The sequence below is a fragment of the Thermoplasma sp. Kam2015 genome, from assembly GCF_003205235.1.
Classification (GTDB): domain Archaea; phylum Thermoplasmatota; class Thermoplasmata; order Thermoplasmatales; family Thermoplasmataceae; genus Thermoplasma.
The window spans coordinates 115,344-173,014 of sequence record NZ_QJSM01000018.1 but is presented as its reverse complement, the minus strand read 5'-3'; the positions used below and the strand labels follow the sequence as shown (position 1 = coordinate 173,014).

Annotated in this window: 55 protein-coding genes and 1 tRNA gene (2 of these 56 cut by a window edge); 23 read left to right on the top strand and 33 right to left on the bottom strand. The window is 45.0% G+C overall.

Annotated features, from left to right (window positions below):
- Both DMB44_RS02565 and DMB44_RS02560 read left to right on the top strand, forming a co-directional pair.
- Positions 1 to 335 carry the final stretch of a hypothetical protein gene (locus tag DMB44_RS02565; RefSeq protein WP_237265250.1) on the top strand. The gene continues 754 nt to the left of window position 1, outside the view, so only the last 335 of its 1,089 coding nucleotides appear in the window; the start codon falls outside the window, past its left edge; the stop codon is at positions 333 to 335.
- Positions 332 to 1,777, top strand: a complete 1,446-nt coding sequence (locus DMB44_RS02560; RefSeq protein ID WP_110640485.1) for a THUMP domain-containing protein — start codon at positions 332 to 334, stop codon at positions 1,775 to 1,777. The genes DMB44_RS02565 and DMB44_RS02560 overlap by 4 nt, the downstream gene beginning before the upstream one ends.
- On the opposite strand, the gene DMB44_RS02555 is transcribed toward DMB44_RS02560, so the two are convergent.
- The 5 genes from DMB44_RS02555 to DMB44_RS02535 all read right to left on the bottom strand — a co-directional run bounded on the left by DMB44_RS02555 (position 1,727) and on the right by DMB44_RS02535 (position 5,999).
- Positions 1,727 to 2,392 carry a chlorite dismutase family protein gene (locus tag DMB44_RS02555; RefSeq protein WP_110640483.1) on the bottom strand — a complete coding sequence of 222 codons (666 nt, stop codon included), beginning with the start codon at positions 2,390 to 2,392 and terminating at the stop codon, positions 1,727 to 1,729. The genes DMB44_RS02560 and DMB44_RS02555 overlap by 51 nt on opposite strands.
- A gap of 37 nt (positions 2,393 to 2,429) precedes the next feature.
- Positions 2,430 to 3,467, bottom strand: coding sequence for a cell division protein FtsZ (ftsZ, locus tag DMB44_RS02550; protein ID WP_110640481.1), 1,038 nt, complete (start codon positions 3,465 to 3,467; stop codon positions 2,430 to 2,432).
- A gap of 227 nt (positions 3,468 to 3,694) precedes the next feature.
- Complete coding sequence (locus DMB44_RS02545) at positions 3,695 to 4,246, bottom strand: hypothetical protein (protein WP_110640479.1); 552 nt, start codon at positions 4,244 to 4,246, stop codon at positions 3,695 to 3,697.
- Positions 4,239 to 4,805, bottom strand: a complete 567-nt coding sequence (locus tag DMB44_RS02540; RefSeq protein ID WP_110640477.1) for a hypothetical protein — start codon at positions 4,803 to 4,805, stop codon at positions 4,239 to 4,241. Before DMB44_RS02540 ends, DMB44_RS02545 begins: the two co-directional genes overlap by 8 nt.
- A 30-nt stretch (positions 4,806 to 4,835) precedes the next feature.
- Entirely contained in the window at positions 4,836 to 5,999 is a 1,164-nt protein-coding gene (locus DMB44_RS02535; RefSeq protein ID WP_237265259.1) for an MFS transporter, read from the bottom strand.
- 214 nt (positions 6,000 to 6,213) lie between these two features.
- Between DMB44_RS02535 and DMB44_RS02530 the strand changes: the two genes are divergently transcribed.
- Positions 6,214 to 6,372 (top strand): AbrB/MazE/SpoVT family DNA-binding domain-containing protein, encoded by a 159-nt coding sequence (locus DMB44_RS02530; RefSeq protein ID WP_161952078.1) that lies wholly within the window; start codon positions 6,214 to 6,216, stop codon positions 6,370 to 6,372.
- Position 6,373: 1 nt separating this feature from the next.
- Here the strand turns inward: DMB44_RS02530 and DMB44_RS02525 are convergent, their stop codons facing one another.
- On the bottom strand, positions 6,374 to 7,372 hold the full coding sequence (locus DMB44_RS02525) for a tyrosine--tRNA ligase (RefSeq protein ID WP_110640665.1): 999 nt from the start codon (positions 7,370 to 7,372) through the stop codon (positions 6,374 to 6,376).
- A gap of 152 nt (positions 7,373 to 7,524) precedes the next feature.
- Here DMB44_RS02525 and DMB44_RS02520 point away from each other — a divergent pair, with 152 nt between their 5' ends.
- From DMB44_RS02520 to DMB44_RS02510, 3 genes are all read left to right on the top strand, one after another.
- Complete coding sequence (locus tag DMB44_RS02520; RefSeq protein ID WP_110640471.1) at positions 7,525 to 7,785, top strand: lipoate protein ligase C-terminal domain-containing protein; 261 nt, start codon at positions 7,525 to 7,527, stop codon at positions 7,783 to 7,785.
- On the top strand, positions 7,785 to 8,573 hold the full coding sequence (locus DMB44_RS02515) for a biotin/lipoate A/B protein ligase family protein (RefSeq protein ID WP_110640469.1): 789 nt from the start codon (positions 7,785 to 7,787) through the stop codon (positions 8,571 to 8,573). The genes DMB44_RS02520 and DMB44_RS02515 overlap by 1 nt, the downstream gene beginning before the upstream one ends.
- Positions 8,574 to 8,687: 114 nt before the next feature.
- Positions 8,688 to 10,058, top strand: a complete 1,371-nt coding sequence (locus DMB44_RS02510) for a signal recognition particle protein Srp54 (RefSeq protein ID WP_110640467.1) — start codon at positions 8,688 to 8,690, stop codon at positions 10,056 to 10,058.
- A gap of 133 nt (positions 10,059 to 10,191) precedes the next feature.
- On the opposite strand, the gene DMB44_RS02505 is transcribed toward DMB44_RS02510, so the two are convergent.
- From DMB44_RS02505 to DMB44_RS02495, 3 genes are all read right to left on the bottom strand, one after another.
- Positions 10,192 to 11,382, bottom strand: a complete 1,191-nt coding sequence (locus DMB44_RS02505) for a digeranylgeranylglycerophospholipid reductase (protein ID WP_110640465.1) — start codon at positions 11,380 to 11,382, stop codon at positions 10,192 to 10,194.
- On the bottom strand, positions 11,369 to 11,581 hold the full coding sequence (locus DMB44_RS02500) for a 4Fe-4S binding protein (protein ID WP_110640463.1): 213 nt from the start codon (positions 11,579 to 11,581) through the stop codon (positions 11,369 to 11,371). Before DMB44_RS02500 ends, DMB44_RS02505 begins: the two co-directional genes overlap by 14 nt.
- Before the next feature lie 210 nt (positions 11,582 to 11,791).
- The gene (locus tag DMB44_RS02495) at positions 11,792 to 12,658 is read right to left on the bottom strand and encodes a hypothetical protein (protein ID WP_110640461.1); all 867 of its coding nucleotides are present in this window, start codon (positions 12,656 to 12,658) and stop codon (positions 11,792 to 11,794) included.
- 178 nt (positions 12,659 to 12,836) lie between these two features.
- Here DMB44_RS02495 and asnS point away from each other — a divergent pair, with 178 nt between their 5' ends.
- Entirely contained in the window at positions 12,837 to 14,126 is a 1,290-nt protein-coding gene (gene asnS / locus DMB44_RS02490) for an asparagine--tRNA ligase (protein WP_110640459.1), read from the top strand.
- Positions 14,127 to 14,237: 111 nt separating this feature from the next.
- On the opposite strand, the gene DMB44_RS02485 is transcribed toward asnS, so the two are convergent.
- On the bottom strand, positions 14,238 to 14,912 hold the full coding sequence (locus DMB44_RS02485) for a TIGR00297 family protein (RefSeq protein ID WP_255414301.1): 675 nt from the start codon (positions 14,910 to 14,912) through the stop codon (positions 14,238 to 14,240).
- Positions 14,913 to 14,955: 43 nt separating this feature from the next.
- The gene (gene pdxS, locus DMB44_RS02480) at positions 14,956 to 15,966 is read right to left on the bottom strand and encodes a pyridoxal 5'-phosphate synthase lyase subunit PdxS (RefSeq protein ID WP_110640455.1); all 1,011 of its coding nucleotides are present in this window, start codon (positions 15,964 to 15,966) and stop codon (positions 14,956 to 14,958) included.
- 132 nt (positions 15,967 to 16,098) lie between these two features.
- On the opposite strand from pdxS, the gene purB reads away from it, so the two are divergent.
- Both purB and DMB44_RS02470 read left to right on the top strand, forming a co-directional pair.
- Positions 16,099 to 17,466 (top strand): adenylosuccinate lyase, encoded by a 1,368-nt coding sequence (purB, locus tag DMB44_RS02475; RefSeq protein ID WP_110640453.1) that lies wholly within the window; start codon positions 16,099 to 16,101, stop codon positions 17,464 to 17,466.
- A complete protein-coding gene (locus tag DMB44_RS02470; protein ID WP_237265248.1) occupies positions 17,447 to 18,040 on the top strand; it encodes a hypothetical protein in 594 nt (197 codons plus the stop codon). The genes purB and DMB44_RS02470 overlap by 20 nt, the downstream gene beginning before the upstream one ends.
- Positions 18,041 to 18,117: 77 nt before the next feature.
- Here DMB44_RS02470 and DMB44_RS02465 read toward each other — a convergent pair whose 3' ends face one another.
- From DMB44_RS02465 to DMB44_RS02450, 4 genes are all read right to left on the bottom strand, one after another.
- Positions 18,118 to 18,750, bottom strand: coding sequence for a diphthine--ammonia ligase (locus DMB44_RS02465; RefSeq protein WP_110640451.1), 633 nt, complete (start codon positions 18,748 to 18,750; stop codon positions 18,118 to 18,120).
- The gene (locus DMB44_RS02460; RefSeq protein WP_110640450.1) at positions 18,750 to 19,724 is read right to left on the bottom strand and encodes a thiamine-phosphate kinase; all 975 of its coding nucleotides are present in this window, start codon (positions 19,722 to 19,724) and stop codon (positions 18,750 to 18,752) included. The genes DMB44_RS02465 and DMB44_RS02460 overlap by 1 nt, the downstream gene beginning before the upstream one ends.
- A 95-nt stretch (positions 19,725 to 19,819) precedes the next feature.
- Positions 19,820 to 21,292: a DHH family phosphoesterase gene (locus tag DMB44_RS02455; protein WP_110640449.1), complete on the bottom strand. Its 1,473-nt coding sequence runs from the start codon at positions 21,290 to 21,292 to the stop codon at positions 19,820 to 19,822.
- A 3-nt stretch (positions 21,293 to 21,295) separates the two neighbouring features.
- Positions 21,296 to 22,348: an archaeosine biosynthesis radical SAM protein RaSEA gene (locus DMB44_RS02450; protein WP_110640661.1), complete on the bottom strand. Its 1,053-nt coding sequence runs from the start codon at positions 22,346 to 22,348 to the stop codon at positions 21,296 to 21,298.
- Positions 22,349 to 22,782: 434 nt separating this feature from the next.
- Here DMB44_RS02450 and DMB44_RS02445 point away from each other — a divergent pair, with 434 nt between their 5' ends.
- From DMB44_RS02445 to DMB44_RS02435, 3 genes are read left to right on the top strand one after another with little or no spacing between them, the layout of a single operon-like run.
- Entirely contained in the window at positions 22,783 to 23,931 is a 1,149-nt protein-coding gene (locus DMB44_RS02445; RefSeq protein ID WP_110640448.1) for a pyridoxal phosphate-dependent aminotransferase, read from the top strand.
- 59 nt (positions 23,932 to 23,990) lie between these two features.
- Complete coding sequence (locus tag DMB44_RS02440) at positions 23,991 to 24,914, top strand: homoserine kinase (protein ID WP_110640447.1); 924 nt, start codon at positions 23,991 to 23,993, stop codon at positions 24,912 to 24,914.
- The gene (locus DMB44_RS02435) at positions 24,886 to 26,019 is read left to right on the top strand and encodes an aminotransferase class I/II-fold pyridoxal phosphate-dependent enzyme (RefSeq protein ID WP_237265247.1); all 1,134 of its coding nucleotides are present in this window, start codon (positions 24,886 to 24,888) and stop codon (positions 26,017 to 26,019) included. The genes DMB44_RS02440 and DMB44_RS02435 overlap by 29 nt, the downstream gene beginning before the upstream one ends.
- 6 nt (positions 26,020 to 26,025) lie before the next feature.
- Here the strand turns inward: DMB44_RS02435 and DMB44_RS02430 are convergent.
- Positions 26,026 to 26,123, bottom strand: a tRNA-Tyr gene (locus DMB44_RS02430).
- 61 nt (positions 26,124 to 26,184) lie between these two features.
- A complete protein-coding gene (locus DMB44_RS02425) occupies positions 26,185 to 26,565 on the bottom strand; it encodes a DUF302 domain-containing protein (protein ID WP_237265246.1) in 381 nt (126 codons plus the stop codon).
- Between the two features lie 129 nt (positions 26,566 to 26,694).
- On the opposite strand from DMB44_RS02425, the gene DMB44_RS02420 reads away from it, so the two are divergent.
- Complete coding sequence (locus DMB44_RS02420) at positions 26,695 to 28,659, top strand: bifunctional aldolase/short-chain dehydrogenase (RefSeq protein WP_110640444.1); 1,965 nt, start codon at positions 26,695 to 26,697, stop codon at positions 28,657 to 28,659.
- A gap of 214 nt (positions 28,660 to 28,873) precedes the next feature.
- Here the strand turns inward: DMB44_RS02420 and DMB44_RS02415 are convergent, their stop codons facing one another.
- Complete coding sequence (locus DMB44_RS02415; RefSeq protein ID WP_110640443.1) at positions 28,874 to 29,779, bottom strand: ornithine cyclodeaminase; 906 nt, start codon at positions 29,777 to 29,779, stop codon at positions 28,874 to 28,876.
- A gap of 85 nt (positions 29,780 to 29,864) precedes the next feature.
- Here DMB44_RS02415 and DMB44_RS02410 point away from each other — a divergent pair, with 85 nt between their 5' ends.
- Both DMB44_RS02410 and DMB44_RS02405 read left to right on the top strand, forming a co-directional pair.
- A complete protein-coding gene (locus DMB44_RS02410) occupies positions 29,865 to 30,896 on the top strand; it encodes an SIS domain-containing protein (RefSeq protein ID WP_110640442.1) in 1,032 nt (343 codons plus the stop codon).
- 84 nt (positions 30,897 to 30,980) lie between these two features.
- Positions 30,981 to 32,264: an NRAMP family divalent metal transporter gene (locus DMB44_RS02405; RefSeq protein WP_110640441.1), complete on the top strand. Its 1,284-nt coding sequence runs from the start codon at positions 30,981 to 30,983 to the stop codon at positions 32,262 to 32,264.
- Between the two features lie 14 nt (positions 32,265 to 32,278).
- Here the strand turns inward: DMB44_RS02405 and DMB44_RS02400 are convergent, their stop codons facing one another.
- The 6 genes from DMB44_RS02400 to DMB44_RS02375 form a co-directional block, all read right to left on the bottom strand.
- A complete protein-coding gene (locus tag DMB44_RS02400) occupies positions 32,279 to 32,968 on the bottom strand; it encodes a uracil-DNA glycosylase (RefSeq protein ID WP_110640440.1) in 690 nt (229 codons plus the stop codon).
- A gap of 6 nt (positions 32,969 to 32,974) precedes the next feature.
- Positions 32,975 to 33,850, bottom strand: coding sequence for a 3-hydroxyacyl-CoA dehydrogenase NAD-binding domain-containing protein (locus DMB44_RS02395; protein WP_110640439.1), 876 nt, complete (start codon positions 33,848 to 33,850; stop codon positions 32,975 to 32,977).
- 76 nt (positions 33,851 to 33,926) lie between these two features.
- Positions 33,927 to 34,628: a peroxiredoxin gene (locus tag DMB44_RS02390; protein WP_110640438.1), complete on the bottom strand. Its 702-nt coding sequence runs from the start codon at positions 34,626 to 34,628 to the stop codon at positions 33,927 to 33,929.
- Positions 34,629 to 34,730: 102 nt separating this feature from the next.
- Entirely contained in the window at positions 34,731 to 35,330 is a 600-nt protein-coding gene (locus DMB44_RS02385) for a helix-turn-helix domain-containing protein (protein ID WP_110640437.1), read from the bottom strand.
- A complete protein-coding gene (gene hsp20 / locus DMB44_RS02380; RefSeq protein WP_237265245.1) occupies positions 35,327 to 35,866 on the bottom strand; it encodes an archaeal heat shock protein Hsp20 in 540 nt (179 codons plus the stop codon). The genes DMB44_RS02385 and hsp20 overlap by 4 nt, the downstream gene beginning before the upstream one ends.
- A gap of 55 nt (positions 35,867 to 35,921) precedes the next feature.
- Positions 35,922 to 38,975 carry an MMPL family transporter gene (locus tag DMB44_RS02375; protein ID WP_110640435.1) on the bottom strand — a complete coding sequence of 1,018 codons (3,054 nt, stop codon included), beginning with the start codon at positions 38,973 to 38,975 and terminating at the stop codon, positions 35,922 to 35,924.
- An 81-nt stretch (positions 38,976 to 39,056) separates the two neighbouring features.
- On the opposite strand from DMB44_RS02375, the gene DMB44_RS02370 reads away from it, so the two are divergent.
- Positions 39,057 to 40,289, top strand: coding sequence for an adenosylhomocysteinase (locus DMB44_RS02370; protein WP_110640434.1), 1,233 nt, complete (start codon positions 39,057 to 39,059; stop codon positions 40,287 to 40,289).
- 2 nt (positions 40,290 to 40,291) lie between these two features.
- Here the strand turns inward: DMB44_RS02370 and serS are convergent, their stop codons facing one another.
- Together serS and DMB44_RS02360 are read right to left on the bottom strand one after the other, a co-directional pair.
- Positions 40,292 to 41,617 (bottom strand): serine--tRNA ligase, encoded by a 1,326-nt coding sequence (gene serS / locus DMB44_RS02365; RefSeq protein ID WP_110640433.1) that lies wholly within the window; start codon positions 41,615 to 41,617, stop codon positions 40,292 to 40,294.
- A 93-nt stretch (positions 41,618 to 41,710) separates the two neighbouring features.
- A complete protein-coding gene (locus tag DMB44_RS02360; protein ID WP_237265244.1) occupies positions 41,711 to 42,913 on the bottom strand; it encodes a YeeE/YedE thiosulfate transporter family protein in 1,203 nt (400 codons plus the stop codon).
- A 421-nt stretch (positions 42,914 to 43,334) separates the two neighbouring features.
- On the opposite strand from DMB44_RS02360, the gene DMB44_RS02355 reads away from it, so the two are divergent.
- On the top strand, positions 43,335 to 44,240 hold the full coding sequence (locus DMB44_RS02355) for an AbrB/MazE/SpoVT family DNA-binding domain-containing protein (RefSeq protein ID WP_110640432.1): 906 nt from the start codon (positions 43,335 to 43,337) through the stop codon (positions 44,238 to 44,240).
- Between the two features lie 275 nt (positions 44,241 to 44,515).
- On the opposite strand, the gene meaB is transcribed toward DMB44_RS02355, so the two are convergent.
- From meaB to DMB44_RS02340, 3 genes are read right to left on the bottom strand one after another with little or no spacing between them, the layout of a single operon-like run.
- Positions 44,516 to 45,481: a methylmalonyl Co-A mutase-associated GTPase MeaB gene (meaB, locus tag DMB44_RS02350; RefSeq protein ID WP_110640431.1), complete on the bottom strand. Its 966-nt coding sequence runs from the start codon at positions 45,479 to 45,481 to the stop codon at positions 44,516 to 44,518.
- Positions 45,482 to 45,922 carry a cobalamin B12-binding domain-containing protein gene (locus DMB44_RS02345; protein ID WP_110640430.1) on the bottom strand — a complete coding sequence of 147 codons (441 nt, stop codon included), beginning with the start codon at positions 45,920 to 45,922 and terminating at the stop codon, positions 45,482 to 45,484.
- Entirely contained in the window at positions 45,891 to 47,588 is a 1,698-nt protein-coding gene (locus tag DMB44_RS02340) for a methylmalonyl-CoA mutase family protein (RefSeq protein WP_110640429.1), read from the bottom strand. Before DMB44_RS02340 ends, DMB44_RS02345 begins: the two co-directional genes overlap by 32 nt.
- 136 nt (positions 47,589 to 47,724) lie before the next feature.
- On the opposite strand from DMB44_RS02340, the gene DMB44_RS02335 reads away from it, so the two are divergent.
- Positions 47,725 to 48,807 (top strand): hypothetical protein, encoded by a 1,083-nt coding sequence (locus DMB44_RS02335; RefSeq protein ID WP_110640428.1) that lies wholly within the window; start codon positions 47,725 to 47,727, stop codon positions 48,805 to 48,807.
- A gap of 359 nt (positions 48,808 to 49,166) precedes the next feature.
- On the opposite strand, the gene DMB44_RS02330 is transcribed toward DMB44_RS02335, so the two are convergent.
- The gene (locus DMB44_RS02330; protein ID WP_110640427.1) at positions 49,167 to 50,111 is read right to left on the bottom strand and encodes an endonuclease V; all 945 of its coding nucleotides are present in this window, start codon (positions 50,109 to 50,111) and stop codon (positions 49,167 to 49,169) included.
- Between the two features lie 75 nt (positions 50,112 to 50,186).
- Here DMB44_RS02330 and DMB44_RS02325 point away from each other — a divergent pair, with 75 nt between their 5' ends.
- Positions 50,187 to 50,669: a DUF2240 family protein gene (locus DMB44_RS02325; RefSeq protein ID WP_110640657.1), complete on the top strand. Its 483-nt coding sequence runs from the start codon at positions 50,187 to 50,189 to the stop codon at positions 50,667 to 50,669.
- A gap of 1 nt (position 50,670) precedes the next feature.
- On the opposite strand, the gene DMB44_RS02320 is transcribed toward DMB44_RS02325, so the two are convergent.
- The gene (locus DMB44_RS02320; RefSeq protein WP_110640426.1) at positions 50,671 to 51,402 is read right to left on the bottom strand and encodes a hypothetical protein; all 732 of its coding nucleotides are present in this window, start codon (positions 51,400 to 51,402) and stop codon (positions 50,671 to 50,673) included.
- A gap of 135 nt (positions 51,403 to 51,537) precedes the next feature.
- Positions 51,538 to 52,431: a GNAT family N-acetyltransferase gene (locus tag DMB44_RS02315; protein WP_237265243.1), complete on the bottom strand. Its 894-nt coding sequence runs from the start codon at positions 52,429 to 52,431 to the stop codon at positions 51,538 to 51,540.
- Positions 52,432 to 52,543: 112 nt separating this feature from the next.
- Between DMB44_RS02315 and DMB44_RS02310 the strand changes: the two genes are divergently transcribed.
- The 3 genes from DMB44_RS02310 (at position 52,544) to DMB44_RS02300 (ending at position 55,013) form a co-directional block, all read left to right on the top strand.
- Positions 52,544 to 53,890, top strand: a complete 1,347-nt coding sequence (locus tag DMB44_RS02310; RefSeq protein ID WP_110640425.1) for an NADP-dependent malic enzyme — start codon at positions 52,544 to 52,546, stop codon at positions 53,888 to 53,890.
- A complete protein-coding gene (locus tag DMB44_RS02305) occupies positions 53,871 to 54,359 on the top strand; it encodes a GNAT family N-acetyltransferase (protein ID WP_110640424.1) in 489 nt (162 codons plus the stop codon). Before DMB44_RS02310 ends, DMB44_RS02305 begins: the two co-directional genes overlap by 20 nt.
- 105 nt (positions 54,360 to 54,464) lie before the next feature.
- Positions 54,465 to 55,013, top strand: coding sequence for a cysteine hydrolase family protein (locus DMB44_RS02300; RefSeq protein WP_110640423.1), 549 nt, complete (start codon positions 54,465 to 54,467; stop codon positions 55,011 to 55,013).
- Here DMB44_RS02300 and DMB44_RS02295 read toward each other — a convergent pair.
- Complete coding sequence (locus tag DMB44_RS02295) at positions 54,998 to 56,257, bottom strand: glycerate kinase (protein WP_110640422.1); 1,260 nt, start codon at positions 56,255 to 56,257, stop codon at positions 54,998 to 55,000. The two genes, DMB44_RS02300 and DMB44_RS02295, sit on opposite strands and share 16 nt — an antisense overlap.
- A 154-nt stretch (positions 56,258 to 56,411) precedes the next feature.
- On the opposite strand from DMB44_RS02295, the gene DMB44_RS02290 reads away from it, so the two are divergent.
- A protein-coding gene (locus DMB44_RS02290; protein WP_110640421.1) for an MFS transporter crosses the window boundary here: on the top strand, positions 56,412 to 57,671 show its 5' portion. It continues 72 nt past the right edge of the window; 1,260 of the gene's 1,332 nt are visible here — the first part of the coding sequence; the start codon lies at positions 56,412 to 56,414; its stop codon lies off the right edge, out of view.

Genomic DNA, 57,671 nt, shown 5'->3' with positions numbered 1-57,671 from the left:
ATTCTGGAAAGGTAAACGTTGATGGCGATCCGATACTTTCGAAATACATTGATTACATCAGCATAAAGTCAATATCTGGTTATATAGCCGGAATCATGCAGAACCTCATGGTGAGAAAGAAGACCGTCAATTCCATAAGTATAGGTGATGTAAATCTTCTGGAAAAGAGCGATCTTCTACCTCTGGTGAAATACGTGTTCCAGAAATACTCCTACCTGGTCAAGGGCCTCATATCCGATGGCCATATTTCTATCGATGATCTCAAGACTAGGCTGGCAAATATAAACCCAGGTATAGTGCAGGATCTCATGGCATCAGCCGGTGTCGTACAATGACACTCTACATAGTTCGATACTCGGAGATCGGCCTCAAAGGTGATAAAGAACGGAAGAGGATGGAAAATATACTAATTAAAAATATAAGTTCATATTATAGAATCAAGGGATGGAACGCAAGCTGCAGGATAATGTCCGGACATATTCTGGTGGAAGCTGAGAACGATGATCCTCTGCGTTATATAATGGGGATAAAATCTTATTCCCCCACGAAAAGATTCCGATTTGAAACTCTTGACGACCTCAAGGAAATAGCAGTTGGACTCTATAACGAGAAGGTCAAGGGAAAAACTTTTGGAGTGAGATGCAACCGCATCGGTACACATGGCTTCACCTCACTAGACGTTGAGAAAGGCGTGGGTGACGCGCTCTATGGAGTATCCGCTGGCGTGAACCTGAAGAATCCTGATGTCTGGATACACGTGGATATAGTCGGAAAGGATGCATTCTTCTATGACACAGTCATTTCCGGCCCTGGTGGACTCCCTCTCGGATCTGAAGGCAGATATCTGGCCCTTGTTTCAGGCGGAATCGACTCACCAGTCGCAACCTGGGCGATCATGAAGCGCGGTTCGCCCAGTGACATATTATTCTGCTCACTTTCCTATCCTGTGGATCTTGTTCCATTTGTCGATGTTGTGAGCAGGCTCATCGAAAGATGGGCACCATATAGAAAACCAAGAATATATGTTGCCGATTGCAGGCCGCTCATACGTACAATGGTCGTTGAAGGCAAGACTAGATATTCCAATGTTACGTTCAAGAGGATCATATACAAGCTCGCCGAAAGCATAGTACTGAAGCAGGGATACAACGGTATCGTTACAGGAGAGTCGCTTGGACAGGTATCATCTCAAACTGCGGAAAACCTCAGAGCCATTGAAAGTGGCATAGATGTTCCTGTGCTCCGTCCGCTCATAGGGATGGATAAGGATGAGGTAGTGGAGATAGCCAGGAGTATCGGAACGTTTCCTACGAGGAACATGGGTGAGTTCTGTTCACTCTTTGCATCGCATCCAATAATAAGATCAAGACCAGAGGACATAGACGAGGATATGAAGCATATAGATATGAATGAGATCGAGAACAGCGTTAGGATCTTCGATATTGACGATCTGAGGGGCATGATCAACGATGATTTCGAACTCAAGGGATCGGTGCCATCTGATGCAGTGATCATAGATCTAAGGCCTAAATCAATGTACCAGAAGGATCATGTTCAAAATTCAGTGAATATGACGATAGGCCAGGCCCTGCAGATAGATGATAGAAATAAGACCTATGTTATATACTGCAGTATGGGTCTCCAAAGCGCATACGTGGCGTCTGTTCTTAGAAACCATGGCGTGAATGCTTTCTACACAACTTATAAAGGCATCAAAAGAAGAAATTCAGAAAAGGAAACTGACGGAACTGCTGACATCAACGAGCCTGCCAAGTAATATCGGCGTTTCCTTCACTATCCATTTTCTTGCACGTGCTTCTCTCAGCTTTTCTGTAACTCTAGACCATGCTGCTATATCTGGTATTTCGTAAAGAACCACAAATTCCTGATCTCCGATCCCGAAAGAATAGGTCGTATAGGATCTTATACCTCTCTGATCTGGATGGTCCAGTGCCATCCTGATGTGTTCATGCATTATCTCCTTCCTGGTATCGAAATCCAGGAGATACCACTCAGGATCCTTGGACATTGGGTATGCCACAAAATAATTGAGTGGAGGCAATTTAAGGCTGTCTTCCAGTTTTTTATTCATGGCATTATATGGACTTTCATCATACACAGATATTGAAGAATAAGATGAAACTGCAAATTTCCGCATGATCGCCTGTATCTTGTCTTTGGCCAGTATCATGAGATCCGGATCTCTGCTGGAATACCAGAATATGATGTCTGAATCGGCACGATATGAACGATATGCATGAAAATTTATGTATCCGGCATTCCCAGAGAAAAATGCCCCTATTGTTCCGAATGATCTCTCAATGTTGTTTACATCATGCTCCCTGCCCTCGAGAAAGCGATAAGATATAACCGAGGTGTATATCTCAGACATAAATAGATATTACATTGAAGTAATTATTATTAACTTATCACTTCACTTCTTCAAGATCCTGATCTATCTTGAAATTTGGCCTTATGCCTGATACGATGATCAGAATTCTCACTCCGCTGCGCATGTTTTCATCTATCACCGTACCCCACATTATAGTGGCATCTCTGGATATCTTCTTTCTCAGCATATCCGCTGCCTGCTGTGCCTCCTGAAGCTGGAGATCTCTTCCCCCAGTTACATTGACTATTGCCCCCTTCGCATGCGAGATATCGTAATCCATAAATGGGGAGTCAAGAGCCCTTTCAAGAGCCTCCACAATTCTATCGTTTACGGCTTGGTTTGAAGAACCCATGCCTATGGCGGCATATCCGGCATCCTTCATAACCTTGCGTAGATCATTGAAGTCCAGATTGATCGTTCCTGTATTCATGATCAGATCGGTTATGCCCTTTATTCCGGTTGCGATCACCTCATCTTCGAATTTGAACGCCTTGTAAACCGGAACGTCGTTATATTTTTCTATGAGCTTATCGTTGGGAATCACTATGGCTGCATCGCTGTTCTTAACGAGCTTTCTTATGCCTTCAGCGGCATTCTTCATTCTCACATAACCCTCTGAGCTGAAAGGGAGCGTTGCGAAGGCTATCGTCAATGCGCCACGATCCTTTGCAAGCTTCGCAACATAGGGCGCAGCACCTGTACCTGTACCCCCTCCGAAACCGGCAGTTATGAATACTATGCTCGTTTCATCGATTTGCCTCAGTATTTCACTTTCAGACTCTTTCGCAGCCATCTCACCAACCGTCGGATCTGCACCGGCACCGAGGCCTCTCGTTAGATTCTTTCCTAGCAGTATCTTCGCATGCGATCGTATGCGAAGCAGGTGGGCCGCATCTGTATTGCATGCGATCAGTTTTACGCCCACAAGATTTTCCTTCATGAGTCTATTTATGGTGTTTGATCCAGATCCGCCAAATCCAAAAACCTTGATCCTGAAATTACGGTCTTCTATGATTCTGTTGAGATCCTCATCCTTGGTCCAGATGTCCTCACCGTTATCGTTTTGATCGACCATATGGATACTATAATCCCTTGTGTAAATAATTCTTTTGCCTGAACAGTATCGCCCTTAGAACTTCGATCGTATAGACGAACATGTATTGTCCAAAATTATTGAACGCCCATAGATAGGTATACTTTAAACGCTTAAACTAAGATCATGACTTAAATGTCGGTTTATTGTATAATAGTCTTGACTTTTAAGATAGTACTATAATGAACTACGATCGTTCTATGAAAAACTCAATCTAATACAAAATTGTAGGTATCTTCTATGACAATTTTATGATCAATTATGTAGTTGAAATTTAAACTGAATGTTTCATTATTATTGGATGAAAACGCGAAGAATGTAAAATATAGCGGTACATTGTTTGATAGGTTGAAAACAGTATTATTTGAAATGACGTATGAAGATGTATCATTCTGGGCGAGCACAGTTATATTGTAAGGAATAGTTCCATTTATCCAGAGTTGAACTGCATGATTCGGAGATAAGGAATCGTTTACCTGCAAAGCATAAGAAAGTAATAAAATGAATCCTCCTACAAATTCTTTAGCATTCAGGTATATTGTGGAACCACTTCCTATTATAAACGAATTCCCCGTATTATTCACCGAGATATTACCCAGATAGAAAAAAGCTGGTCCGTAAGTAAGATAAACCTTATCCGCTATGGAGCTGGCCTGTATATTATATCCATTGGATATGGTTGCTCCCGCAGGCACAGCACTCGACACAGATAAGGTCACCATAGCCAGAGCTATGGCGACTGCAATTGCATATTTAATCATATACGTAGTTCAGATACAATGTTCTGGAACCAGATAATGTCGAAGATCCGGAAACATCTATGACAAAGCTAATGTAGTAGATATGATCAGGAGTTAGTACTATTGGAGTTACGTTGGAGTATGAAGCTTCCGAATTAGTCGTTGCGTTTTTTATAGAATATCCTGATGATGACCATAATAGAGAAGATTGACTGTTGTTGCTAACGTATATTGATATTCCTGATGGAAGACTGCCGTTTATATAGAGTGCTCCACTTACTCCCACATCCTTGATCTCAAGAACATTCATCAGATAATCGGTGCCTGAATATTTTGTATAGTTAACCATTATGGGGGATCCGCTGGTTATGTTTGCCATATTGCCGGAGCCCGTTACAGGAGCATAAATATATCCATTACTTTTGGCTGTAGCATAATTAGGGCCTGGCATGAGGTAAATACCGTGCGTTGTAGTGCTTACAGATACCGTATATGTATCGGAAACTATGACAGACGCAGTCGCAACCGTAGGAAGCAGTAAGGCAACCGCTATGAGCGGAATTAATTTTTTGAAATTCATAAAAACATGATAATCATTCTTTATTTAAATCTAATTGTGCATATTGAACATATTGCCATATTTCAAATCTTGAGCATTTAGTAAAAGGATGGAAAATACCATGAGCGCATCGATCAGAAGAGTAAACCATATCAGATGATGGAATATGCGCGATGTACCGAGAAAATATCCTATGGTTATGGATCCGAGGAATTCACCTGCATATCGCCCACTGTTGAAGAATCCTATGAGAGATCCGTAATTTCTATAACTGTCTTTCAGCAATAACGGGATGAAGGCAATTTCGAACATGGTATAACCCAAGGCAAATATGAAGAAGCCTGTAGCTACAAGAATCTGAAATTGCCATAGCGAGAACATAAAAATTGCGGAAACCGCAAATAAAAGTAGAGTAATTGTGGAGATCGAATCTTTCATTCCCATTCTTACGCTGATAAAGATACCGAGAATGCCTGCAGTAATCAGGGTAATCAGTATCATCGTTGAATATGATATCCCACCGGCATGCGATACCCAGTATAATGGGAGAAAGAAAAACGATCCAAAGAGAAGAAATGATGAAGCAAACGAAGAAAAAACGAAGGGTACATTGATCTCCAATGCCGGCCTTGCACTGGATTTTACGCTATGTTCCTTCAGCATCGAAATGGGAGTTATTGAGATGAATCCAAGAATGGCAGAAATGAGAAATAATGTACTCAAACCAATATATTGCATGATCCATGGGCCGGCAATTACGCCTATAGCTATTCCAAATCCAGAGAAGGTGCCGACGGCCGCCATATAGATTGTGCGCCTTTCACGATCAGCCTGTTCATTCAGGAGTGCCAACAGTGGACTGCTCATGGCTCCAAAACCAGCTATGGCTCTTGAAAATATAAGTACCAATATGTTAAAAGGATGCCACGAAATTAGATTTCCAAGGGAGAAAAGAATGGCAGATAGATAGGCGATCTTCTTTCTTCCAATGATGTCGGATAAATGACCTAGCAGTATCTGAGAAAATATCATAGCTATACCATATACTCCCAGAGCCATACCGGCCATCAGCCCTGAGTCCGTGAAACGGAACGCATAAAGCGAGAAGACGGGTATAGGCAGAAATGCAGAAAACGTTCTGATGCCCTCTAATATACCTATGAGGGAAACGTTCTCCTCGTGCATCAGGGATGATAGGCGCCTGAACATAGCCATGTTCTTCACGACGCTCCGCTATATAGAATCTCGATATATTATTTCTTGACTTCGGATCTCTCAGAATACGCGATGAAATGCTCTTTTATGGTATTTCGTTTGATTCCCCATTATGGTATTAATCGTATTTAGGCCATAATAATACATTTTTCAAATGTTATATGTTTTTAAAAATGAAAAAATCTTAATATTAAGACTTGAATATCTAATCGCAGTGAAAAAGTTACTCGATGTATCGCATGTTTCCAGCAGGGGTTCGTCTCTGCGCATAACCATACCGAAGAAGGTGATCCAGAAACTGGACATCAAGCCAGAGGATATAATTGGTTTTTTCGAGGATGACGGCAAAGTCACAATAGAGAAAATAGAATGAATCACTGAAATTCTGAGATATCTATGCCTTCTAATGATCTCCTTGCAGGATCGATCATCTCGTCAAGTATAGTGCTAACTGTATTCTTCAATTCAGAAGGCTGTATCTCCCCCTTCACATATGCCTGATCAAATATCTCTGCATTGTCAATAGTGATCTTGCCTTCTTTTCCTAATATCACGATCTCCTTATCGTAGTACGGGATAACGATGTACTTCATTATCTCAGCAACTGGATTCCCATCCACCTGTCCTGGGGGGCAGTAAGCAGCATTTATCTTCCTCTCTATATCCGCACGATCATCGGTCACCAGTATGGCGGAATTCGGGTCGCTCTTCGACATCTTTACGAAATTGTCCATTCTACTGTTACCCTTCAGGCTGCTCAGCAGAAAGCCATGAACGGAGACGACCTTCTTTCTCTTCATCTTCTCAGCTATATCCCTGGCAAGCATGTGGGCATGCCTCTGATCCATACCACCGAAAGCCACGTCAACATCAAGATAAAAAATATCTGTGACCTGCATAATCGGATACAGGTACATACTGAAGTCCTTCTCGGCATCCGTCTCAGTCCTGCCCATTATGGGAAGCGCCCTTATCACCCTCTTAAGTGTACTCTTCTTGGCTGTATTTATGAACATCTGCCAGTAATCGGAAGAATCAACAAGATCTGAAGCCCATATATAATCGGCATCGGTCAGACCTTCAGATCTGAAAGCTTTCTTGAGCACTTCACCCCCTTTTCTTATCAGATCCAGATCGCCGTGAAGCTTGTTATTTATCATCGCATGCCAGTCGGCAAGCAATACAGTTATCTTCATATCATGCTGCAGTTCTGCAAGCTTCCTTGGCCACATAACAGCCGTTGCTATATGGGGTATACCCGAAGGCTCTATCCCAATATATGATCTGACATTATCTGTATTAACCAACTTCTCTGCATCTTCCCTGGTCACGATCTCTCTGGTATTCTTGTAAAGTTTTTCGACTAACTGCATCGTGCTGGTTATCGCTGGTTCCATTAATAAATGTTACATTCGCGCACATGCCAAGGCCGCAAAACGAACAATACTTAGCAAAATAGTCCATAGAAACTGTATTATCAATATTTTCGAAACCATAATAAACTGCACTGAATTAACTCCATGATATGAGATACACTAGGAACTGGAAAGCTAAAAAAGGGCTCATAAGGGTTACGCTTGATCTTGAGGGAAATACGATAAAGGACATCCACATCTCTGGCGATTTTTTCATGTTTCCAGAGAATTCCATTAACGATCTTGAAGATATGCTGAAGGGATCCGATGTCAACAGCGTTGCTGAGATAGTCAAAAAGTTTTACCAGCGCGGGATAACAACTCCCGGCGTTGATCCGGAAGATTTCGTAAAGGCTTTAACGGTGATCTGATGGAAGGAAGACTATTGTTTGTAGAAACTCCTGGAAACACCCGCATGAGCCTTGCGTATGATGAGGCAATATACAGGAGCTTTCAGTATGGCGATAAGCCTATTCTGAGGTTCTATCAGCACGATAGATCGGTAATCATAGGGTACTTCCAAGTAGCAGAGGAAGAAGTCGATCTTGACTATATGAAAAAGCACGGTATAATGCTTGCAAGACGATACACCGGCGGGGGAGCTGTGTACCATGATCTGGGTGATCTTAACTTCTCAGTTGTCAGATCGAGCGATGATATGGACATAACCTCAATGTTCAGAACAATGAATGATGCTGTGGTAAATTCTCTCAGGATTCTGGGTCTGGATGCAAGGCCAGGAGAGCTTAATGATGTTTCCATCCCGGTGAATAAGAAGACAGACATAATGGCAGGCGAGAAGAAGATAATGGGGGCTGCAGGCGCGATGAGAAAGGGCGCCAAACTCTGGCATGCTGCCATGCTGGTCAGAACTGATCTCGACATGCTTTCCGCAGTTCTCAAGGTTCCGGATGAGAAGTTCAGGGACAAGATCGCAAAGAGTACAAGGGAAAGGGTGGCAAATGTATCGGATTTCGTAAACGTTTCAATTGAGGATGTCAGAAATGCTCTCATAAAGGGTTTCTCCGATACGCTGCATATAGATTTCAGGGAGTCGACCCTAACGGAGAAAGAAGAAAACATGGCGGAAGAACTGTTCGACAGAAAGTATAGCACTGAGGAATGGAACATGGGTCTGGTGAGAAAGGAGATCGTCTGAATGATCCATGGTGTTTCAGGCCTTATCTACCAGAGTCCTGAAATGAATAATTCAAAATCAAATCATTTTCTCGAGATGGATAACTTAAATATTTAAAAATCAATATAGATGTGTATGGTTCTTGAAAGCTTTTCAGCCTCGCTGCGTGAGACCATAAGAAAGATCACCGGATCGAGCTATATCGACAAGGAAACCGTTAAGGAGATATCAAAGGATCTGCAGCGTGTGCTGTTGAAGGCCGACGTCAACGTTAAAACCGTGTTACAGGTTACAAGAGAACTTGAGAGAAGGGCTCTCGAAGAAAAACCACCCTCAGGAATGGCCCATCAGGACTATATGGTTCGCATAATATATGAAGAGCTGCTGAAGATACTTGGAGAACCATCAAATGTGAAGCTCAAGCCTCAGACCATAATGCTTGTTGGTCTATACGGAAACGGAAAAACAACAACCGCCGGAAAGCTGGCAAGATTTTTTGCAAAGAAGGGGCTTAACTCAGGACTTATAGCCGCCGACGTACACAGGTATGCGGCATACGATCAGTTGAAGCAGATCGCCTCTGAGGTCAATGCTAAATTCTATGGAGATCAGAACGAGAAGGATCCGGTAAAATTGATCAAGCACGGACTCGAATATCTGAAGGACGTGGCTGTAAAGATAATAGATACCAGCGGAAGAGACTCCATGGATGAGGAGCTGTTCGATGAGATCAAGAGGATAAAGGCCGCAATAAATCCTGATGAAGTGCTGATGATAATAGATGCCACAATGGGGCAGCAAGCGGGACCAGAGGCGAAGGCATTCAATGAGGCCGTTGGCGTCACTGGCATAGTGATAACAAAGATGGATGGTACCGCAAAGGGTGGTGGGGCGCTGAGCGCAGTTGCAGAGATACATGTTCCAATATACTTCATAGGTACAGGCGAACATATGGATGACCTCGAGGTGTTCGACCCGAAGAAATTCCTATCGAGGTTGCTCGGTCTCGGAGATCTTGAATCGCTCTTTGAGACCGTAAAGGAAGCGGAAATAACGGAGGAGGAGGCTCAGGAATCCTTCGAGAAGCTGATGACCGGTAAATTCAACCTCAAGGACATGTACGATGTCTGGGAAAAGTTCTCCAAGCCTGGGCTTATGAAAAAACTTGTGGATGCCCTTCCACTAGCGAGAATACCCGGATCACAGAAGATAGATGAAACCAGGATCCAGAGCGCTGAGGACAAACTAAAGCTTTACAGGATAATAATGGACTCAATGACGTTCCAGGAATTGGAAAATCCTGACATAATAAATGCTAAGAGGATAACGAGGATTGCCAGAGGGGCCGGAGTGAAGGAGGAAGACGTAAGGATGCTGCTGAAGGAATTCAGAGCCATGAAGAACAATATGAAGATGATGAAGGGCAACCGCGGCCTGAAGAAGATGCTGCAGTCCAATTTCAGATCCGGGAATTTCGGCCTGGAGGATCTCGGAATAAAGGAATGAACACGCTTCGTTGAAAAAATTTAATCTTTATTCGTTCCTTTGAGCTGTGATATCACCACAGGCACATCCAGTTTTTCGCTGATTTATTAGCAAGAAAAATTCTCGAATTGACTGAACTTTTTCAATAAAAAGATCAGATGAGGTCTTCAAGTTCCTTGACGACCTCGGGGTATTTTTCAGCGATTGCCTTCAATATTGCCTCTACAGATATCGTGGTTAGTACCTGTTCTGACACTATATCCACGAGCTTGTCCAGCGTATCATCTGATAGCATAGCAAGCTTCTCCTTTGCCACCCAGTTTCTGAGATGCTTCCTTTCGAAGCGTTCCTTGACCAGTTTTTCGTATTTCTGCATCATCTGTGGGGAGTAATCGTTGCTTTCGATGGCCTCCTTTGTTATCTGGGCAGCATACATTCCGGATACTATGGCATTCGCTATTCCTCCGCCGGTTATGGGGTCTATCAGTCTGGCCGCATCTCCCACCAGCATCAGGCCGGGCATGGTTATTGGCATCTTAACCTTTGAGACAGAGACGCCGCCCGTGACAAGCTGTATGTCCTGCCCCTTCTTCAGGCCAGGATGGTTCTCTATGAATCTGTCCAGATAATTCTTCAGTTCGAATCTGTTGTGGATCATGTTTATGGATGAACCGATGCCAACGTTTGCCATTCCCTCTCCCTTTGGAAATACCCATATGTATCCGGCTGGCGCTATGGAACCAAGGTAGAAATCGGTATAGTCCGGATCCACATCAACGTTTATCATTCTGTACTGCAGTGCGGAAATTATGTCGTTCCTCGCCAGTATAACGCTCTTAAGACCGGCCCATCTTCCGAACTCGCTTTCGAAGCCATCTGCAGCTATCACCATCTTGGCCCTGACTTCAACGATCTCGTTGTTGTGGCGTATCTTTGCTCCTGCAACCTTTCCGTTCTCCTTGATAACGCCAAGAGCTGGGGACTTCACCCATACGTCCGCACCTGCTTTGGCTGCCAGTGCTGCAAGATGCTTGTCGAACTTGTCTCTCTCGAGAACGTATCCAACTTCATTCCCTGCCTTCTCGCTCTGAAGCACTATCGGCCTCTTCTCCGATGGACCGTATATTCTGGCACCCTTAACCTCATTCGCTATGAATGATCTATCAGCTTTGATATCCGCTTCATTCAGTATACCCTTGGAAAGTCCCTCACCGCACCTAACGGGCGATCCGATCTCTGGCCTCTTCTCTATCATCAGCGTCCTGAGACCGTACTTTGCGGCATATCTGGCGGCTGTGCTTCCTCCTGGGCCACCACCGACCACAAGAACATCATAGGTTTCCATTGAACCACTCCGCGGTAATCGCACCAGTCGGGCATCCAACTATGCAGAAGCCACATTCAATGCATTTCTCCTCGTGAATCTTTATCACCGTTTCATCGAGCCAAATGGCATCAGTAGGACACATTCCTACGCAAGCTCCGCAATAGTTGCAGAGGTTTCTGTCAACATCCATCTCCGTCTTAACTTTCAGCTCCACCATCAAATACACCTAGAATTAAAGTTAAAACGGTTGCCTGTATATTTGATTTTTGTTAATGCTTCTGATCAAAATCCAGAATGCGATACAAACAAATACATATTTTGCTGACCATATATAATGGGCAATTTCAGAACATCAATTTGGTTTATTGATGAAAAATACGCATGAGTTGTAGTATCATATGCGAAATCATTATGAAAAAAATAATATTTATTCTTTGGATGGGAGTGGTCTTGCGTTGATCTTTTCAAATTCCTTTCTTGTCATTTTATTTATCAATGTGTCGTATTTTTTGAATATATCATTATAATTATCCTTGAGTTTCTTTATCTCTGCATCCCTCTGAAGTATAAGATCCTTCATCTGTGATATGGTTGACATTGCGTTTGCCAGATCGCTCCTTACCTTGTCGTAGTCCTCGAGTGTCTTCTTCATGCTCTCATTTTCAGCATATATCTGCTTTATCCTCTCATCTATGCCATTCTGTATGTCGTCCATCTGCCTCTGCATGTCGGCAAGTGACTGGTCTATCTGCACCTTTGTATTTCCGAGATTGGCTAGTTCCTGCTTCGCCTGATCGATCTCCTGCAACAGTCTATCCTTCTGGATCTTGAGATCCTGTATCTCAGCCTCCATCTTTTTCCTCTCGCCGGCCAGACCTGTATCGGAATATATGCTGTCGATGATCTCGATTATGGGCCTCATGGCAGTCCTGACAAGATCCAGTTCAAAGGGGCTTTCATCATTGGTCATATCCTGTATGACAAATTCCTTGAGATCGTTCAGCTTCTCGTCTACAGGATTCTTCTCAAGCCTCTCTGTAATCCGGTGATAAAGATATCTCACAAATTTCTGGTTATAATCATTAACCTCAAGATTCCTGAGATAGCCGTAGAGCGATATCCTATTTACCTTCTCTGGCTCAAATATCCATTCTGGTATGGAATTATCCGTACCTGTTCCGTTGAAATATTCGTAAACAATGTCCCTGTAACTTTTCCCGCTCTCCTTAACCCTGGCGTCAAGATCCGCGGGGATTTTGAATCTGACATCCTTAAGAGGTGATTCTTCTACCATTCCTTACTTTATTCCGTCAGTATAATATATATTTATCGATGCTGATTCTGCCGTTATGAGAAATATCGGCTTTGTCCGTATGATAGCCATTCAATGATGATCGAAAAGGACGCTTGGCGGACAATTTATGCAAAAAACACAGGTAAATATTTATTTCTTAAAGATAAATAACCCGAGGATGTTATCTATTGCTGAGGTTTCCACTAAAGCTTACGTTGGATCAAAGGTTGCCATAAGAGGTTGGGTGTACAGAATCAGGAGCAGCGGGGGAGTCACCTTTGTGGTCGTGAGGGATTCCAGCGGCATAATACAGTGCACCGCTAGAAAGAATGAACTCCAACCAGATGTCTATGATTCAATAGCATCTCTGGGTATAGAGAGCAGCGTTGAATTTCATGGAACGCTCAAGGAGGATAGAAGATCACCATCCGGATATGAGCTTGCGGTGGATTCCTGCAGGATCTATCAGAAGAACGATGTTTTCCCGATAACCAAGGATCAGGGCGAGGAATTTCTGCTTGATAACAGACACCTATGGCTCAGGAGCAGGGAGTTCACATCCATCCTGAAGGTAAGGTCTACCATATTCAGATCATTTGCTGATTTTTTCTATGAGAATGGTTATTACCAGGTGCAGACGCCGTTTATGGTATCGACCGCCGTGGAGGGCGGATCCACCCTTTTCAAGGTGGACTTCTTCGGCGAACCCATATTTCTGAACCAGAGTGCACAGTTCTATCTGGAGACCATGATATACAGCCTGGAGAAGGTTTTCACCATCGCACCGAGTTTCAGAGCTGAAAAATCCAGAACAAGGAGGCATCTTACGGAATACTGGCATGCAGAGGCTGAGGTCGCCTGGATCGATAACAATGAGATGATGGATATCGAGGAACGCATGATATACTACATAATAAGCAGGGTAATTGAGGATAATGAGGACGATCTTAGGATGCTTGGAAGAGATCCGGATCTGCTCAAAGGAATGAAACCTCCATATCCCAGAATAAGGTATTCCGAGATAATAAAGACAGCAAATTCCATAGGCCTAGCACTGAAATACGGCGATGATCTTGGTGCAGACGAGGAGAGACAGATAACCATGAAATATGACAGACCAATATTTGTGACAAACTACCCCAAGGAACTGAAACCCTTCTACATGCCCGTGGATCCAGAGAATCCGGGCGAAGTCCTGAACCATGATATGCTTGCGCCAGAAGGCTACGGAGAGATAATCGGTGGGAGCCAGAGGATTTGGAACTATGACGAGATGATGCAGAGGATCAGGGAAGCAAATCTGGACGAAAAGGCCTATTACTGGTACATAGATCTGAGAAAGTACGGCAGCGTTCCACATTCAGGGTTTGGCCTTGGCCTCGATAGACTGGCCATGTGGATAATGCACCTTGACAACATAAGGGAAGCGATACCCTACCCGAGAACGATAAGGAGGACAAGACCCTGAAATGGATATCTCAATCCCATGATGGGACGTGCCTTAAAAATAATGATCAACGGTCATATTCTTGCCTCGCCAGAGACCTATTCATCGTGATGCTTCTCTGCGGCATCCCATTCAGACGAACATGGCAGCGCTCGCCACCACGGTTAAAAAGGACGACAGAAAGTTGACCTGCCCCTTGTTCAGCTTTCCACGATTTTCGAATACAGCGCCAAGTAGGCTGTCTATCTGGCAGCCAACAAAACCCGCTCCGGTCACCTCCACCACCTTCGCCATATTTATTCCATGGTATGCGAAGATGGAGTAAGATATGGCTATGATCAAGCCCCCTAATATCGCGGCCATCTCGCCCGTGAGCGATATGCCACCATTGACGCCGGGTTTGACCCTCCTGAAATTTGTTATCATATACACCTTCTGATCTATCACACCTATCTCAGACGCGAATGTATCGGAATTTATGACTGCGAACGATATTGCGAATAATTCGAAGAAATAGTTCTGCATATGTGGATAGATACCGTATATCAGCGTTATCAGTATGCCTACAAGGGCAGCGTATGCGACGTTGGATATGCGTCGCTCTCCATGCTGACCCTCCTGAACCTTCATCTTCACCTTCCTTCTGAAGAAGGCCTTAGTGGCCAGAAATGATGAGGCAACGAATATCAGCATGAGTATAAGCCAGTAAATAGAACCAAGGAAAGAAACGATCGCTCCTATAAATAAAGCAGCCAAGCTACCCTTGAGATCCAGAACGTTCAGTTTCAAAGAGATCACGAAGAGCACCGCAAGTATGGCAAGGGTAAGGAGGATCGTTTCTATGGTCGTTTTACCAGCCCCTTTCCTGAAGCCTCATATCCTTGGGTATGGACTCTATGTCCACGCCCGGCATACCCTGAAGCCCTTCGCTTGCCTTCTCCACAGCTTCGTAGTCTCTATAGTTTTCCACGGCCTCTACTATGCTCCTGGCCATCTTTTCTGGGTTCGGTGATTTGAATATGCCGCTGCCCACGAAAACGCCGTCCGCTCCAAGTTCCATCATCAGGGCGCCGTCTGCTGGTGTCGCAACTCCTCCTGCCGCAAAATTCACAACCGGCAGTCTGCCAAGTCTGCGTATCTGCCTTAAGATTCCAAGAATTTCGCGTTCAATCCTGCTCCTGCTCAGACCTGCATACACCGAATCGTAGGGCAGCTTCCCTTCTGATCCCATAAGATCCTTCGAGGCTTCGTCTCTGAGCGTGAAGTAAGATGACGAAATATTGGAAGCAACAGAACGCAGATCCTCATCGGTCATCTTCTTGAGGATGCTTATCTCCTCGTTTACCTTCCTTATGTGCCTCACGGCCTCTATTATATTACCCGTCCCGGCCTCACCCTTGGTCCTTATCATTGCTGCACCCTCAAATATCCTCCTAACCGCTTCTGGAAGGTTCCTAGCTCCAGCTACAACCGGGACGGTCAGGCTTTTCTTATAGAGATGAAAGAATGGATCGGCAGGTGTGAGGACTTCACTCTCATCAAGCATATCAACGCCTATCTTCTCCAGCACATACGCCTCAGATATATGCCCGATCCTTACCTTAGCCATCACCGGAATTGAAACCGCATCCATGATCTCCTTTATCTTCAGCGGGTCAGCCATCCTGGCCACTCCACCCGCCGCCCTTATATCAGCAGGCACGCGCTCCAGGGCCATAACCGCCACTGCACCGGCAGCCTCTGCAATCTTTGCCTGTTCGGCAGTGGTAACATCCATTATTACACCACCCTTCGTCATGGCAGAGAACCCTCTCTTGATCAGTTCGCTGCCGAAACGGAGCTTGGTTAGATCAAGTGTCATACGTTGATATTGACATGTTAAATATAAAGGTTAATGAGATCTGGAAATAGGATAAGTCTTTACATTTCAGCAATTTTCCCTCTGCCGCCGTCCAATGACAAATCTTTAAACTATTATATGTATTATTGAGCAATGGTAGTTTCGCCCATTGAATACAGATATGGCAGAAAACAGATCAAGGATATATTCGATGAGGAGACCAGGCTCCGTTATATGCTTAGCGTTGAAGCTGCAATTGCAAGAGCCGAATCGGAGCTTGGCATCATACCAGCTGAAGCCTATGAGAATATACAGAAAGCTGTGGATTCTGGATCTGTGAGGATCGAAGAGGTCAGGCAGGTGGAGAACGAGATTAAGCACGACGTCATGGCCATGGTGAAGGTTCTATCAAAATATTCAGGCGACGGATCGAGGTATGTGCATCTGGGCGTGACATCAAACGATATCAACGACACGGCCACTGCACTCCAGATGCGAGATTTTTCTTCACTCTACCGTTCGAACATTGTATCGTTCATCAAGACGCTCATCGGACTTGCGGAGAGATACAGAGATCTGCCGATGATGGGAAGAACCCATGGGCAGCACGCATCACCCATTACTCTGGGACTCAAGTTCGCCGTCTATCTGGCCGAGATGATCCGGCATCTGGATCGCTGGGATCAGATGTCCACAAGGGCATTTGCTGGAAAGATACTCGGACCGGTAGGGACTGGCGCGGCTCTTGGCGAAAAGGCGCTTGACGTCCAGAATAGGGTCATGGAGATACTTGGCATCTATGCTGAGGATGGCGCCACACAGATAGTGAACAGAGATCGATATATAGAATACCTATCCGTTATAAACGGTATAGCAGTAACGCTAGAAAAGATAGCGACAGAGATAAGAAATCTACAGAGACCGGAGATAGACGAGATATCGGAGTATTTTGATTTCGACAAGCAGGTTGGTTCCAGTTCAATGCCCAGTAAGGTGAATCCCATAAATTCTGAAAATGTAGCAAGCCTATCCCGCCTGATAAGATCCATGATAATACCAGAGTATGAGGCCGGTGTAACATGGCATGAAAGGGATCTTACGAACAGCGCATCAGAACGTTTTGTGATACCCTATGCAAGCATACTGATTGATTACGCCACAGATAGGCTGAACGGCGTGCTCAGAACACTTGTGGTGAAGGAGGATAACATAAGGAGGAATCTTGAAAGCGATGATAGCATATATTCCGAAGGCGTAGTGACCCTGCTCACAAGAAATGGAATGGGCAGGCAGGACGCTCATGAATTTGTACGTAAAGCCGCCATGTACGCAAGAAGCAGAGGGATAAGCTTCAGGCAAAGTCTCATAGAAAATGGTATAGATAAATATGTCAGCCGATCCGATCTGGATAAAAATATGGATCCTGCAAACTTCATCGGATCGGCGCCCATCATATGCGATATGATATTGAAGAAAGCGAGAAAAAGGATCGGGATGGTGGATGGAGAGCAAGCTTCCTGAGAACAGACGTATAATGGAGGTCATTCTGGACACTCTTCAAAACGGAGAGCAATCCATATCAGGCATTGCAGGCGTACTGAAGGCCAATGACTTCAAGATGCATCGCATAATGCTTTCTGGATATCTCAAGGCACTGGTGGATGTTGGAATTCTCAGGGAAAGACGAATAAAGCCCGTTACCCTCTATTCAGTCTTGAAGAGGCAGGATCTCAGCATATACGAGATCACGGGAAATACCATACGTACATCTGTGAACAGGATGGATGGGGATCTCGCACTCAAGCTGCTTCACAGCATATTGAGGAGACCCATATTCCTCACAGAGATAGAAAGATGCGGTACAAAGAAGCCGATGAATTTCGAAACCGTTATATGGGAACGCAGAAAGGAACTGATAAAGAAGCTGTCGGAGTCCGGCATAATGATCCCGGACACGGACATGCTTGTGATACCAAGGGAAACCGTAAATGATGCCACGGTTGATCTTCTTTCTGCGCTTATAGGCCAGCTTATTGACTTGAAGAAATACACCATTCCGGATAACGACAGAAAACAGAAAACGTTGGATCTATGATGCAGTTATCGTAAACTGCGATGTTTTTACTGAAAATGCCGCCGAATGAAGAAACGCATTAGATGATCCTCACTCTGTCAATATATACTATCTATTATAAAGTAACCGCCAGATCCTTTCCAGACCTTATGCCCATTCACTCTGAGCTGCCTTTTACCAAATCCGAATACGAATGTCTCATATTCTCCCCCTTCGCCCGTTATATTTATACCATATCTCCTTTCAAGAGATACAAGGTGTTCTGCATATGACTCATCAATCTCCATCCCAAGATCCCTATCCGTGAAGCCATCTGCAGACACCGACACTATCATTGCCCTTATGCCTGCGTCCAGAATTTCCCTTATCACCCTGTGCTGATCTATCCTCCACAGCGGTGAATACGAGATTATGGACGCTTCGGTTGCAATTCTCTCAAGCCTTGTCTTCTGGAATTCAGAGGCAATGGCTCCTGAAATTATCGCTCTTGCGCCTTCACGGACGAACTGGAATATGCGATCCCTGAATTCATCTTCCAGTACATAGACATAATCCAGACCGAGCAGATCGGCGACTGATCCAGCCATGTCAACATTTGGGAAATGGAACATGTATGAATATTCCTTCGGCCTCACTATGACGGCCTTTATTATATCCAGGCCCTGCTGCATCGCTATGTATGCTGACAAGAACGAGTCCTTGCCGCCTGATAGCAGCGCGATGACCTTCATCACTCTATCCTCCCTAGCTTCGGTTTTTCAGAAAAATGCTCATAACCTCTACCCACTATGCGCTGCCATGATCTTCCGTCAAATATTATATTATCACCCTCCCATGTTTCTCCGATAAAGTGGACCTCTATATGCTCAGAATCCATTGCAGCCTGAAAATCCTTGTAATCTGATTCATCCACAGTGAACAGTATCTCGTAGTCCCCACCGTAATTTGCAGATATATCATAGACATCAGAACCTGATATCTCCGACGCCTTGCTTACGGATTCATCAAACACGATCTCATCCCTGACTATGCGAAATCCAACACCATAATCCTGTTTCATCTGATCAAGAGATGAATACAGGCCGTCAGAGAGATCCATCATGAATTTTGCACCATATTCACTCATTTTGATGGCTTCGGTTATCCTGGGTTCAACTCCAAGGAGCATGAATATACCCCTCTTTCTGTCATAACCGCTCCTATAGAATATGTAACCGCTTGCCGCCCTGCCTATCCTGTTTGTGTATCCTACCATCTGTCCCTTCGCTATATCCGAACGCTTTCTCGTGAGCTTCTTTGTCTGTCTTCCAATGGCTATCCCCGTAAGCGTCAGATCATCACCCTCCTTCATATCTCCGCCGATGAAATCAACTGAATACTTTCTTAGAACAGACATCATGCCTCTCTCTATGGATTCAACATAGTCCATATCCAGGTCAGGATTCAGAGAATAGGCCGTCATGAAGTACTGTGGGACTCCGGCCATTGCCGCAATGTCGCTGAGGTTTATAGACGCCATGAAACGGCCTGCAAGTTCCGGATCGGTTCCGTCTGGTATATGTGTATCCTTTCTTATCACGTCGGTTGTGATGAGAATATAGTGATCTCCCTCATCTATGTAGGAACAATCATCCTTATATGGGAGGCCCGTGATTGAAGCCAGCCTTGATATGATCGATCTTTCGCCAAGATCCCTCAGCTTCATTTCGATCAGGTTATGACTTGCTGTATTTTACAATTATCGGATGTGAATGAACGGCAGATCTCTGAAATTGTATTATCCGGACTAATCGTCAATTATCAGCGACCACTTTCAACGATCGAAGATACCGCTCTGCCGATCTCAGCATCCACAAATCTTAGGAAATCATCTATCCTGTCTGCAGGTATATTTGCCCCTGCAGCCAGATCGTGGCCTCCTCCGACACCGCCGACCCCCATCGCAGCCCTCCTGAAAAGCTCGGCTAGATCCACGCCAGTCTTCAAGAATACCTTGTTTGCTCTGACGCTTGCCTTGACCGTACCAGGATCTGAATCCGCCATGGTGATCAGCGGCCTCCTCGTCTCAGGGTTCCTCGCTATTATCATATTCGCTATTATTCCAACGATGTTCTCATTTATGTCCTTTCCAGCATAGAAATAATCTATATTTTTGAGTGATCTAAGGCCCTCTGCCATTATATGGTTGTACCCATTGACCAGATTTCGCCTGTGAGAAGACATCAGAGATATCGATCTCATGTAATCCTCTCCACGATCGCCTGCCGCAACATTGAGACCTATCATCCCCTCCCCATATCTTCCGCATGAGTTCAAAAGAGTAGCAAATTCCTTTGCATCGTAGGTTGGAGACCTTGGATCTTCCCTCGGAAAGACGTAGGTTTCTCCGAAGACCTCATCGAATGCGTCAATATCTCCGATGATCAGCCGTTTGAATATCTCAGTCCTGATCATCCTCTTTTCATCCTCGCTCAGATCGTTGTAGACCCTGAACCTTTCTCCATCCTTGATCGGTATGTTCAAATATTTTAGAAGTCTGGATCCTGAACCCCTGAGGTTTGATATCCCAGGCAGCCTGTCATAACCCAGTTCCAGAAACTTGGACAGAGGCCTTGTCGCACGACCGAAAAATCTCAGATCCTGATCTATTCTCACAAGGCCAAGATCGCCCCCAAGGTTGATGAATATCCTGTTCAAACCCTCGAGAATTCCGCTGTTGGCATCCTGTACGTCTCCGACAGCTCCCACTATGGCGGGCACAACAAGATCCGCATTTTCATCGGACATTGCCATGGAGACGAGAAAGGTCACGCCAGAACCACTCACCTCGTAGGAACCATTCAGCCCTACCATATGCGGGTTGACCTGATATATAGATCCGAAGTCTGAATGTTCCAGAAATTCAAGGAGGTCTCTCCTGAACTCCGGATCTATGTCAAACTGATCTGGTAGATGATGATCTGTTATTGCGCATTCTATCTGTGCATCCCTTATCATCTTCATTGATCCTGAACCCAGATCAACGAACCATTTGAAACCAGGTGGTAGATCCTTGAGAATTTCAGGATCCACATTTTTTATAAATACCACTTCAGTGTCTATCCCAGATCTTTCAAGCGTCCTCTTCGCAATAGCTGAGGATGATAATCCGTCGGCATCGATATGCGATACTATTACAACCCTCTTCTGCTCGCTTATTATGCTAGCGACGTCTCGAGCTATTCCAAACAGCCGCCGATACTTCTCATCGTGAAGATACTTCTCAATAAGCATACATCATATCTCTGGAACAGCTGAAAGAGCCTGCCGGATGACCCTCTCAAAATCAACCTGCACCATCGCCCTGTCCTCGGCCTCTATCATATCCCAGAAATTGGAAAGATCAAGCGATTCCATATAACGTTCAAGATCCGTAAAATCCTGGTTCAGAGAACTCTCCACGATCAGATCAAGAAGCTTATCATCGAATGTATCGTTGTGAACGCCCCTTTCCTTGTTTCCTCCAGTTGGATACGATATCACTTCAGGTCCTATCTTCATGCCATCTATCAGAACTCTGGCTAGGGAATAGAGCCTGGGCGGTCTGTACAGTCCATTCTTCCAAAGATATTCTACAAGCGTATTTTTTTGTATGTTGGTCGGGTTTATGGAAACGTCCGTGGTTATATCCCTGACCTTTCTTATGGACTCAAGCACATCAGCAATTGCGGCTTTTTCCGAGATGAACGGCGGTTTGAATAGCAAGTACGTCCTTATCTCCATGCCGTACTTCTTCGCGGTCAGGGCTGCATCTAGATATTTCCTGAAGCTGGATCCTTTGTTTATCGAATTTTCAATTAGATAGTCGTTAGCCGATTCCAAGCCTATGGCAATTCTCACAGGTATGCCTATCTTCTTCAATTCCTCCATCCGTTCTGGCCTTATGTATTCAGTCCTGGATTCAACAAGCAGCTTCGAGACCCTGGAACCAACCTTTTCATAGAAATAAGACCGAACCTGATCGGGTATCTCAACAGGATCAAGGAAACTGCCAGAGGTGAACACCTTCAATACCTCTGAATTCAGTGTGGATGCAACATGATCTATCTGGTGATATAGGTTCTCCTCCGTCACATTCTGCGTATCGTTGAAATAACCGCACATGCTGCAAGATGAGAACCGGTACCAGGAACACCCTCTCGTTCTGAAGATAACGACCGTTGTCTTTTCAGGATATCCGCGTAATCTGTCCAGTTCGTTCCACATAGAAACCGGACGATCAGGATCTCCACCTGCCCTCCCGTCAGGCATGAGCGATCTGATGAAAAGGGCAAGTTCTTTATTGACCATGTTTAAGCTTATTCCTTCCTGATTAAAACCCTTTTGCTGTATCACCACTTCGATATATTACTTCTACCATATAACTTCATTTAAATGGAGCTTAGGGATTTGTGAGAAGCTGTAACTTTCAAATGCTTCGGCGATTCAATGCACGGACTTCCCCAATAGAGTGATTTATAAACTGTCTTTCCACATTTTGTATCGTCCACGATAACTAAATGTACAATATTTGAGTAGGATCGATGAGATCCGAATTCACGCCTGTAGTTATAGCGATATATGGCTTTTACGTATGTCCGGAATGGCCGATATCCTTAAATGAAAGGAAGATCCGAAGCTTCAGCTGAGGAGTGGCTCACCAGGAACAGATATTTGGGTTGGATAATACATCGATATACGATGGCGCATAGAAAAGTTTTATTCTACTCAGGGATTATGTAAAAATGCTTTCCGAAAGGATGCAATATATCAACGAGTCAGCAACTGTGTCTGCCTCAAACAATGTTGAGAAGCTGAAGAAACAGGGCGTGAAGATCTTCAATTTTGGTATCGGTGAACCTGATTTCACCACACCGGAAAATATAATAGATTATGCATTTGAGATGGCAAAGCAGGGTAAAACCCATTATACTCCCTCGGCTGGCATAATGGAACTCAGGGAAAAAATCGCCGCAAAACTCAGGTCTAAAAATGGCATAGAAGCCGAGGCCGATGAGGTGCTTGTCACACCTACCAAATTCGGCATAAATCTTGCAATGATGGTGCTGATAAATCCAGGCGATGAGGTAATAATACCCGATCCATACTATGTTTCTTATCCCGATATAGTCAAACTGGCCGGCGGAAAGCCGGTGCCTGTAAACACCACAGAGAGCTATGATATTGATACTGATAGAATCAGAAAATTCATAACGCCAAGGACAAAGGCCATAATACTGAACAACCCAAACAATCCAACCGGCAAGGTTCTTCCAGAAAAGGATGTGAAGGATCTTGTAGATCTTGCCATAGAGAACAACCTTTACATAGTTTCTGACGAAATATACGAGGATCTGATATATGAAGGAAAGCTTTATTCACCGGCATCCATGGGGCAGGAGGCCTTTGAGCACACCATAACTCTCAACGGCTTCTCCAAAGGATACGCTATGACCGGCTGGCGAATAGGTTATCTCGTTGCTCAGAGGGAAATCGTGGAGGCGGCCAACGTGATACAGCAGCAGACGATAACCTGTGTCTCTTCGATCTCGCAGTATGCTGCCCTGAAGGCTCTTGATGATAACGTGAGTCCATCGATGATGAGATCCGAGTTCAAAAAGCGCAGAGATCTTACCTACGAGATACTTTCAGAGAGTGAGGATCTTGAGGTGTACAAACCGGAGGGGGCCTTTTACGTATTTCCAGCGTATAAGAAATCGATGGAATCGGAAGAACTTTCGAATCTGCTCCTCAGCAGGGGTCAGGTTGTCGTAACACCCGGAGATGCCTTTGGCCTTGGCGGAAGGAGACATTTCAGAATCTCATTTGCCACCTCTGAAGAGACCATAAGGGAGGGACTCGAGAGGCTCATTAGGACAATACACGAGATCTAATTACTCAAGGTAATTATTTATAACATAATTATTATTACTAATGCGATAATCGCGATTTCGTGAAGATCACAGCTGTTGCTCCATGCTCTTCTGCGAATCTTGGATCCGGCTTCGATGCGCTGGCCATAGCGCTGGATGCTTTCTATGATAGGGTAACAGTTGACGAGAGTCACACCTTCAGAGTAATAGGAGATGGAGTACCGGCTGATCCTGTAATGAACACGGCAGGCCTTGCCGCACTTTCTCTTATCGATGATATGGATATCAGCCGAAATATTGAGATCAGGATTGAAAAGGGGATACCTAAGGGCCTTGGCCTAGGAAGCAGCGGAGCCAGCGCAGCCGCAGCGGTCGTTGCACTGGACTCATACTTTGGCCTAGAACTGACACGTGAGGAACTGGTGAAATATGCCATGATCGGAGAAAGCGCCGCCTCTGGCAGCCCGCACCCAGATAACGTCGCCGCCTCCATATTTGGTGGCCTCACGCTCGTGACCCGCGATGGCGATCTTAAGGTATCGCGGCTCCCCATCTCACATGAATACCGATTCCTCATAGCTATACCAGATGTTTCAATAGAGAACAAGACAAGGATGGCAAGGCAGATGATCCCTACATTAATTTCTCTGAACGAATATTCCAGAGCAATAGCACGGACCGCTTCTCTAATAGCCGGACTGATGCACGGTGATCGAGATATGATCAGGATCGGGATGAATGACGATGTTGTCGAATCATCAAGGTTGCCCCTATTTCCATATTATCCTGATGTGAAAAAATCAGCGCTTGAATACAACGCAGTGGGTGTCGCGGTTAGCGGAGCAGGCCCATCAATTCTCATTCTTTGCGATGAACTTTCAGATATCGAATCCATAAAAAGAAGCGCAGAACTGATATTATCGAAGCATGGTATTTCCTGCAGGCTCGTGGAGGCCGGAATATCTGGTGGTGCCTATGTCGAAGGATCTCCAATTTCCGATTAGAGACAATTTTGATAAAAATGCACATTCAGTTAATTTCCCAATATACGCCACAACCGCGTACAGATCGCCTGAGGGTGATCATTTTCGCTATTCAAGGGAGATGAATCCAACCGTTGAGGAGCTTGCCAGGCAGATGGGTATCCTGGAGAACGCAGAAAACACCGTGTGTTTTTCATCAGGGATGGGTGCCATATCTACCGTTTTTCTCTCCCTGATCAGACCCGGCGATCGCCTTGTACTACCCGTCGATGTCTTTGGCAGAACCTACACCTTTGCCAGGGATTTCATGTCCAAGTATGGTATAGATGTCAAGACAACCGATCCCGGGACTGAAAAGGTGATCGATGCTATTGATGGGAAAACGAGGATGGTTTTCGTGGAGAGCGTATCTAATCCTTTGCTTCGCGTGTATGATATTCCGAGGATAGCGGAGATAACCAGACAGATCGGAGCGATCCTGATTGTGGACGACACCATCATCACCCCCATCGGACAGAGGGCCCTGGAACTAAATGCAGATCTTGCAGTTAACAGTCTATCCAAGTTCATCGGCGGCCACAATGCAGCGATAGGAGGATCAGCTTCAGGATCCGCTAGAATGATTGAAGAAATCGATGCCCTCCGAAGAAGCCTTGGCGCTTCAATGGATCCATTCTCGGCATTTCTTTTCCTGCAGGGCATGAAGACGCTGAAGATCCGTGTGGAAACCTCATCACAGCACGCTGCAAAGATAGCCGAAGAACTGATGGCCATGGATCATATAACGAGAGTTTATTATCCAGGGATTTCCGATAACGAACATCATGATCTTGCGAAGAGGCTACTTAAAAATTATGGAGCGGTTGTCTCTTTTGTGCTGGATGAGAATGTCGAAGTCCAGAAATTCATGTCTTCGCTTGAAGCCATAACGCCTGCAAATACCATGGGTGGCGTTTCCACCCTCATATCAAATCCACAGACAATGTCCCACCGGAACCTGAGCGATGCTGATCGAAAAAGGATAGGCATAACACCATCGCTTATGCGCCTTTCGGTGGGAATAGAGGATCCCTCATTCGTTATTGAAGATATAAGAGATGCGCTTAGAAAATCCACAATACAATAATATAGATCCCGGCTTCCGGATTCGAACCAGAGACCTGCGGATTACGGCGAATTCACCGTTGAACCCTCTACAGTCCGCCGCTCTACCAACTGAGCTAAGCCGGGATTGGCAGTATCCCTAATTTCATCGCATCATTTAATATTTTCGCGCTCGGTATGCCGCCCCCTATCCCAAACGCCTGAGAACCTCAATTATTTCATTTTCATACTTTCTGGCAGCGTCTGTTGGCATGTCTGTGAACTTCTCGATCTGCGGCGAGATAAGCTGGAGAGATACCCTTGTCTTCTCCCCGACTTGATGAAGTACGATCTTGCAGGGTATAAACATGCTTGTCTCATAAGAGGTGCTTATGAATTCGTCAGCAGCTATTGGCTTACATATGTTCAGAATGTAAAGCGGATCGATATCCTTATTAACTGTCTTCCTTAGTATCTCCCTCACGTCAACATATGAAAGGATGACAAAACCAGAGTCTTTCAATAGTTTGAACATCTTACCATAGACCTCTTCTAGCCCGCCAGAGACCTCTATCTCAAATTTGTACATGATGGAACATGCGCACATCAGATAAAGAAATAATGTTAGGTGCAGAAACTACAACGATCCAAAGCTATGTTCCATTTCAGGCTGCGAAGTTGCATAAAAGATTTAAGAGAAGAACAGTGATACTTGTCCATGCAGAACAAATGGGCTCAGACAAAGTTCGCCAACGATATTGAGGAGGTCGTATACGGTTCAAGGTTGATAGGAAATGAACCGGATCTGGTTCTTCATGGTGGGGGTAATACATCCGTCAAAACGCAGGAAAGGGATCACACGGGCAAGCTTAAAGATGTGCTGCGTGTCAAGAACAGTGGATCAAATCTTGGCACGATTGACAGCCGCGGGTTTACCGGTATAAGGATGGAGGATGCATTGGCTGCCGTGAACATCGATCATATGACTGATGAAGAGATGGTGGACTACCTCAAGCGGAGCATGGTAAATCCATCAGAGCCTTCACCTTCCGTCGAAACATTTCTCCATGCCTTTCTGCCTTACAAGTTTGTGTTTCACTCCCATGCTGACGCCATTCTGTCGATCACCAATACGGATCTTTCTTCTGAAGAGATTTCAAATATTTTAGGAAAGGTTGTTGTACTGCCATACATACCGCCCGGCTTCAAGCTCGCTAAGGAAGTACTCAAAAATTTCAGGAAGGATATAGATGGCATTGTCCTGAGAAAGCATGGTCTACTCACATTCGGAGATACCGGTAAGGAGGCATATGACAGGCATATAGATATTGTGACAAGAGCTGAAAAATTCATTTCAAGTAAGAGGACCGGTGACTTCTTCAAGGAGGAGGTTCCTGAAGTCAGCTTCAATGATATTGAAAAGTATATACCGGTAATAAGAGGATGCGTTTCAAAGAGGAAGAAGAAGATACTCTACATAGATACCTCAGAGGAGGCCAGAAAGATAGCGAGAACGGAAAGGACAAGGGATATGTGCGGTTACGGGCCTGCAACCCCAGATATGCTTATACGAACAAAGTATGATTTTCTCTATCTGGACGATCTGACCAGATCAGACGATCTCATAGAGGAGTATGCATCAAGGTACAGCGAAGAATACAAACGCTACGTGAAGGGCTTCGAAATGCATGATCCGTATCCTGCCGTCATGGTTGTGCGTGGTTTTGGTATAATAACCGCAGGAACCAGCTACAGAGAGGCAAGAATAATCGATGATCTAGCCATACACAGCTTCAGGGTGAATGCAAATACGGAACAGATCTCGAAGCATGAATTCATATCCAAGGAGGAAGCATACGCTATGGAATACTGGCCGCTTGAGGAGGCAAAGCTGAGGAAGACTACCCACAAATTCCTCCTCGGTTCCATAGGGCTTATCACCGGTGCTGCAAGTGGTATAGGGCTTGAGGCCATGAAGAAACTCGCCGAAAATGAATGCACCGTAGTCGGATGCGATATAGACCCTTCCATAAATGAAAGATGCAGGGAGATAGAAGAACAGTATGGCGTCAGGGCCTTGCCTTTTGTCGTCGATCTGTCCTCAGAGGATCAGATTCTGAACATGTTCAGGGAAATCGTGAAGAACCTGGGCGGAATAGATATCGTGTTCAACAATGCTGGCATACTGAAGAGCTCAAAGATAATTGAGACCAGCGTTGAAGATCTGGACAGGCATTACGCAATCATCGGCAGGGCCTCCTTCATAACCTCCCGTGAGGCCATGAAGATAATGATCGCACAGGGCATAGGTGGAAACATCGTTTTCAACATATCCAAGAACCTTACCCATCCTGGGCCAGAGATGGTCTCCTACGGATCCGCGAAGGCTTTTGCGGCGCAGGTATGCCACTATGTAGCCAAGGAAGGCGGCAGATATGGGATCCGCGCTAACATAATAAATCCAGACAAGATCTTCAGGGGATCAAAGATATGGGAAAATGGAGTGCTAGAGGCCAGGGCAAAGGCAAAGGGCCAGACTGTTGAGGAATACGTAACTGGAAATCTGCTTAGAAGAGAGGTTCTTCCATCCCATGTGGCCAACATGCTCATAGCCATGGTCAATGAGGACATATTCGGTGCAACCACCGACGCCATGGTGCCGGTTGATGGCGGCATCCTGTGAGGTGATCATGTGCCATAATATCCATTGAATCCATTTTCCCAGATCCATTGAGAACTGATTGATATCCTAAATTTTTCTTCAAAAAACCCGCTTTATGCTGAAAGATATTGAAAGGTATGGGCCTCGAATACACTGCGACCTATTTCATGAAATTTCAACGCCTGACTGAGGCCCCTTGATCAATGGAATATTTGTATATGGGATTTGGAACTGTTCACACAAGGTTCATGTTGCGCAGTACCCTATAGGCTGTAGCGATATCTTCTAGCCCTATGCCCATGGATTTGAATACTGTTCTATTCATCCCTGAGAACTTTCCGTAATTGCCCGCTATATCCCGCAGTTCGATAGGTTTTCCACCCAGCCTGACGTACTCTGCTATCTCTGCGCTTTCCACCATTGACTGATCATAGTGTTCGGTGACAACAAGGTCTGAATCGTGAAGTACCTCATATTCGGCCTCTCTCCTGTTCATATAATTTGAGCCGGCAAGATTCACATGGTATCTGTCAGGCAGATACTTCCTTAAAATTATCGGAGAGGTGCTGTTGGTTATGGATGTTATCGTGTCTGATCCATCAAGAGCGGCCTCTATCCCCTCCACAGCTCTGATCTCAGTACCCAGCTTCTTCGACATCCTTGAGGCAAAATTCCTCGCATGATCGTAGTTTCGTGAGTACACCCTTATGGAGTGGGGATGGGAAACTGTCAGTATACCCTCAAGCTGCGTTTCAGCCTGGAATCCTGATCCTATCAGCGTGAAATTCTCCACAGATGGGTGAAGCATGCTCGTCGCATAGGCAGTTACTGCACCTGTTCTCATTTGGCCCAGCCTGTTGGCTTCCACAATGGCGAGGAGGTCATTGCTCCTCGCATCGAAGATCGTGACGACAAATCTTGCGCCCTCTTTCGAGGCGATATAGGTCTTGTGACCCATTATGTGGTACTTATCCAGCGATGCCGGCATGGTGTTGAGAACAGAACCCTCAGAGAATGTCCTTACTCTGGTATTTGACGTTGCTTTACCAGCATGGTATTCCTCAAAGGCCTCCCTGATCGCCTGTATGGTATCCTGCATGGAAAGATTCGCATTAACCTCATCTTCATTAATATAATACATGCTAAGATGATGCATTAAGGCAATTAATTCATTGCGCTTTCAATTTTTTACCAATTTTTATTAATTAATAAGGAATACAGCGACGATGACGGACAAATTACCGGAAGTAAGGCGATCGCATCCTTACGTGATGTACGATATGATGAGAGATATCCCAAATGGGATAGATAGAACCTTATCCTCAATGGAGAAGATAGATCTGTCATTCCTGGGCGATCATATACTCTTCTTGGGTAATGGCACAGCTTACCATTCCGCGTATGTTGGAAGCCAGATACTCGATGAGACCGCCAGAAGGCATTCCGTTGTGCAGGCCTATGAATATCTGAATTACATGCGATCCAGTGCCACCACCATCGCTGTATCCCACACTGGGAAGACGAAGAGCACCGTTGATGCCGCCATTAAGGCCAGAAAAACCTCAATAACGGCTGGTATCACACATTATGCAGATTCACCACTCTCAAAAGCGGTGGATCATCCCATAACCATAGCTGATGAGGATCTATCGCTCTGCAACACCAAGGCATTTTTCAACAACGCCTTCGCAGCCCTTTACATTTCGGATTACTATGGAAATCTATCATACGACATGAAGGCCCTAAGATCGGAGATAGTAAAGCATGTCTCCAGCGATGATGCCGAGATGAAGACCATATCGGAGGATCTCGATCATATTAACGATATATTTGTGCTTGGATCCGGCTATAACTTTCCAGTTGCAAGGGAGGCGGCGCAGAAGATAAAGGAGGCGACACACATGCATGCGGAAGGCATAGAATTCGAAGAATTCAATCACGGATGCACAGCGGTGATGGATGATCATACGCTGGTGATCCTCATAGAGGGCCAGAAGGACAGATCAAGAGGCGATCAGATCGTTAGGGCGTCGCGATACGTTGGATCGACAACTCTGGTGATCAACGGCGAGGGAGATCTGAGCATCTACAATGACCCACCTGATGAATTTTCCGCATCTTTTCTGAATACTCTCGATCTCTACTATCTTGCCTATTATCTCGCAGTACGCAGGAACATCAATCCTGATATGCTGCGATTTGAGGATAGAAGATACAGGGATTACGACAGTACGGTGTTTCCTCCAGGAGAGCACTGAACTTATAGATTGGTATTTTTTTCTTCATCTTACATTATATTTATATATTCAATAACGATGTAAGGTTATCCTTACGGTGTCGCAATGAATATTGAGATCACTAAACCGGCCAGTATACACAGGATCATGTCAAGGATCGGCCCAGCATGGATCGTGATGATGGCCGATGTGGATGTCGCAAGCGTTATAACAGGCCTTCAGTCCGGCGCAGCCTTCGGCTATCGGATGATATTCATAATGATCATTCTCATACCGCCATTGTTCATCGTACAGAATGCCGCAGGATACCTTGGCATATTTTCCGGTATGGGGCTTGGTGAAGCCGTGAGGACAAGGTATGGAAAGAAACTTGCACTCATAGCTGCAATACCGATGGCTTCGACAGATGTGCTATCGTACATAGCTGAATACAGCGGTATGGCTATCGGCCTTTACATGATAGGAATTCCACCCATAGTATCCATTCCGGTTATATTTTTAATACATAACGCAATAATAATGGCGGGAAGATATCGCAGAATTGAAAAGATGCTCCTCTTCATATCGCTAATACTTGTGATATCTATAATAGCAAGCGCACTCCTCATGAAACCGTCGATCTATGAGATAATCCATGTTGGTCTTAATCCAATACAGCCTTACACCGATAGAACATATGAGACGCTCCTTATAGCAAATATAGGAGCCGTGATAATGCCATTCATGATATTCTATCAGGCAGGAGCGAGCGTCCAGAAGAGAATGGAGAGACGGGATATCAAGATAAGCAGAAATGAAACTGCAATAGGGTCCATTGTAAGCGAGTTCCTCATGATCATGACCGTCATAGCGGGAACGTTCATAGGGGGATATGCAACGGATCCGATGATGCTTGATCGTGCCCTGAAGCCGTTTGGGAGCCTTGCGCCATACATAATGGCTGCCGGCTTCTTCACCGCTGGTTTTCTTGCGCTGATAGTCATATCGCTTGCCTCAACGTGGGGTATAGCGGAAGCACTCGGATGGAAATTCCACAGATATGGCAGATACATCATAAGGAATGAGGATCGTACATATGGCGACAGATCCTCCATAAGGCAGAGCGTCATATCAGATAGAAGAAAGTTCCTGACCCTCTATATGACGGAGAGCATACCCGCAGCGGCGATAGCCATCGTAGCTTCATCCTACCTTTTATCGCTGGTCATCGATCTCATGATAGTGTTCGTTATAGTTCTTGCTCCTGTGGCCATTCTCCTTGGTCTTCTTGTTTCGGACAGCACCGTCATGAAAGGAAATCCGATGAAAAGATGGTATATGGCCATATACTGGGCAACCATAGCGATAATTGAGTCGGCCGGGGTATACAGCCTCATGATATCGCTATGAACCCGCATCGAGGATCAGTTCGATGCCAGCTCCTTGACCTTCTTCAGAACGCCTATGAAATCGTCTCTGCTCAGTTTGCCTGTGTTCACATTGCGCGGGCTTGGATGGTAAGAACACACTACGCTTACACCGTTCAGACTGTACACTGCGCCGTGAGAGAATTTGTATCCGGATCTTGATATCGATTGATCAGCAAGCAGCTTAAGAACTGCCTGAAATGCTATCTGACCGAGTACAAGTATCACCCTGAGGTTTTTCATCATCGATATCTCAGAACGGAGATACACAGAACAGTTTGTGATCTCTTCCGGCGTTGGCTTATTATCTGGTGGTACGCATTTCACGGCTGCAGTTATATACGCATCATTGTACTTTAAACCGTCGTCCCTGCTCTCCGAAGTTGGCTGATTTGTTATCCCCACCTCGTGCAGGCATGAAACCAGGAAGTCTGAACTCTTATCTCCAGTGAAGACCCTTCCTGTTCTGTTTCCTCCTGAGGCTGCCGGGGCCAGTCCGACTATCAGGATATGGCCGTTGATATCTCCATATCCTGGAACCGGCCTGGCCCAGTATGCTTGACCGCGGAAACGTTTATCTCTGCCCACAACAGCCTCCCTGAAGTGGACTAGCCTTGGACATTTCCTGCAGGAGATCAGCTGATCGTTCATCTCAGCTATACTGATCCATCTCTCATCGGACGCCATCTGATATCACTGTATGTCGAACCAGCCTCCCCTGCTACCATACTTGACCTTTGGATCACCGAGGTATCCGTTGATCACCATCTGCTTCAGGGATATTGGCGGAACAAACTGTGGATCGCCAGTCTCCTCCCTGAGGTATTCGGCTATATGATACACCGTATCTATTCCTATTATATTCATGAGTTCAAACGGCCCCATGGGGAAGCCGAATGCAAGCTTCGTCATCGTATCTATGTCGGATTTGGATGCTACCCCCTCCTCATAGGATCTGATCGCTGAGAGGAGCCACCCCGCTATGAACCTGGTGGTGAAGAAGCCTGGAACATCTGCCACCACCACTGGCGTTTTCCCAAGCTTTTTTGAAAGATCAACCACTGTGTTCAGCGTATCTTCCGACGTCATCATTGCCCTGACAACCTCTATCAGCTTCATTATGCCGGCCGGGTTGAACCAGTGCATTCCAACAGCTCTCCCCTTTGCCTTAAGATCCTGAGCTATTTCCGCTATGGTGATGCCAGAAGTATTGGAGGCCATTATGGTGTCCTCACGCACATGCTTCTCTATCTCCACGAACACCTTTCTCTTGAGATTGAGATCTTCGGGCACCGCCTCCACGACTATGTCCGCATTCGATAACGACTGGTACTCCGTTGAAGTTTTTATGCGGCCCATAATTACGTTCATTTCTGCCTCGGTGATCGTGCCCTTTTTCACAAGGTTTATCAGCCCATAGCGACCTTCACGTATATTTTTTATGGCATTTGCGAGGATATCCTCCCTGACATCGATTATGGTAACCGGATATCCAGACCGGGCAAAGACCTGGGCTATGCCCTGTCCCATGACCCCGCTACCCACGACTGCAGCAGTCCTGATTTCCATAATCTTTCAGCGTTAACAATCATAAAAATTTATTGAACATAGTTGAAAAACCTATGAATATTGAAAAATGAAAAAATCACTTCTCGTCCTTTGTTTTTACGATCTTCTTTATCTCCTGAACCTCGTTATCCGGTACATCCTTGTACGTCAGCCACCATGCATAGCCCTTGTACTCCTTCATCCTTGCCGGGATGTCTTTCACATTCTTCGGCGCGGAGTTGAGCATCTTTTCGCCTATCAGTTCATTGTATGGCCAGTTGGCAGGCATTGCACCCTTGTATTTATCTGACGTCTGCAGCGCCTTTATGGCCCGAAGAAGCTCATCAACGTTCCTGCCAATCTCCAGAGGATAATACATTATGAGCCTGACCACAGAGTTTGGATCCACTATGAATACCGCGCGGACAGTCGCTGCTGAGGACTCGGCCTGTATCATCCCAAGCCTTGAAGCAACACGCCCCATCGAATCTCCGATTATTGGAAACGGAACCTCGATCTTCAGGTTGTCCTTGATCCAGTTTATCCATTCTATATGGCTTATAACGCTGTCCACGGAAAGTCCTATCAAATCTGTATTGAGTTTCTGGAAGTCGTCGTATCGCCTTGCGAATGAGTAAAACTCGGTGGTACAGACCGGAGTGAAGTCACCTGGATGGCTGAACAGCATGAACCATTTACCTTTATACTGATCAGGAAGCTTCATGCTGCCCTGCGTCGTTTCCACCGCCATCTCGGGGAATTTCTCACCTATCAATGGAAACCTGCTTTCATCAGACATTTTTTTTCACCTGAAAAAATAATTCATGCATCTATATATCATTTTTCAACCAGAAGCGTAATACGACAAAGTTTAGATGAATGCGGATATGAAAAAGCGAAATTATTCCTCTATTCCATCTTCAATCAGACCAAGACTGCTGAGTATCTCAGCTACCTCCAGTTCACTGAGGCCGGTGATCCTTGCAGTCTCCGCGATGCTCATCGTATCAAGGTATACAGTGATCACCTCACGGGAGATCCCATCATTCTGATCCAAGCTGTCCTTTATTGCGGTTATCAGGCTGTCCTTTTCCTTTATCAGATCTGTGCGCATCCTTGTGAGATCGTCTATCTGCCTGTTGATATCTCTCAATCTTTTCATAGCATCTCCCATGCCTTCGATCCTAGTTTCCTTGGTCTCGATAGGTATGCGCCTTATGGCGAAGAAGTTGCGCCCATAGTCTATGAACACTGATGAGAATCCAGAGGGCAGATATATCTTCCTCTTGGCGCCAAGATCACTTGGAACAAACCCTATGCTGGTTACTAGATTAGCCTTTTCAAGAAGATCAAGTTGCTTCAATATGGCTTGCTGGCTGAGACCGATGCTCTTGCTCAGCTCCAGAGCATACGATCTCTCAAGCTGAGTGAGCATCTTTATAATCTCACGCCTCGTAGAATTTTCAATGGCAGAAATAAAAAGATCTATGTCGTCCATCATTCTATCGAAACTTTCCTTCCACTGCCTTCCTTGCTGGTGGCCTTTTCAACCGTCACATCCAGAAGGCCGTTGTTGAACTTTGCCGCGGCGGTCTCAGGTTTAAGCTTGTAGTCGAAGTCTATGCTCTTATAGTACTTCCTCTGATCCTCATCCACGTTCAGCGTTATGTTGTATTCTGATATCTTCAGATCTATGTTTTCCTTGCTGACGCCTGGAAGCTCGAATGTCACGTAGACCTTCTTTTCGTCGTCGTTGATATCGGTTATCGGCTCTCTAACTCCGCGCTCTATAGGCCTCGCCCCCCTCGTTATACCAGGTACATTACCGAATTCCTGGAATATAGGTTTTCCGTCGGAGCCAATTCTGTATGTAAATCCGTACACATATGGTTCAGACATGGTCATGTTCGGATCGTTAAGTATCCTGTTCCATATCCTCATCAGCCTGTTGTTCAGGGATTTTATGTCTATGCCGAAGTCCTTGAAGAACTCGTCAAACATGTCGTCCCAATCATCGAATTCATCCTTCTTTGCCATATTCACCACCTACTTGTCAACCGATGGTTGACAACCTAATATTAAAAATAAATATTTAAATCTTTCTGATCCTAGATGGCCACCAGTTCCATTTCTTCATCAGGAGCATGACGGCCGGAACGAAGAACGGCCAGCTCAGAAAAGTATCTATGAGCACGCCTATGGCTAATCCGCCGCCTATTTCCTCGATCAGCTGAAGATCACTGAAGTAGAGCGAACCGAATGTGACGAAAAGCAGCGAACCAAGAGTGACTATTATACCACCATTCTCCTTTATGCTTGTGGTTATGGCATCCTCGTCTGTCATTCCCTTCATCACGCCCTCTCTGGCCCTCGTAATCATGAATATGTCGTAATCAAGGCCCACCGCCAGGAGAGTGACGAAGGTGAACATGGGCATGAATATGATTATTGGGAGATGATAGACATAGTAGACTATCCAGTAAATTATCATGAGGCCCACTATGACAGATGCAAGAACCATAAGTATAAGCCTCAACGGAGTGAATACTGAGCTGAGCTGTATGGCCAATATGACGAATATAGAGGCCGCCAGTATTGGTATCATCTCCTCAAATGTATGCAGTGTATGGCTATAGGCGGCATCAAGACCGGCCGTAAGACCACCAACATAAAACGTAAGCGAATTGCCCATGTAGGATGATATCTCCGATGGAAGCCTGTTTATGAACGAGGTGGCGGCATTAGACCAGCTTATGTTGGATAATTCAAACTCAATCATCACGTACCTTGGATCCTTTCCAATGTAGGAGTTTATCTGAGATCTGTAGGTGGAAACGTAATTTGATGGGAGCCTGTCCAGATTGACGTACTTGCCGTATGGATAGGTCGGACCATAAACCTCTGCCACACCGCTGAGACCTGCTATCATGTTCTCCAGCTTGGTGATCTGATTTATCTCCGCAACATTGTATGTTCCATTGGATATCACTGGCTCGCTGAATTTCACGATTACAAAACTCTCGAAGAAAAGATCCCTGTGGAAGCTCTGGTTTACCACCACTGCGGACTGTATGCCGCTGCTGGGTGGTATGAGGCTGAAGACATTCATATTGGTCGGTGTGGAGGCATAAACGTACAGCGATCCGAAAGCGACTAACATGAATATTACCAGTATCTTCTTCTTGTTCCTGAGTACAATACCTGATATTCTTTCCATCGTACCCTCCATGGGTATCCTTTTGTTCTTAGCCGGCCAGAACGTCCGGTATCCCAACCTGCTGAAAAGAGCTATGAGGAAAGTATTTGCCAGCATTATGGATACTATAACGCCCACAGCGTTCGTGATACCAGCGTCGCTGAATATTGGAACCTTGAACAGATAGAGCACTATGTAGGAAAGAGCGACCGTTATACCGGACGTGAAGACGGCATGACCGGCCCACTTAGAGGATTCTGGGATAGGGTCACCGCCGTTTCTGTAGAGTTCGCGCCTGTACCTAGACATTATATATACAACATAATCGCTGGTGAGACCGAGCAGGAGTATGAGCAGCAGCGTTGGGGTGACGAACGACACCGTTGAATGCAGGATATAACGATACAAAAGATCGTTGAGGCCAAATGAAATTATGGATGACATTAGGAAGAGACTGAATGGAAGAAATGCGGCGACGGGAGATCTGAAGAAAAGGCCAACTATGAGTATGGACAGCACTATGCCTATAATGAGTGCCCGCACCAATCCAGTCATGACCTCCTGTTCTATCTGCTGATCCAGGACATCTGTACCAGCAGTATAATATACACCGTTAACCGGCTTTGTGGAAACATATGAGGAGGCTATCTTATTCACCGAATTCAGCGTAGATATTGTATAATTCTTATTCAGTGAGAATGCAAAGATCTCGGTTGTGTTGCCATAACCTACAAAAGAACCCATCACATACTGCGACGGAACCACGGGATAGCTCAGAAATGTTTCATCGTAAAGCGTATGATTGACAGTGCTGTTTATATATGAACCATTAGTATTGCCGGCGTTTAGGAGATCCATAAGGTATGGTAGAAGATACCTAGAATTCAGATTCACCAGTGGATTTCCGTTGAACTTGTATATCGTACCGTTGTATACCTCAGAAGATGTGAGATGCGGTATACCCGCATAGTTGTCCTTCAGTGATATGTTCACTATTGATAGGACAAAACGATCAGCGGTTGTGTTTAGATCCGATATGATGGATGAATATCCTGAAAGATCAGAGATCAATGAGTTTGCCACAAACTGTCTGGCAAATGGAATATATATAGACATATTTACGAAATCTGTCATTGTGAGGTTCTCATCAACTGACATCAGCGCCAAGGAAAGAAATGGAGAGGCAGAAGCCAGTTCTTTCGAAAGTTCGAGTGCTGTCACATTAACAGCTGTATTCGCAATTTCAGGTAAAGAACTCACATTTCCTGTTATAGTTTTATTCATATATCCAGAGAACGATGCCAGGTATGGCGATGCAAGAGAAGCGTATGGAGTTTTGGAGAAGTACAACATATACTGGGTTGCATTGCTGTATCCCGACAGCTCTGACCGTGTTAAATTCTTGCCGCTTTCAAATGTTATATCAAAATACTTAACATAGGCCAGCGCAGGAATAAAGAGAAAATCAGCCGTTAGATTTAATGTCTGGTTTATCTTAATACTGCTATTATATAGATTTTCATTCAATTTATATATTCCTGACAGCTCCCTCCCAAGTGATAGAGATACAGACCGTAAGGTGCTGTTTTCAATGGTTATTATACTTGAGGCGTTTGCAGAGAAACCATTTCTGTGCAGATATGACAGAATCGCCGTTTGCATATTCATGAGAGCATGCAACGATGCGATGCTGTCTATACTCGTATTGTTTGTGACGATGACAAAAGATGAATCGTTGGAAGAGTTAAAATACTGTGATTGCAGGTTAGACGCTATATTGGCCGGAGAATTCGGTGGTACTATATCGCTTGCTATGTTATAACTGGTATCTGAAAAGAGAGCAGGAGCGAATGGCGCCAGAATTACCAGAACCAAGATCCAGGCAACTATTACTGCTGCACTGTGCCTAGCTGAAAATGTGCCTATCCTTCTGAATGTGTTCTCAAACACAGAGCCCTGATTTCATTTAACTAATTAAGAATTTAGATACTAAATATCAACTTTTATCAACATCAGCACTATATTCTATGCATGGAAGAAAGCAAGGGTTTCTTGAGACTGGCCTGGGCCAGGGATCATATGCCAGTCATGGCAGAGATAAGAAAGCGGTTTCAAACAGAGAAACCGTTCAAGGGAATAAGGATAGCAATGGCCCTTCATGTTGAAGCGAAGACCGGGATATTTGCCCTCCTACTGAAGGAAGGCGGTGCAGAGATCAAGATGGCATCGTGCAATCCACTGAGTTCCGACGATTCTGTGGTGCAGAGTTTAAAGGAAGATTATGGAATGCCCGTTTTTGCACGAAAGGGCGAGACGAATGAAGAATACTATGAGTATCTTCACCGAACTCTTGATGTTCAGCCAGATATAATCATAGATGACGGCGGCGATCTCACGAAGATAGTGCATACAGAAAGAAAGGACCTTGCCCGGAACATAATCGGGGGAAATGAGGAAACAACGACAGGCGTCCAGAGGCTTAAGGCGATGGAAAAGGCAGGAGTACTTCTCTTTCCAATGTTCGATGTTAACGATGCAAACATGAAGCACCTCTTCGATAACAGATATGGTACAGGTCAGAGCACGCTTGACGGGATAATGAATGCAACAAATCTTCTGATCGCGGGAAGAACCGTGGTGGTGGCTGGATACGGATATTGCGGCCGTGGAATAGCCATGAGACTGAAGGGCATGGGTGCAAACGTTATAGTAACCGAGATTGACCCGATAAAGGCGAACGAGGCAATAATGGACGGTTTCCAGGTGAAGAGGATGAACAGGGCGATAAGAGATGCCGATATGGTCATAACCGCAACAGGCATGAAGGACGTTGTCAAATACGAGGATGCCCTCGTGGCCAAGAAAAACATAGTTATGGCCAACGCTGGCCATTTCAATAACGAGGTTGCGGTCTCCGAGATAGAGAAGAGATCGCTGGAGAAAAAGGAAGTCAGGGAATTTGTAAAGCGGTACAAGCTGGAAAATGGAAATACCGTGGACATAATAGCAGATGGAAGGCTCGTGAATCTGGCGGCTGGCCAGGGCCATCCAGTTGAGATAATGGATCTGAGCTTTGCGCTTCAGGCGCTCACAGCTGAGTACCTTGTAAAGAACCACGAAAAATTGGAAAAGAAGGTTTATCCGGTTCCAGCCGAGATCGACAGATACGTTGCAGAAATAAGACTGAAACAGTTCGGAGGCGAGCTCGATCAGCTGAACGAAGAACAGATCAGATATTTGAATTCATGGGATGAGGGAACTTAACCTCATTCCTTCTCTATGTACTGGAATCCGGTGTATGGAACCAGAACGTCAGGTATTCTTATCCTGTCACCTTCCTGGAAATTCTCCATTATGGCAACGAGGATCCTTGTAGTTGCTATGGCGGTGCTGTTGAGCGTGTGAACGAACTTGTTTCCGTCGCTCGTCCTGTACTTTATGTTAAGCGATCTGGCCTGATAGTCGGTGTCGTTTGATGCTGAAACTATCTCTCTGAATTTTCCCTGAGCCGGGAACCATGCCTCTATATCATATTTCTTTGCCGCGAGGCGGCCTAGCTCTCCAGAACAGACGTTGACGACCCTGTAGGGTATGCCCAGGCTGCGGTATATTGCCTCAGCATTTCCCAGGATCTCCTCAAGAAAGTCCCATGAATCCTCAGGCCGGCAGAACACGAACTGCTCTATCTTGTTGAACTGATGCACTCTGAATATCCCCTTGGTATCCTTGCCATGTGCGCCGGCCTCTCTTCTGAAGCATGCCGATATGCCGGCAACCCTAACCGGAAGTTCCTTCTCCTCAAGGAACTGGTTGGAGAGCATCGCCGCGATTGAGTGCTCCGAGGTGGCTATAAGGTAAAGATCTTCACCCTCTATCTTATACAGCGTATCCTTAAAGGTCTCAAGGTCAGTTGCGCCTCTCATGCTGTCCAGATTGAGCATGTATGGAGGTTCAACAACAGAAAACCCGCGCTGCGAGAGGAAATCAACAGCGTAGTTTTCTAGGGCCATCTCAAGTTTCAGGAGCCTATTCTTTATGAAATAGAAACGCGAACCAGATATCCTTGCTGCACTCTCGAGATCTATGACGCCAAGATCCTGGCCCAGGTCCACATGGCTCTTCGGCCTCTCATAGATGACCTCATAATCCTCACTGTTGCCAGAGTATTTTTCAAATTCATCAACATCGTCTTTAAATACTTTCGCATGACCCACATATCTGACGAGCCTGTTGTTTTCATCTCCAAAGCAGACAGGAACGCTCTCATGGATCAGGTTAGGTATGGTCCACAGGATCCGATCCCTCTCCTCCTCGATCTTTCTCAGTCTATCCTCAAGATCCGAAATTTTAGCGTTTATCTCCTCTACGTTCCTCTTCTCTAGGGATGGGTCCTCATTCTTCTTGATCAGTTCAGCAATCTTCCTTGTCTCCTTATTCTTCTGTGATCTCAGGTTATTGAGATCCTTGTTTATGTTTCTCCACTCCTCATCCAGCCTGAAAAATTCATCAATAGGCGCCTTATCCACGCCTCTGTATTCACAGTTCTTCTCAAATAATTCTCTATTGGATCTCAGGAGCTTTACATCTATCATTGCAGACCATATTTAAATTATATATATAATACAAATCATTAACCCCATCTGATCTCCGAAAAGTTTTCCTCGGTATACATGGCGTTCACCGTATCATGAGGCCATGCTTCCAGAGGTTTCTGTCTTCTCCTCTTTCAGTTCGGATCCTCTGCGGTATCCAAAGAAGATTATCCACATAATCGGGAAGAGATCGATCAGCACTGCACCAGGTATTCCGTATCTATATATTGAAAACTGCCAGTATGTCGCAGGATAAACAAGTACGGGGATGAATGAATGCCAGAATGAGTATGAGAGCGCATAAAGGGGTGCACCTATGAACGTAAGACCAATAAAGGTTATCAGCGCCTGGATGTTTCCAGAACCCATCCTCCATTCCATACTGAAGGTGCAGTTGAAGGCCAGACCCATCCCAAGCCCGAAGACGAAGCCCCCAATTATCTGATACAACACGCTCTGATTCTGATCGAAGAAGAAATTCGTGCGCAAATGTAGTGCGAAGATAGAGATCTGCGCAAGCACAGATACCACAAGTAGAGATACAGCAATCAGTCTGATCATCTCGCGATCCCTGGAGACACCAAGTGTTTCCCTGAACGAGGTCTGAAAGCACAGAGTACCCAGGTATCCCACGGATCCAAGAATCATACCGAATACGAGCCATATCCTGACCATTGTGTCCTGAAACATATAGATCATAGCTCCTACTACCGCAATAGAGATGGCTAGCATCGAATATTGAATCTTTCTGCCAAGCCAAACAAAGGTGGATCTTGGTTTAGCAGATGCAAAGAAACGCGAAAACCATCTTGATCTGGACAACAGCAGTATCAAGTATATGCCTGAAAGCATGGATAGAAAGAAGGGGAATGCCCAGAAGCTTCCAGTTGCAAACCCGGAGTAGAAGTCGCCTATGTTGCATCCGCCTGCCATCCTAGTTCCATAGCCTATCAGTATACCGCCGATCAGTGCCTGTAGAGAGAGATTTCTGTTGGGAACCTGCCTTATGGAAAATTCCCCTTTGGCAAGAGAGGTTACGAAAGAACCGATTATTATTCCGAAGACAAGAAACCAAGTGAAAGCCTTGTCTATCTCCGGTATGGGATACACATGGTAATATGCTAACTTTGATATATCTAATCCAAAGAAGCTCCAGAATTCTCCTCCCATCTGGCTTTCTGCTCCGGTCACACCCCACCACAGGGCCTGACCGCTGACCACATATGAAGCCACCGCCAGCGCAAAGGAGGCTAGGGCCAGCAAGATGGAATAGATATATAGAATGTTGAATTTCATAACATTAAATTCGAAGTTGAGATAATTATTTTTCATTATGTGCAAGAAATGCACAGATAGAACATAATATATGGATAATATTGCCCTGCACTTCCACATAAAAGAGATGAATCATGCGCCCAAATCAGAATCTGATGTTCTCAATGATGCCCGTGACCATGGGCAACAGTGCCCGCGTACCACTTTGATAGATATAATCATGAAATATCTGTTTTAGCCTCCACCATGGAAAATCAACAAAAAGCTATATTTATAGGATATTTTGATTATCATCCCACTTCAATTCTTAATATCTAATTACTTAAATATTATAAATGAAACCATGTTATAGATTTATTTTCAAAAATTAACTAATATTTCTTTGCGAATTTCGATCAATGATGGGAAAAGGTTTATATAAATTATAAATCTCCCAACTGAAATGTCAACAAATTTGAGAAGAATTCAGAAGATAAAGGGGGGAAGCTACATAGTGTCTCTGCCATCAGATTGGGTTAGAGACAACGGCCTTGACGTCACAAGGGAGGTCGAGGTCTTTGAATCATCCGGCATAATAAAGATAAGGCCCAAGAAGGACTTCAATTCCGAGAGGGTGATAGAATATACAGATGAAGAGACTGCTGAATATCTGATCTCAGTTTACTATATGCAGGGGATGACAAAGATATCGCTGCAGTCAAAAGATGTCATTTCAAGGGATGTGAAGGACAGAATTAAGATGCTGCAGCTGGAGCTGCCTGGCCTTAACCTGAAGGAGGAAACATTCAATTCGCTGATATTCGAGGTAGATGAGGAGATACTGAAGGTTCAGGACTCATTCTTCGATTTCTCGAATAAGGCCTTATCCATCCTAAAGGACGTGACTAAGGTCATAGAGACGCCCAGAGAGGATATGAAGCAGGATCTGACGTCCAGATGCCTTGCGCTGAATTCCGATTACTACAAGCTGATAAGAAGTATAGCCCTGACAGTACAGCGTGACGACAAGTACAAACTTGACGTGCCGATAAAGGATATAATTTTATATGCCGTGGCTTCAAGGGATCTGGGCAGATTCATAACGCACACGAGGCTGCTCATAGGAAACATAAAGCAGGAAGACATGAAATTGAGAGATGAGATACTGCTACTGATAAATACCATGGAGAACATCATCAACATGTTCAAGACCGAAGACATAAACATGGCTCCAAGAATAAGAAGGAACGCGCATGAAATACTTGAAAACATAAAGAGCTCATCCGAGTCTAACAAGGAGCTTGAAAGGATGACCGGATACGCGCTGGCCCTCATGGACGATGCAGTCCACAAGGCCGTTCATATCTGAGTCATCAATTTTTCTTTTTATTATCTTTTCTTCTGATATTTCCTAGATTTTCATCAATCAGACATAATGCATACGAGTATACGGAATCTTCCTCGTTTTATACGATAATATCCACTAAAAAATCTGCAAACCAATTCCGTTTTTTATTCCTGGTGCATTTCACTGTTTAATTCTTAATGCCTACTCTGGCACCTAATTTATCCATAAATAATGCATGTCTGTATCCCATATGTGCTATGACTGGAGGAGATCGCATAATAGAAAGTAAAAAATATTCAGGATTCTACCCTTCCCTCAACTGAATGACTGTGAGCAAATGCACTGTTTTCACGGAATATTTCCATGGCAACCGTGTTTGGATCGACGTGTTCATCGTAGTATCCATCTATTTCGCCATTCTCCAGAAACCTGCCGAATTCACGCCACACGCTCCGGTCAATTATCCTGGAGAGCGCAAGTCTCACCTCTTCCCTGTACCTTATCTTCTTCTTTCCATCATTTTTTTCGGTAAATACGCGATGTTCCTCTATTGCCCTTATCAGTTCACCATAACCCTCCCCCTTCAGGGAGTTCGTGCCGACAACCCTTGGCATCCAACCGTTCCTTTCATAGACATTGTCCATTATATCCTTGAGGGCAAAGAACGAATCTTCCCTGTCCATCTTGTTTATGACGAAGATATCCCCGATCTCCATCATTCCCGATTTTATCGCCTGTATACTGTCGCCAAGACCTGGCGCCAGAGTTACTATTACAGTATCTGCCAGATAAACAATATCTATGTCAGATTGTCCGGCTCCTACCGTCTCTATTATTATGAAATCGTTTCCTGCGGCATCGAGTATCTTCACCATGTTCCATGTGGATCTTGAGAGACCACCGGTCATTCCCCTGTTAGAGACGCTTCTCATATATATTCCATACTTGGAGAGCGTATCCTGCATCCTTATCCTGTTTCCCAGTATGGTACCGCCGCTGAAAGGACTGCTTGCATCAACAGCCAGTATGGATACCTTTTTTCCCATCTCGGTCAGTTTTCTGGACAGTATACCGATCATGGTGCTCTTACCGACGCCAGGAGGCCCAGTTATACCAAGGATATGCGCATGCCCCGTCATACCGTAAATAGCCCTTATTATCTCGTATGACCTTTCATTGTCCTCCTCTATGATGGATATGGCCCGAGCGATGATCCTAGGATCATGCGCAGCAATGCCTTCTATGATGGAACGCGTATCCATTTACATCTCCTTTTTCCTTCTAGCCTCTTCTCCACGCTTACGTATGTGTTCTATTATGGTGGCAAGCGGCGTACCAGGCCCATAGTTTCCGGTCACTCCGATAGCCTCCAGCTTGGGCTTATCATCGTCGGGTATTATCCCGCCACCAACAACCGCTATATCATCCACTCCGCGCTCCTTGAGGAGATCAACGACCTTCTTGAAGGCGGTCATGTGGGCGCCGTTCAGCAGGCTTAAGCCTATGACATCAACATCCTCGCTTATTGCAATATCCACGACCTGTTCAGGGGTCGGGAGCAGGCCGGCATAGATTACATCCATACCGGCATCCCTCAGCGCCCTTGCAAGCACGAATATGCCACGATCATGGCCGTCTATAGCAGGTTTGGCAAGAAGCACCTTAATGGGTCTAGACGATGACAGGTTCTTTCCAGCTTCCAAATACCTCCCTCCCTACATCCGATATCTCCTGAACTGTGGCGTACGACTCAACAGCCCTGATATAATAGGGCATCAGATTCTCATTTTCGTCCAGCATCGCATTTCTGAGATCTTCGAGTGCCTTCTTAACCTTTGCTTCATCCCTAGTTCTTTTGATCTCCCTGAGTCTTGCAATCTGGGCCTCTTCCGCTTTCTTATCTATCTTGAGATAATTTATGGGTTCTTCGCCTTCCTCTATGTATTTGTTAACGCCAACCATTATCTCCTCTCCATTCTCCAACCGCTTCTGCCTCTTGTATGATGTATCAGCAATTTCCTTCTGTATGTACCCCTTCTTTATCGCCTCGAGTATCCCGCCCATGCTCTCGATCCTGTCAAAGTATTTGTAGGCCTCCTCCTCCATCTTATCGGTGAGCCACTCTACATAATAAGATCCGCCGAGCGGATCTATAACGTCTGGAATGCCACTCTCCTCCGCTATTATCTGCTGCGTTCTGAGAGCCACCTTGACGGCACCGTCTGATGGAAGGGCCCATGCCTCATCATAGGAGTTTGTGTGCAGGCTCTGCGTACCGCCGAGCACGGCAGCCATGGCTTCTATGGTAGTCCTGATTATATTGTTGAGAGGCTGCTGCCACGTCAGAGTATAACCTGAGGTCTGGGTATGGAACCTCAGCGTCATTGATCTTGGATTCTTTGCTCCATATTTTTCCTTCATGACGGTGGCCCATATGCGTCTCGCGGCCCTGAGTTTGGCAATCTCCTCGAAGAAGTTTATTGACGAATTGAAGAAGAACGAAAGGCGCGGAGCAAAATCATCAACATTGAGGCCCGATTTTATGCCGAGATCGACGTAATAAAAACCGTCCGCAAGCGTGAAAGCCAGCTCCTGAACTGCACTGGAACCGGCTTCCCTTATATGGTATCCCGATATGCTTATGTAGTTCCATTTAGGAACGTTCTTCGTGCAGTAGACCATCATATCCCTTATTATCCTGATGTGCGCCTCCGGCGGATACATCCATTCCTTCTGGGCGATGTATTCCTTGAGTATGTCAGCCTGAACTGTACCGGACACCTTATCGAACGGTACACCCTGCTTTTTGGCTATGGCCAGGTACATGGCTGTCAGAATGGCCGCTGGTGCATTTATCGTCATGGAGGTTGAAACCTTTCCAAGATCTATGCCCCTGAATATGGTCTCCATATCCTTTAGCGTTGATACATTCACACCGCATTTGCCTATTTCCCCCTCGGATCTTGGGTTATCTGCATCATATCCGTAAAGCGTCGGCATATCAAAGGCTATGCTGAGACCGGTTTCTCCATTTTCAATCAAATAGTGCAGTCTCCTGTTGGTATCCTCCGGCGTGCCGAAACCAGAAAACATCCTCATGGTCCAAAGCTTGCCCCTGTACATGTTTGGGTATATACCCCTGGTGAATGGATATTCACCCGGCATTCCAAGCCTCTTTTCTACGTCCGGAACGTCTTCCCTTGTATATATCTCCTTTAACGTGATCTCGGATGAATTCTGATATTTCTTCTCCTTATACCCCGTTTGCCTATTCCAGGGCGTCAAGGTGCTGGCAACCCATCTCTCGTATTCCTGATTTTTTCTATCAGTATTGAATTCGTCCAGCTTCTTCTTCCAGAAACTATCCATATATAGCATAATAATACATGATAGATTAAAGTTATGCTAATTTCCCACCGTATATCTGTTTTTCAGATCGGAAATACCGTTCACCAAATAAGACGGCCAATATCACAGTATTTATATGTGAATTGAATATTATAATGTGTATACAACACGTCTTGTATCTCTGATCAGGAGCAGAGGATTGTACTCTCCTACAGGAAGATACGATGCGGTTCCATCTTATGGTAAAATATTCTATGGATCTGGATATCCAATAACGGGTGTGATAAAATTCCTCGGCTATTACGACAGTACATTCAACATAGCCAACTTTCCTTCTATATCAATTAACACAGATTTTTCTGAGGCATACTCCGCTGTTATGCTGACCGAAGATGCTGGCAATGACAGTGTCATATTCGACGGAGTGGAAGACGAAGGCGTGAAGAGAAGAGCCATAAAGGCGCTGCATGTGTTCCGTAACATATATTCAGTGAGGGGTTCATTTCATCTTTATGTCTCAATGAAGAGAAAATACGATAACGCAAAGGGACTTGGAGAATCTGCCTCTATGGCGGCCGCAGCTGCGAGATCTATCGCAAGGGCCGTCTTTGGTGAAGAATCGATCGGAGATGGCCCATTCGTTTCGAAGATAGCCAGACTTGCATCAGGGTCAGGATCCAAATCCGTCAATGGTCCGCTTTCTCTGTGGATATCTGACTCAGGATATTCCCATGACAGTTCCTTTTCTCTGAATCTGCCCTTTAATGGAAACAAGATCTCGATCTGTGCGATTCCGTTATCTGGCAATATGAGCACTGAGGACGCGCATTCAGCTGCCTTGAGATCGCCATTCTACAATGCATGGGCCTCCTATCAGCGACAGGCAGTACTTGACTTCCTGAACATGGAATTTGATGCGGATACCATAATGAGAACCGCTCTTGGCAGCACACTCAAGATGCATTCAATCCTGATGTCATCCGCATCTTTAGTATGGACAGACAGAACAATGAAAATCGTGAAAAATATCATGGATTTTAGATTGCGCGGGAATTCCGTAAGCTTATCAATAGACACAGGACCATCTGTGGTGATAATCGCTGAAAGCGATTCCGAACTTAAAGAGATTTCAGATGCAATAGGTGAGATCTGCATTGAGGGTAAATTGGCTGAGGGTGAACCCAAGATACCGCTAGAGTTCATGGAGAGGGCAAAGGAGTCGCTTACGAAGTACGCGTGATCTACCCTCAGCGGAATCTTCGGATGTTCCTTTTATCGAAGAGATATCTGCCTCTACATGTATATTCCATACAAGACCTATACCGTGATATCCGCAGGCTTAAATTAGAGTTTAATCTATACCGTTCATGTATCGTACCATCTGGTTATCGCTGAGGATGCAAAAGCATGGAAATGCAATTTATACATTTGTTGAAGGAAGCCCGTGTATCTCTTATACGAAGAGAGAGTTTTACCGCTTCCTCCAAACTTCAAATTTAGCTGATAAATGTATTAGTGCACCAGTTAGACGTTTTGAATTATCCATCTCATGCAGTTTGTGAACATCTAATCGATCAACATAATCTTGAAATTATCAGGCTATCTGGCGGAAATGGACTCTGCATCGAGTTCAAGTATCCTGCCACCCGTATCTATGTGCATAGTGCTAAGCTGATGCACCAGCTTGAGAGGCCATGGGTATTTATCGCCCCACAGTGTTTTTACTGTCATTGCCGCCGAACTCACGCTGAATCTGTTTCCCGGACTCACGATGATGTTTTTCCTTATGATCATACCAGCCAATATCCCACCTATGTAAAGATATTCATCCCGCTTCGTGGATCTGGTCAGATGCTTCGCCACACCTATGGCACTGGTATTCAGAATTACACCGGCATGGGTTGCAAGCCCAGCGTACCTAGGATGAAGTATCCCATTTCCATCTATGAAAAGCAAATCGGCATTTCTGTAAAGTCGTCTTATGAACTTGAACTCCCTGAATCCCAGATACCCCGGTATGTATGGAAAGCGGATCTTGTCGCTGAACACATAGGATTTTATCTCTTCACCATGCAGTACGACGGAAGAGGCAAACCCCATTCTGTCGGTATACGACACGTCGAAGGCCTCTATCAAATCAAATTTTTCTGGGCCATATTCATTGTATTCTTCCGCTATCTTTCTCTGGTATTCCTGCATCTTTTTCAGGGGGTAATCTGTCCTGAAATCCCGGAATCTATGATGTTCAAAATCCTCTATTTTGCCTGAAACAACTGGGATCCCATCAGCTTTCAGTCGCCGCACCTTCTCCTGAGGCCCAAGAGGATGCGTGTAGTTTCCCACCGTTCCGTCATGAAGAACCACCCTGTAGCATGGAATGCCATCCGGATCCTCATTGATAGAGAGCATATAGCCAACTGCCCTGGCAGCTATCGGATCGCCTAGCGCCTCAGCAAGATCTCCATAAGTGGTCACATACCCATCAGGTATCTGCTTCACGAGATTATAAAAATATGAATATAGATCAAAGTCCTCAAGATCCATCCTAATCTCAACGCTGCGAACCTTAAATACTTGATCCTATGAAAAGTATTTCTAGGTATCATGTATCATTCCTCCATGGATAAGGATTCTGCCAGGAAGCTCATCGCTATTGTGTCGGCAGACATGAAGCGCCCGGCTTCTCTGACAATTCAGGATTTCATAAATGTCATATCTTTCAGGAGAAAGATGTTGCCGCCAGACGTAGTCAGGAAATTTGTGGAGGTGGCAACTGCAGAAGGGCTCCTGGCGAAAAAGGGAGATGCGTATTCCCCCAATTTCAGCACCGGTGGAGTTGTGGTTCCGCTGGATTTCACAGTTGATGAAAAAACGCTCTTTTCCAGCAATGCCGATAAACCCATAATAGACAGAATACTGGATGCTGCCGCAGCATCCGGAAAAATGACTAAGAAGGAAGCCATAACCAGAGCAAGATCGCTGATGGAAAATACAAAATATCTCTCGTTTCAGACTGTATTGCTCAGTGTTCTGGTTGATGAAAATATAGATGTATCTGATTTCATCAGGGAGATTGAGGAAAAGAAAAATTATACCTCTTGAATTATGATGTCATCTTTTGCAACCTCTTGGCGATCTCCATAGCCTGATCCACATCCCCTATGGACATGGCGATATCTGACGCTGTATCATACAGATATGAAAATGAATCTGCCAGATCCTTCCTCTCCTTCTTGTTCTTTATTCCGGCGATATAATCTTCGAGGTTTTCTATGGCCTTCATTATCATCTCAAATGCCCTGTGCTCATCCTCTTCCCTGACTATATTAACTATTCCCTGAACGGCGTCGAAATAATCGTCTATGTCTCCTATTTCTTGGCTCTTCTTCATAACTTCCTCATAGAGCTTCAGAGCCTCCTCCTTGTTTTCCTGCGCCACAATTCCAGCCTTTGAGGATAGGGCTATCAACAGGATCTCGTCATCACCCATATCTTTAGCCTTCTGTATTGCCGTATCCAGTTTTTCTATTGCTCCCTTCTTATCTCCTGAATCCATAAGTATCGAGGCTATGTTTATCAGATCCAGTACCACAAGATCGTTCTCTCCCAGCTTTGTATGCGTGTCCAGAGACATCTGGGCATACTTGAGTGCATTCTGAGGTTCATCCTTCTGAAGGTAATGATATATCTGAGATATCTTGTAGTAGACCTCTGCCTTCAAATCTTCATCTTCAACCTTGTCTATTACAGCGAGATAATCCCTCAGCGAGTCAACGTACTTTTCCTTCTCGAAATTCTTATCGGCTGTCTTAAGCAGATCTTCAACTTCACTCATCTATTCACCACTGGCTTTATATGAACGCCCAAATATGTAGATCTTATCATTCTATCTCTATTCATCTTTGGATACATCTGCGTAATTTAAGAGTTTCGTGTTATATGAATTGGAAATTATTGACATGCCTACCTCTTAGGTTCTTATGCGGTAGTGTATCGTATACTTTCTCTGGCCTGAATATGAGAAACCCATCTTTCTGTAGAGTTCAATTGCCGGATTATTTTCCGATACTATCAGCGATACTGAATTATATCCTAGTTGCTTGAGGCTTGAGGCTGCAGTAGAGATCATACTGCTTGCAATACCTCTTCTCCTATACTCTGGATCAACGAATATATCTGAGAAATAAGGATCATTCGATCCAGCATATGAAACTGAAAGAAGGCCAGCTTTAATTCCATCATCGATCAGAACAAGACTTGCATCCCGTATGATGGCTGTCTCCTGCCCGCCTATTTCATCGGCAAGGTATTTCACGCGCATTTCCCTGCTCCTGGGTAGCAGGATCTGATCTTCCGTTCCTGTGAAGGCCTTGAATTCAGCATCTGAGAACTCCTGAATCATCTTTTCATCGAACTTTTCGAATTTTATTTCTTCGTGCCCGTACCTGATGGATGATAAATCAGCAGTCATCCTGATCCTGGACAGCGTGGAGTATCCCCTGTCTTTAAGCACCCTCTCAGCATCTTCGCTGGCATTGAAAATCTCATCTAGAAAGATCATCCTGTCATCGGAGTTTATTTCTATCCAGTTCAGGAGATTAGATACCCTCGCCTCATTGAAATATTTCTCGTCTAAAAATCCTATGTTTCCTATGCATCGATCGCCATACACAGAATCAACGTAAAAGGCATAGGCAACAACATCATTATCATGAAGGAGCACCCTGTTCTTTATTTCGTTGTTCGTCAATCGATCTGTCAATATACGAAATTTTTCCTCGTTTGTGATGTCCGGATAGTTCTTTTCAACGAAATCTATATACGGCCTTAGAATGAGATCCCATCTGAGCTTTACATTTTCCATATATATTCTTCTTCATAATTTCCTTTGAAGATAAAACAATGATCTTTATTCGTCATGGCTCTACGTGAATTGCCGTAGAAACAATTTAATAATTGACGGTTATCTTTCTACGATGATAATGGAAGATCAGGAAAGAACCGAGAAATACAATGAAGATGCACTCAGATATTCTGAGTACTTCAAGGGAAAAATACAGACAATATCAAAGGTTCCTGTCCGAAGTCTGGATGATTTTTCAATATGGTATACTCCGGGTGTTGCTGCCGTTTCAAAGAAGATAGCGTCCGATCCGGATCTCTCCTTTGAACTGACAGGCAGATGGAATTCAATAGCTATATTGACGGATGGTACTAGAGTCCTAGGCCTTGGGAACATAGGGCCAGAGGCCGCGATGCCTGTTATGGAGGGGAAGGCGCTTATATTCAACTATCTTGGCGGGGTAAACGCGATCCCCGTCCCCATAAGGGTAAAATCAAGAGAGGAATTCGTCAGCGTGGCAAAGGCTCTTGAGCCTTCATTCGGTGGAATAAACCTTGAGGATATAGAGAGCCCTAAATGCTTCTTTCTACTCGAGACCCTGCAGAAGGAGATGAACATACCAGTATGGCATGATGACCAGCTGGGTACCGCATCGATAACTCTGGCAGGTGTGATAAACTCATTGAGGGTTGTTGGAAAGAAGATCGATCAGGTAAAAGTTGTATTCAACGGCGCCGGTGCAGCGAACATAGCTGCGGCTTTTCTCTTCAAGGCTGCAGGTTTCAAGATGAAGAATATGATACTCGTCGATTCAAAGGGCATCCTCCAGCCGGAGCGCGAGGACATAGATTCACTCATGATAAATAATCCATGGAAATATCAGCTAGCCATCGAAACAAATGGAGAAAGGATCAAGGGTGACCTCTCCCATGCCGTAGAAGGCGCAGACCTTCTGATATCAGCTGCCAAATCAGGTCCTGATACCATAGACAGCAAAGTTGTGAGGAGGATGAATAAGGATGCCATAGTATTTGTTTTGGCAAATCCGATACCGGAGATGTGGCCGGAGGAGGCCAAGGAAAACGGAGCCAGAATAGTTGCAACTGGAAGAAGTGACTTTCCGAATCAGATCAATAACAGTCTAGTCTTTCCAGGCGTTTTCCGTGGCGTTCTGGATGCCAGAGCAAAGGGGGTCAATTTTGATGTTATGGTCGCTGCATCATACGAAATCGCCAACTTTGTGGAGGAGCCCAGCGAGGAAAAGATAGTACCAACCATGGAGGAATGGGAGCTCTACCCACGCCTTGCATCTGCTGTTGCCTCTAAGACTGTGGAATTAGGCCTGGCAAGGAAAAATGATAGCAAGGAGGGCTTTTACAGACGCGCGAGAGAGATAATAGAGAGCAATAGGAATATCTATTCCAAGCTAATGGATCTCGGATTGATAAAGAGGATGCCAAATGGTGAACACAAATATTAGAAGGATGAAGAAGGAAGACCTCCCAGAGGTCATGGATCAACTGCTCAGGCTGAAGAGGTTGAACTCGGAGTTCGATTGCTCGTTCACGGTTTCAGAGGAGTCCAAACCGGACATCGAGAAATACCTCACGAAGATACTCAATGATGACGCGCATGTGCTTTTGGTGGCAGAATACTCTTCGAAGGTTGTCGGCATTCTCATGGCCGACATACTCTTCAGAATATACTACACACCAAAATACGAAGCCAGGATCAGAGAGTTCTATGTCATGCCTGAATACAGGAGGAAGGGGATAGGAAAAATGCTAATAGAGGCTCTCAGAAGCACACTCAAGGAGAGGGACATTATACTGATCACGGCCGAATTCCCTTCGCTGAATCTCATAGCGCAGGACTTTTACAGAAAGCTAGGCTACCGCGAGATCGTTTCGATCTATGGCCAGACATCTACGAATGGGCCCTGCCCATAAAAACTTAAAGAGAGGTATAATTTCATCTGAATGTTCCGAACTTTTGTTCGGTACTAATTTCTAGATATAAAGAAAAATTTTATCCTATCATTTGATTTATACATTATGAAGGCTGCACTGATAGTAGTTGATATGGTTAACGAATTCGTTCACGGAAGGCTGGCAACTCCGGAAGCTCTTAAGACTGTAGAACCGTCGAGAATGGTCATAGAGGCCTTCCGAAACGCAGGACTTCCAGTTGTATACACGAATGACAGTCATTACCCAGACGATCCAGAGATGAACATATGGGGCCAGCATTCCATGAAGGGCGACTCAGGATCAGAGGTGATCGATGAGATCAGGCCTGAGTCTGGTGATTACATAGTGGAAAAACATACCTACAGCGGATTCTATGGAACAAATCTTGATATCATCCTGCGGTCCCATGGCATAGATACCGTTGTGATAATAGGCTTGGACGCGGACATATGCGTCAGGCATACTGCCGCTGATGCACTCTACAGAAACTATCACATAATGATCGTTGAAGATGCTGTTGCAGCAAGGATAGACAGGAACTGGAAGGATTACTTTGTGAAGGTCTATGGGGCAAGGATAGTGCGATCTGACGAGATTGCTAAGATTCTATCTGAGGATCAGATAGAGACATAGGCGATCATCAGATCCGAGACGTTGTTTCCTGTCCTGCCTGTCATTATGGCAGATCCGTACTTTGAAAGAAGAGTGTAGCTGTCGTTGTTCTTCAATGCCTCATCGATCTCATCTTCACTTATTCTTTTCTTAAGAGAAGAATCTACTATACCACCAGCAGCCGGGCTCACTCCATCAATTCCATCTGTTCCTATGCTTATGAAGAGGAAATCGCTGAATGTGCATTTCTTAAGAAACAGGAGAGAGATCTCAAGATTTCTCCCACCTATGCCCTTTCCTCTGACATTGACAGTCGTTTCGCCGCCCATGACCATCCAGAATGACTTTCCCTTGATCTTTGAAATTGCTTCAGCTATGGCGATTATGCTATCTGAGACATGATCAACGTCTCCGCTTATTCCTGATCCAATTGATACTATGGGCTCACCAACATAAGCTTCTATTTTTCTCACAAAATCCCTGTTGGATAGCACGATCTTTGTCTGTATTTTCCTGAAATATTCATCTTCTATCATAGACGTCTTCAGAAAGCGATCGATATTCAGTCCTATGACATCCTTGAATTTCTGATATACGGACACAGGATCAAGTTTGTTCTCAGAGAGCGGCCCAGAGGCTATTATGGATACATCATCGCCAGGAACATCGGATATTATGTATGCTGCGATGCTGGCTGGATACAGGAATTTTGCCAGCTTTCCACCCTTAACCGAAGAGAGGCATGATCGTATCGTATTGAGCTCGTATATATCGGCGGATGCCTGCATCATTCTCTTCGATATCTCAGATATCTGTTCAATCGTTATGCCATCCTCTGGTATCTCGAAAAGAGATGAACCACCACCTGAGATCAGCACAATAACAAGATCATCAGGGCCAGGCTTTATCTTTGATAGGAGCACGCGAGATGAGGACACGGACATGTTTGAAGTGTAAGGGTGTGTCCCCCTCAGAACCTCAAGCTCTGGGAATCCCTGGACATCCTGATCTACCGGCACTATTATGCCAGCGTATGCAAGCTTGCTTTTCACGTGATCTCTGATGCCAGCATACATTTCATATGATGCCTTTCCAAATCCCATCACAAATATGCGGGAGTACTTTGAAATATCGAGATCTTCGACTGCACTGGCCATCACCCTCGATGGATCCAGTTCATCAAACGTTCGCTTCAATATGTCCAGTATAAACTGTCTCCTTTCGCTTGTGTAGATCTCTCTGGCATTCTTGAATGTGAAGGCCATACTTCCTCAATGTCTATGGATATAATAATGATTACATCGCCATGACCATTTATGCATAGCGAAGCCCATCTTAATCATAAAAATGAACGTTTTTCCTGGGTTTTTCATGAGAATTTTTTAAAAAAGTATTTGACTTGCATTGGCATAATCTTCTATGGTCGAATTTAAGAGCAGCCATCCAGCCTTTGACCAGATGAAGATAACGCCAACCTTCATAGAAGTTACGATACTATCTTCCATGGGTGTCTTCATGGATGGCTTCAGCCTCTCGATATTCTCAGCTGCTCTCACATATCTGCAGGCCTACATACTGGTAAGGGCAATATATGTCTCGCTGGCAGCTTCAGCAATATACATAGGAATGTTCCTGGGAAGCTTCAGCATGGGGCATCTCTCCGACAGGATCGGAAGGAAACGGATGTACACTTACGATCTCGCCATAACGAGCCTTTTTCTGATCTTAACCGCTCTTTCAACCACATTCTACGAGTTCTTCATCTTTGAGCTTCTCGCAGGAATAGGTATAGGCGCAGACTACCCGCTCAGCTCATCAATAGAGGCTGAGTTCTCACCGAGGAGATCGAGGGGCCGTTTCCTGGTATTCAACATATTCATGTGGACCATAGGATCGATAGTGTTCTACGTCATATCTATACCGCTCATATACAGATTCGGATCTACGTCATGGCGCTGGATGTACGCCGTTGGCGCAATAGTGCCCATAATCGTAATACTTGCCAGACGTGCGCTGCCAGAGAGCCCGTACTGGCTTGTAAAGGCCGGCAGGGAGGATGAAGCGAAAAAGATAGCGGACGACATAGGAAAAGAAGTTGGATACACTGACGTTGAATTGCCCATGGTGGAGAAGGGATCCAGCTCCTATAAATCTGTATTCACCGGATCATATCTGCCACTCATAATATTCGCAAGCCTGGCTTGGTTCTCCTACGATGTCTCAAGCTATGGGGTATGGAATTACACTCCTTCCATATTTGTATCTGTTGGTGTATCCGCGATCAACAGCATACTTTCCACGCTGCTCGAGGATCTTCCTGTCATTGTGGGCTTTGTGATATGCCTCATTTTGATCGAGCGTGTGGGCCGCAAATTGCTGCAATCAGTAGGTTTCGGTTTGGCTGGTGTTTCTCTGCTGACGTTTGCACTCTATGCCGATCACAGGACAATGCCGTTCATAATGATATTCACTGCCTTTGCCCTCATGCATCTGTTCCACAATATCGGCCCGACAAACCTCACGTACGTTTATCCTGTGGAGATATTTCCAACGCGAATTAGGGGAACGGCCATGGGCATCGCCACTGCCGCATCGAGGATAGGTGCCATACTCGGCGTCTTTGCCTTCCCCCTGATAACAGACAGCGTTGGCATGTCCTCTGGCCTCCTGTTCTTCGCA

Bases quoted from the DNA above. Each gene is read 5' to 3' on its own strand.
- DMB44_RS02320 (WP_110640426.1), bottom strand. From the start codon at position 51,402: ATGAGTGAAGTTGAAGATCTGCTTAAGACAGCCGATAAGAATTTCGAG.
- hsp20 (WP_237265245.1), bottom strand. From the start codon at position 35,866: ATGGCAAAGAAGGATGAATTCGATGATTGGGACGACATGTTTGACGAG.
- DMB44_RS02525 (WP_110640665.1), bottom strand. From the start codon at position 7,372: ATGCAGTTAGTCGAAAAACTTTACAAGAATACCAGAGAGATCGTGACC.
- asnS (WP_110640459.1), top strand. From the start codon at position 12,837: ATGTTATCTATTGCTGAGGTTTCCACTAAAGCTTACGTTGGATCAAAG.
- serS (WP_110640433.1), bottom strand. From the start codon at position 41,617: ATGATAGATGTAAAGCTCCTGAGATCCAATAGAGAATTATTTGAGAAG.
- DMB44_RS02355 (WP_110640432.1), top strand. From the start codon at position 43,335: ATGTCAACAAATTTGAGAAGAATTCAGAAGATAAAGGGGGGAAGCTAC.
- DMB44_RS02315 (WP_237265243.1), bottom strand. From the start codon at position 52,431: ATGGAAAATGTAAAGCTCAGATGGGATCTCATTCTAAGGCCGTATATA.
- DMB44_RS02310 (WP_110640425.1), top strand. From the start codon at position 52,544: ATGATAATGGAAGATCAGGAAAGAACCGAGAAATACAATGAAGATGCA.
- DMB44_RS02460 (WP_110640450.1), bottom strand. From the start codon at position 19,724: ATGAAGCTGAGGGATCTTGGCGAAAGATCGATCATATCAAGGCTGGCT.
- DMB44_RS02465 (WP_110640451.1), bottom strand. From the start codon at position 18,750: ATGAAGGTCATCGCGCTGCTATCAGGCGGCAAGGACTCGTTCTTGTCA.
- DMB44_RS02295 (WP_110640422.1), bottom strand. From the start codon at position 56,257: ATGGCCTTCACATTCAAGAATGCCAGAGAGATCTACACAAGCGAAAGG.
- DMB44_RS02520 (WP_110640471.1), top strand. From the start codon at position 7,525: ATGAGATACACTAGGAACTGGAAAGCTAAAAAAGGGCTCATAAGGGTT.
- DMB44_RS02420 (WP_110640444.1), top strand. From the start codon at position 26,695: ATGCAGAACAAATGGGCTCAGACAAAGTTCGCCAACGATATTGAGGAG.
- DMB44_RS02560 (WP_110640485.1), top strand. From the start codon at position 332: ATGACACTCTACATAGTTCGATACTCGGAGATCGGCCTCAAAGGTGAT.
- DMB44_RS02340 (WP_110640429.1), bottom strand. From the start codon at position 47,588: ATGGATAGTTTCTGGAAGAAGAAGCTGGACGAATTCAATACTGATAGA.
- DMB44_RS02470 (WP_237265248.1), top strand. From the start codon at position 17,447: ATGGAGAGCAAGCTTCCTGAGAACAGACGTATAATGGAGGTCATTCTG.
- DMB44_RS02390 (WP_110640438.1), bottom strand. From the start codon at position 34,628: ATGTCTGATGAAAGCAGGTTTCCATTGATAGGTGAGAAATTCCCCGAG.
- purB (WP_110640453.1), top strand. From the start codon at position 16,099: ATGGTAGTTTCGCCCATTGAATACAGATATGGCAGAAAACAGATCAAG.
- DMB44_RS02450 (WP_110640661.1), bottom strand. From the start codon at position 22,348: ATGGTCAATAAAGAACTTGCCCTTTTCATCAGATCGCTCATGCCTGAC.
- DMB44_RS02505 (WP_110640465.1), bottom strand. From the start codon at position 11,382: ATGGAAACCTATGATGTTCTTGTGGTCGGTGGTGGCCCAGGAGGAAGC.
- ftsZ (WP_110640481.1), bottom strand. From the start codon at position 3,467: ATGGTCGATCAAAACGATAACGGTGAGGACATCTGGACCAAGGATGAG.
- DMB44_RS02555 (WP_110640483.1), bottom strand. From the start codon at position 2,392: ATGTCTGAGATATACACCTCGGTTATATCTTATCGCTTTCTCGAGGGC.
- pdxS (WP_110640455.1), bottom strand. From the start codon at position 15,966: ATGACACTTGATCTAACCAAGCTCCGTTTCGGCAGCGAACTGATCAAG.
- DMB44_RS02535 (WP_237265259.1), bottom strand. From the start codon at position 5,999: ATGGCTATGTTCAGGCGCCTATCATCCCTGATGCACGAGGAGAACGTT.
- DMB44_RS02495 (WP_110640461.1), bottom strand. From the start codon at position 12,658: ATGGTAGAAGAATCACCTCTTAAGGATGTCAGATTCAAAATCCCCGCG.
- DMB44_RS02425 (WP_237265246.1), bottom strand. From the start codon at position 26,565: ATGTACAAATTTGAGATAGAGGTCTCTGGCGGGCTAGAAGAGGTCTAT.
- DMB44_RS02385 (WP_110640437.1), bottom strand. From the start codon at position 35,330: ATGATGGACGACATAGATCTTTTTATTTCTGCCATTGAAAATTCTACG.
- DMB44_RS02300 (WP_110640423.1), top strand. From the start codon at position 54,465: ATGAAGGCTGCACTGATAGTAGTTGATATGGTTAACGAATTCGTTCAC.
- DMB44_RS02410 (WP_110640442.1), top strand. From the start codon at position 29,865: ATGACGGACAAATTACCGGAAGTAAGGCGATCGCATCCTTACGTGATG.
- DMB44_RS02545 (WP_110640479.1), bottom strand. From the start codon at position 4,246: ATGATTAAATATGCAATTGCAGTCGCCATAGCTCTGGCTATGGTGACC.
- meaB (WP_110640431.1), bottom strand. From the start codon at position 45,481: ATGGATACGCGTTCCATCATAGAAGGCATTGCTGCGCATGATCCTAGG.
- DMB44_RS02405 (WP_110640441.1), top strand. From the start codon at position 30,981: ATGAATATTGAGATCACTAAACCGGCCAGTATACACAGGATCATGTCA.
- DMB44_RS02370 (WP_110640434.1), top strand. From the start codon at position 39,057: ATGGAAGAAAGCAAGGGTTTCTTGAGACTGGCCTGGGCCAGGGATCAT.
- DMB44_RS02515 (WP_110640469.1), top strand. From the start codon at position 7,785: ATGGAAGGAAGACTATTGTTTGTAGAAACTCCTGGAAACACCCGCATG.
- DMB44_RS02360 (WP_237265244.1), bottom strand. From the start codon at position 42,913: ATGAAATTCAACATTCTATATATCTATTCCATCTTGCTGGCCCTAGCC.
- DMB44_RS02445 (WP_110640448.1), top strand. From the start codon at position 22,783: ATGCTTTCCGAAAGGATGCAATATATCAACGAGTCAGCAACTGTGTCT.
- DMB44_RS02435 (WP_237265247.1), top strand. From the start codon at position 24,886: ATGTCGAAGGATCTCCAATTTCCGATTAGAGACAATTTTGATAAAAAT.
- DMB44_RS02540 (WP_110640477.1), bottom strand. From the start codon at position 4,805: ATGAATTTCAAAAAATTAATTCCGCTCATAGCGGTTGCCTTACTGCTT.
- DMB44_RS02415 (WP_110640443.1), bottom strand. From the start codon at position 29,779: ATGTATTATATTAATGAAGATGAGGTTAATGCGAATCTTTCCATGCAG.
- DMB44_RS02500 (WP_110640463.1), bottom strand. From the start codon at position 11,581: ATGGTGGAGCTGAAAGTTAAGACGGAGATGGATGTTGACAGAAACCTC.
- DMB44_RS02510 (WP_110640467.1), top strand. From the start codon at position 8,688: ATGGTTCTTGAAAGCTTTTCAGCCTCGCTGCGTGAGACCATAAGAAAG.
- DMB44_RS02330 (WP_110640427.1), bottom strand. From the start codon at position 50,111: ATGGATCTTGAGGACTTTGATCTATATTCATATTTTTATAATCTCGTG.
- DMB44_RS02400 (WP_110640440.1), bottom strand. From the start codon at position 32,968: ATGGCGTCCGATGAGAGATGGATCAGTATAGCTGAGATGAACGATCAG.
- DMB44_RS02305 (WP_110640424.1), top strand. From the start codon at position 53,871: ATGGTGAACACAAATATTAGAAGGATGAAGAAGGAAGACCTCCCAGAG.
- DMB44_RS02325 (WP_110640657.1), top strand. From the start codon at position 50,187: ATGGATAAGGATTCTGCCAGGAAGCTCATCGCTATTGTGTCGGCAGAC.
- DMB44_RS02455 (WP_110640449.1), bottom strand. From the start codon at position 21,292: ATGCTTATTGAGAAGTATCTTCACGATGAGAAGTATCGGCGGCTGTTT.
- DMB44_RS02395 (WP_110640439.1), bottom strand. From the start codon at position 33,850: ATGGAAATCAGGACTGCTGCAGTCGTGGGTAGCGGGGTCATGGGACAG.